Here is a 57,671-nt window from a genome sequence, read left to right on the forward strand (position 1 = left end):
CATTTGTATGCCTAGCACTGTGAAAGGTAATATGCTTAGAAATACCAGCTCGATTACACCAACGAACTATCTCATTATTATAAACTGCGGAATATTTTAAACCAATAAATACCCTATCTATAGGTTCTTTACGATCACCTAAGAGATCACGCGCTTGTTTAGAAATATAGAGATACTCTACACCGTCAGTTTTTTCTTGTCTGAAATTGATGCGACTTGTATCGCCTTCGTCTCTAACTTTAGCCCACTGCATTTTATTAATGTCAGACCATCTTAAGCCTGTTAAGCAAGAGAAGAGAAATGCAGATTTTAGAGTTTCATATTTACAAGGTGTTTTAGCTAATTTCTGCACCTCTTGAAACGTCAGGTATTCTCTTTGGCTTTCTGCTTGTTCAAAAGATTTAACTTTAGTTGCAATGTTTATTGACAAATACCCTTCATTAAACGCAGCCCTTAAAGCTGCTTTAAACTTGTTAAAATAGGAATATTTTGAATTTAGGGATAGGGGAAGGTCACTTTTTGTGTGCGCTTCCTTATCAAAATAACGACGTACATTTTTTACGAATTTTTCATCAATTTCTTCAAAAGTTGTATTTGCAGAAATGTGACGCTTTAAATGTACTAGAGTAGCTGTCCAATTTCCATAGTTTTTTGGACTATCACTTTTCTCTTCAACCTTTTCTATAAAAAAGTCAAAGAAGCGTCTTTTAGATTTTGTTGTATTTTTAATATTGAAGCGACCTTGATAGAATTCAGCTTCTCTAATAGCTAAAATCTTTTTGGCTAAAGCTAGAGTTTCCTTATTGCTTTTTCTTTCATTAGCATTTTTGGGTTCTCCATAGAGGGATAATTTTAAATTTTCATTATCTCGAATATGTCTTCGTTTTCCCTCCGGGGTTATTTCAGAACCTTTATAGTATTCTATAGATAGACTGATTTTACCACTCTTTAATTTTCGCTCTCTTAATGATATCTTCATGATGTAGTACGATTGTACTGCATTGCAATAAAATGCGGTACATATGAAGTAACGAATATACTAACAAAGTAAATAAGAGAAAAGGAAAAATATATTAATAAGCTGTTATTCAGCTAAAAGAAACAAAAGTAAACGAGAAGAAATACATTTTATTTGCCAATACAAAAATTAGCAAAAATATTACCCAGCAGTTCGTCGTTTGTAACCTGGCCGGTGATTTCACCAAAGTGATATAAAGCTTCTCTAATGTCAATTGCCATTAAATCACTGCTCAACCCATCATTGATCCCTTGTTGTACTTTTTCGATTTCTTCAAGGGCTTTTAGGAGGGCGTCGTAGTGGCGGGAGTTGGTAACTAAAGTCTCGTTATTGCGAAGAGCGCCCATATTTACAAATTGCAGTAATTGTTCTTTTAACTCATCTACGCCAGTACCGGTTTTAGCAGAAATTAAAAGCACTGCAGATTTAGAATTTTCGGGTATTAATTGAGATAATTGTTCGTTAATGCTGTGTTGTTCCGCTTCGGTGAGGTGGTCTATTTTATTTGCGACCAATACTAAAGGTTTATCCGGAAAACGGTTGCGTATTTTCTGAATTTCAACAATAAATAGATCGGGTTGATTTCTAAACTTATCAGCATTAATGAGGTAAAGAACCACCTGAGCCTGTGTGATTTTTTCAAAAGTTTTTTTGATTCCCAGGCCTTCTATGACATCTACAGTCTCACGTATTCCTGCAGTATCTATAAAACGAAATCCAATTCCGCCTATTGAGAGTTCGTCTTCAATGGTATCTCTGGTTGTACCTGCGATATCGCTTACAATAGCACGTTCTTCATTAAGAAGTGCATTGAGTAAGGTCGATTTTCCCACATTGGGTTCGCCTACTATGGCTACCGGAATTCCGTTTTTAATAACGTTTCCAGTGGCGAATGAATCGATAAGACGTTTTAAAACACGTGTTATTTTTGTGATCAGATTCTGAAATTCTTCGCGATTGGCGAACTCTACATCTTCTTCAGCAAAATCAAGTTCGAGCTCGATAAGCGATGCAAAATCAAGTAATTCCTGACGTAGTTGAGCTATTTCGTTAGAAAAACCACCACGCATTTGTTGCATTGCGATTTGATGTGCACCGGCATTATCGCTGGCGATCAAATCGGCTACAGCTTCTGCCTGGCTCAAATCCATCTTACCATTTATAAATGCGCGTAAGGTAAATTCACCGGCTTTAGCAGCACGACAGCCTTTCCTAAATAAAAGCTGAAGTATTTCTTGCTGAATGTAGGAACTTCCGTGACACGAGATCTCAATGGTAGGTTCTCCCGTATAGGATCGCTTCCCTTTAAAAATGGAAACCAGCGCTTCATCAATAATACGATTATCGTCTTTTATATTTCCAAGATGCAGAGTATGGGTATCTTGATCTTTAAGAATCTTTCCGCTTTTAGCATCAAAAATGGAAGAAACAATATCAATCGCGTTTTCTCCCGAAACACGGATTACTGCTATCGCTCCCGCACCGGGAGCAGTTGCCAATGCGGCTATGGTATCTTGAATTTGCATAGCGACAAAATTACGAAATATTGGCGGCGATACACCGTACAAATAAAAGTCCCCTGCAAAAGAATTTACAGGGGACTTATCAACTAACCAACCAAAAAAATCAAACTAGATCTCGCTAATCAGGCGAGTCTTCTTTCACGGAAACTATACCTGGTTTTTAAGCATTTGCTTCATTACCTGCGGCTTCGGTCTCCATATACTTCTATAACTTTTATATTTAAATTAATTTTATCTTTTCCGTTAGATAAATTACCGGTTTGCTTATAAATACGACCGCTTCTGTCATAATGCATTTTTGCATTACCTATCTGATCTAAGCGTCCTTTTTTATATTTTACAGGAATAGCGCCTATGCGAGATACTTGACCATTTCGTAAATAATCAATTGTTAAAGTACCTATCTGGGTTACTTGTCCACTACGATTATATTGCACATATCCTTTGCGATAATTTGCACCAGTATTGTAATTCATCTTATGATTACCCGGATGGTAAACCTCTTTCACATATTTACCATTTATGCGAGTTGATGACGGAGTTACATTAAAATCTAATGTTCCATTAGGATAGACTAGAAACTCGACACCGCGCTCTATAAAAATCACCGGACTCATCACCGTTGAGTTTATAATTAGATTATCATCAGGGGCTGTTACTTGTGCAAAATCTGCTGCCTGTGCAGTAGCTCCGATTACGAAACTTGCTGCTAAAAAAAGTAATGTGCGTTTCATGTCTATCTGTATTTTAAGTTAATCCTTAAGAACTAACTGTGTTATACTTTAGACTTTTCAAACCTCGTGCCAAACTTAAAATATGTCCTTTATTTTGCTATCGCGGAATGTTTTTCGTCAATATAATGTGTTGAAAACCAATTAGTATAAGTGTAGCTAATCTGTAAAATTCTTTTTAATTTATCTAAGAACTGAAGCATCAAATAAACAGAAAGTTCTCCTGTTCCAATAAATTTAGCGCAGGTTAGTTGAAATATTTTTCGAGAGAGATCTTAAGAATGATGTGAGTTTTTGAAAACACTTTCTGTTTTACATTGTAAAACAGGTAAAACAATTAAAAACAAAAAATCCTTCTCCGCTATGGAGAAGGATCGGGGATAGGATTTAATATTAAATAATTAAAGTTTTTCCTTTAAATATTCAGCTGTGTAAGACTTCTTATTTTTTGCTACCTCTTCCGGAGTGCCCGAAGCGATTAAATAGCCTCCATCTTCGCCTCCGTCAAGTCCTAAATCTATTACGTGATCTGCACATTTGATCAAATCAAGATTGTGTTCTACCACTATAATCGAATGTCCTTTTTTTATCAAGGCTTCAAACGAAGTCAATAATTTCTGAATATCGTGAAAATGTAGTCCGGTGGTAGGCTCATCAAATATGAAGAGATTTTTTTCTTTAGTAATTCCTTTAACCAGAAAAGATGCCAATTTTATTCGCTGCGCTTCCCCACCCGAAAGGGTAGAAGAGCTTTGTCCTAAAGTTACATAGCCCAGGCCTACGTCCTGAAGCGGCTTTAGTTTTCGGGTAATTTTATCCTGTTTATGTTCTGTGAAAAATGAAATTGCATCATCTATAGTGAGATTCAAGATATCATCTATATTCTTATCTTCAAAAGTAACTTCAAGAACTTCTTTTTTAAAGCGCTTTCCTTTACAGACTTCGCATTCCAGATGCACATCGGCCATAAATTGCATTTCTATGGTTACTTCTCCTTCACCTTTACAGGTTTCGCAGCGCCCGCCATCTACATTAAAAGAGAAATGTTTTGTCTGGAAATTACGGATTTTACTCAGTTTTTGCCCTGCAAATAAAGATCTAATATCATCATACGCTTTGATATAGGTAACGGGATTAGATCGTGATGATCGACCTATAGGATTTTGATCAACAAATTCAATGTGATTTATTATGTCAAACTTACCAGCTATACCAGTCATCTGACCTTCTTTTTCACCAAAACCACCTGTTTCTTTAAGTAATGCGGGATACAGTAATTTTTTTACCAGTGTACTTTTTCCACTACCCGAAACACCGGTTACGGCTACAAATACACCTAGCGGAAAGCGAACATCCATATTCTTTAAGTTGTTTTCACGAGCTCCTAAAACATCAACATAATATTTTGAGGTACGGCGCTTTTCAGGAACTTTAATTTCCATAGTGCCGTTAAGATATTTAGCGGTGAGAGATTCACTTTTTAAGATAATATCATAAGTGCCCACAGCTACGAGATCTCCACCAAAGGTTCCTGCTTCGGGCCCAATATCAATAATCTCATCTGCGGCTTTCATAATATCTTCATCGTGTTCTACCACAATAACTGTATTACCTAGATCACGCAGGTTTTTGAGCACTTCAATAAGACGCTCTGTATCTTTAGGATGCAGGCCTATACTGGGTTCATCAAGTATATACATCGAGCCTACAAGGCTGCTTCCTAGTGAGGTGGCCAGATTAATACGTTGTGATTCACCACCAGATAATGTATTAGACTTTCGATTAAGAGTAAGATAGGTGAGACCTACTTTTGCTAGAAACTCAAGTCGGCTTTCTATTTCCGTAAGCAAGCGTTTTGCAATTGTAGCATCGTGTTCGCCAAGTTCTAATTTTTTAAAAAAATCAGCTACTTTATTTAGCGGAAGTCCTACTAGATCTGTGATTGTAGCGCCACCTATTTTTACATAGTTGGCTTCTTTACGCAGGCGTTTTCCGCCACAGGTTTTACATTTTGTTTTTCCGCGATAGCGAGATAACATTACTCGATTCTGAATCTTGTATGCCTTAGATTCCAGATATTCAAAAAATTGATTTATACCTTCAAAATGGCTGTTTCCATTCCATAATAAATTCTTTTGCTCTTCAGAAAGTTCGAAGTAAGGTTTATGAATAGGAAAATCAAATTTGTAAGCTGCATTCACCAGTTGATCACGATAATAGCTCATACTATCTCCACGCCAGGGAAATACCGCATTTTCATATACAGAAAGTGCCGTGTTAGGAATTACAAGATCTTCATCAATCCCAATGACATCACCATAGCCTTCGCAGGTAGGACAAGCCCCATATGGATTATTAAAACTGAATAAATGTACATTAGGTTCTAAGAACGTTATGCCATCAAGCTCAAAACTATTACTAAAATGACGCTGTTTACCAGTAGCCAGATCTTCAATATAAGCTTCCCCTTTTCCTTCATAAAAGGCAGTCTGTATAGCATCTGCTAATCGGTTTTCAAAATCCTCATCATTCTTTGTGATAATTCGGTCAACTACTAGAAATAATTTGTCTGAAGCTTTAATTGAACCGGCCTCCTCAATACGCACCACGTCGTCATTTACTTTTATACGTGCATATCCTTGTTGTTGAAGAATATTTAGTTTTTCTTCGATCTTTCGGTCTTTCTCAACAATAAAAGGAGCTAGAAGTAACAGTTTACTACGCTCCTCAAACCCCTTTACATAATCAACGATATCGGTAACCGTATCTTTTTTTACTTCATCTCCCGAAATCGGAGAATAGGTTTTGCCAATACGCGCAAAAAGAAGTTTTAGATAATCATATATTTCGGTACTGGTGCCTACTGTAGAACGCGGATTTGTACTATTTACCTTTTGTTCAATTGCTATAGCAGGAGCGATCCCTTTTATATAATCTACTTTAGGTTTGTTAAGTCTGCCTAAAAACTGTCGCGCATACGATGATAAACTCTCTACATACCGGCGTTGTCCCTCGGCGTAGAGTGTATCAAAAGCGAGACTTGATTTACCCGAACCTGATAAACCGGTTATAACAACAAGTTTATTCCGTGGGATAATTACATTTATATTCTTTAGGTTGTGCAGTTTTGCACCTTTAATAATGATATTTTTTTTAGGATCTGCATTAGAAACGTCAATAATCATAGCTAATATTCCGCAGCGCGGTTTTTTAAAACTTTGAGTATTAGTTCAAAGTTATTTATGAAATACAATCTTCGAAGCTGTAAGCTACCGGAAGTCAATTTTTTTAAATACAAAGATAATTTATAGTATTGATACTCAATCACAGATTTGCCCAACGTCCTGTTAATGTTAAAATTGTACGGGAGTAGTTGTTTATTTGGAATGAAAGTTGTTATATTTGGCTCAACATTAACTACAAAGCGATAAGCCTATTCTTGAAAATTACTTTTTAAATTATTGAATTGATCCTAAGGGTCTTTAAACTACAAAAGTGATTTTATGGAAGATTTATTAAATGCTGACTCAGCACTTGTCAGTAAATATATTCAGGGCGAAGAAAGCGCTCTTTCTGTTCTTATTTCAAGACATCAACAACGTATATATAGTTTTATTTATTCTAAGGTGTATGACCGAGATGTAACTGAAGATATTTTTCAGGATACATTTATAAAAGTTATACGTACTCTGAAGCGTGGCGGTTATAATGAAGAAGGCAAATTTTTACCTTGGGTAATGCGTATCGCTCACAACCTGGTAATCGATTATTTTAGAAAAAATAAGCGTATGCCTAAGTTTGACAACACCGGTGATTTTAATATTTTTTCTGTTTTAGGAGATCCTGAATTGAATGCCGAAAAGCGTATTATTAAAGATCAAGTAGAGCAAGATGTACGCAAACTTATAGAAGAGTTACCTGAAGATCAGCGTGATGTATTGGTTATGCGTATCTATAAAGACATGAGTTTTAAGGAGATAGCAGAATCTACAGATGTAAGTATTAATACGGCTTTGGGGCGGATGCGTTATGCGCTTATAAACCTTAGAAAAGTGATTGAGAAAAACAATATAATTTTAACAAATTAATTTAGACTAAAAGACATTTGTGTGCGTTATAGAAGTCAATTAATCTTTAACGACACTAGATGGAAAACATTTACTCTAAAAAATCTCCTTTTCAAAACAACAAAATGAATCCTTCTGAGGATACCGTAAATCGGATTTTAAATTATTCTAAGGCTTTAAGTGTTATGAATACCAAGATTGGGAAAGTCGATAACTTTCTCAACTAAAAGAAAAGACTCGCTGAAAAGCGGGTCTTTTTTATTTTAATTAATTCTCGTAGTATGTGTATTCTGAAACAACACGTTCTACATTATCAAATTCCTGTAAGCCATCGCTTTCAATCTTTAGGGATTCTTCATTGGTAGGCTCAAAATCCTTGGGTAAGTAATATGATTTTTTTAAATAGCTGGTTAGACTTCCGTATTTGTCTGTCTTCCTATTAGTCATAAAATATTTTCTGTAAGGAAAATTATTGTCCTCTTGATAATATTCTATAATAGCCTGCAATCCTTCAGAATCGTAAAGTTCGTAGGAGGTAGGAAGATCAGATTCTGGAATTTCATAGTTTTTAATTAGTGTAGCGCTGGTATCTCTGCATACTAAGGCTACTTCATTGTCGTATAGACAAATTTTTGTTCCGGTAATTTTTTCCTTGTATTCCGGAAAATCACTAATGGTATCTTTTGGTTCGCTAAGATGATCTATATACAGAATTGGATTTTCTTTTCTGTCAAAATGCATTTCTGAGTATTCTATAAGTTCTTCTTGTTCGTCATTGTTAATTGCATAGTGCTTATCTATACGTGTTTTTACAGGTTTTGATTTAGCAGAAAATTGAGCGGTATTTTTTTGCGAATTACAGGCCGTAAGTAAAATTATAAGAGATAGGAATAGGTATTTCATCTAAAATAAGGATTGATTAATTGGATAGAAGTTTTTCATTTAGCAAGTTTAACGCTAAGCGATTTCTAATTATTAGTTAATATTTCTATTTCATTAAAATAAAAATTACTTCCTATTCCTATACCATTCATCAATCACAGATTTGCGTCCTATGGTTGCGGTAATGATATCTTTATTTAAGTCCCAGCCACGTGCCGGACTATACTGCCGGCCATACCAGATAATTTGTAGATGCAGTTCGTTCCAGACATCTTTAGGAAACAAACGTTTTGCATCTTTTTCAGTTTGCACTACATTTTTCCCATTGGTAAGATTCCAGCGATACATAAGGCGGTGAATGTGCGTGTCTACCGGGAAAGCAGGAATATTAAAGGCTTGAGAAACCACGACACTTGCAGTTTTATGACCTACTGCAGGAAGTTCTTCAAGAGCTTCAATGCTTTCAGGAACCCTTCCGTTATACTTGTCAATTAAGATATGCGACAGGCCGTGAATTCCTTTAGCTTTCATAGGCGATAATCCCACGGGTTTGATGATTTCCCGTATTTCTTCCAAAGAAAGTTTTATCATATCATACGGGTTATCTGCGATTTCAAAAAGCAGAGGTGTGATTTGATTTACTTTTACATCTGTGCTTTGTGCACTCATCAATACAGCTATCAATAGAGTGTACGGGTCTTTGTGATCTAACGGAATGGGAATTTGCGGATAAATACGCTTTAACGTATCTATAACAAAAGTTACCTTATCGGCTTTAGTCATTATCTGTAATTTTAGGCTAAAATACAAAGAAGCGCAGGTAATACGCTTTCGAACAATAATTAAAAATTAAACAGATGAAGACTTTAAAAGCCGGAGAAAAGGTACCCGATTTTACAACTACAGATCAGGACGGAAATGTGATTAATTGGAGTGACTACACTGATAAAAAAGTGGTTGTGTTCTTCTATCCAAAAGCATCTACACCGGGTTGTACAACTGAAGCTTGTAACCTTAGAGATAATTACGAGGAGTTGCAGGCGCAGGGTTACGCAATTTTAGGGGTGAGTGCAGATTCTGAAAAGCGACAATCTAATTTTAAAAATAAATATGAATTTCCATTTCCGCTATTAGCAGATGAAGATAAAAAGGTCATCGACGCTTTTGGAGTTTGGGGACCTAAAAAATTTATGGGTAAAGAATATGAAGGGATTCATAGAATGACTTTTCTTATTGAAAACGGAGTTGTTTCCCGGGTTATTGATAAAGTAAAAACCAAAGAGCATGCAGCTCAGATTTTAAGTGATTCTTAATAAGGTATTTTTATACAGCTCAAAAGCCCGCGTTTGCGGGCTTTTTTTTTGCTTTCTCTATTTGTCATAAAGCATTGAGATAACTTCAAGAAGGGTAAGATGTAATTTGCCTTTCATGACGTTTCTTATAAGTAACTATGGAAAAGAATTTTATCTCGTAGGGGTTGCCTTAGTAAGACATTTAACTATGCTTAAGAATTTAAAAACAGTTTAAAATTCTAACTATAATTCTTCAAAATTTAGCAGCAACTTAACAAGTTGCTGTTTAACTTTGCGGGTCTTATGAAACCATTTTTTAAAAATGTAGTCGTACTGTTTTTGCTGTTTTTTACAGCACAGTTTACCTATGGTTTTTCTTCACAAAATGGATCTGTTATTACCGTACCTGCAGATAAGCACCGCGCAGAAATTCGCGATGCGAATGACCAGGCACTTGTAATAGAACATATTACTCTTGCTGCTCCTGAGCTTGTAATACGCTCTCAGCAAGAACCCATTTCAACTACTAGTAATTCGTCCCCTGCCATAAGCTCGCGTTACGCTTTATCTAAAGCTGTAGTAGATCTTAATTATCTTGAATATTCCAGTACAATTTGTCCAGCTCTAAGCGGTCTTGTATTGATATTTCCTTTTCATCTATTTCCTTAATAATTAACTGTTTATAGCACTATAGAGTCTGTTTAATTACAAGACTCTTTCTTTTGATGCTTTGCATCAAAAAACTTTTATACAAAACAGTTAAAATACCTTATTATGAAAATAGATATGATCTTAGTTTTTGCCATTGTAGTTGGCCTAGTTGCAGTTCCTTATGCATTATTTATATTATTTGGATCTGGAAATTCTAAAAAAATTGAAAAACAGATAAAAGAAGAAGCAAACAAAAATAATTTAAATATTAATCACCGTGAAAAATGGGCATCACGTTATTTATCGTTAGATAGCATTGCCAATAAATTACTTTTTTCAAGAACACGTGGTGAGCAATTAGTACATCAACATATTGATTTAAATACAATTACACGTATAGTTGTCCTAGAAGATAGAATCTCTAAACGCATTGATGGTAAAATGCACGATACATTAGAAAAGTTGTCTCTAGAATTAATTTCAAAAGAAAATGTGCAATCTATTGTAATTAATTTTTATGATTCTACACTGGATGCAACCCAAAATTATGAGATGAATCGTGTTAATAAATGGAAAGAATTAATTGAAAAGCAGCTTAAACTGAATGCAAAGCATTCCAAAGCAGCTTAGCGATTCAAACTGAATTTTAAAACAAAAGCCCGAAGAAGTTTTCTTCGGGCTTTTGTTTTTTATTGTAGAAGTAATTTATACTTCCAATCTATTTTTCACATACTCTATTTGAGTCTTTCCGTGGGCTTTTGCATTGCCTTCTTCATCAAGACCTACCATTACAATTTTATCGATAGTAATAATTGTTTCGCGGGTCATTTTGTTACGTACTTCACATTTCAGTGTGATGGATGCCGTACCAAATTTTACAGGTTCTAGACCTATTTCAATTATATCACCCTCGCGTGCACTGGCTTTAAAGTCGATTTCACTAATATACTTTGTTACCGTACGCGGATTTTCAAGTTGTATAATCGCATAAAGCGCAGCTTCTTCATCAATCCATTCTAAAAGCCGTCCTCCAAAAAGCGAGCGATTGGGGTTTAAATCCTGTGGTTTTATCCATTTTCTAGTGTGAAAATTCATACTTATTTCTTTTCAGGTTCACTGGTAAAGTTAAGGAAAGTCAACCCTTTAAGTGGCTTTTACCTTTCGTAATCACTTATAGTATTATAACCAATATAAATGCAAATTTTCAAATTGAACATATACTAAATTACGCGTAACGTGCTATAACCTTGTCCATTTTGAGTGAGCTGTATTTGCGTTGCTATTCGTTCTTTTAAACTATCAACGTGGCTAATAACGCCTATCATTTTTGAAGATTCGGCTTGCAAAACTTCTAATGTATCTAATGTTTGGTCTAAAGTCTCCGGATCGAGCGTCCCAAAACCTTCATCTATAAACAAACTATTTATTTCAATATTTCTTGATGCGAGATCAGATAGCGCTAGTGCCAGAGCGAGGCTAAGTATAAAAGTTTCCCCACCGCTCAGGGTTTTGATCGATCGTCGTTGACCGCCCATATGTTCGTCTATTGCTACCAGACTATCGTCTTCTTCATCTCCTGGCTGATCGATGCGATAACGATCTGTAAGTTGCAGTAGTCGCTTATTTGCTAATTGCAAAAGCTGCGCTAAAGTAAGATCCTGAGCAAAATCATTAAATTTATTTCCGGTGGCATCGCCTATCAGGTCATTCAGAATGTGCCAATGCTCGGCATCTTTTAATTCGGTTTCTATCTGAATATTGAGATCTGATATCCATCCTAGATATTGTTCCTGATTTAAAATTAAACGGGATAAAGAAGCTGCAGTGGTTTCTAATGAATCGAGGTTTTCTTTTTGCATCGACTGCTCTTCCAGTAATACGTTAAGTGGTTTAGATCCGGCTGTTTGTTGTAAAATTTTAATTTCTTCGATTAGCTTTGCACTTAATGTTTTTAATTGAACAAGTTCGGTTTCAAGTTTTTGATTTTCTTGAGTCCAGCTTTGTGCAACTGAAGCATTCAAACGAGACTCAAGTGCTTTTTCTATAGTGGTGTAGCCTTTTTCTTGTAGCTTCTTAAGAAGTGAAGCAGCAAGTGATACATTCTGTTTAGTAAGAGTATTAAGATTTTCTTTTGCCGTTTTTAAAAGTTGAGTTTGCTGGGTTATATGCTGCTCATTACGGTTCCAATTTGTTTCAGAAAGGCTAATTTCCTGTTCAAAATTTTTACCTGTAAATAGTGCAGCAATAGCTTCAGACTTCGTTGTACCTGCTTCAATAAGCTCTTTTAATTTTTGGGTTTCCGACTGCAATGATTGCAATACCACGAGTTCTTCCTGCAATTGTTTTGCAATTTTTAATTCCTGCTCTTTATTTTCAAGTTGGTTTTCTAGTTCTTGAAAAGAAAAATTGTCATTACCTGAAATAATCCTGTTATAGTCGGTGTCAAATAGATTTTGAGCAGTTTTTAGTTCTTTAGAAAGTCGTTTTATACGCTCTTCTAATTGTTGAGATTGCGCAGTTAAATTCTTTAAAGAAGTCTCCTCTATAGTCCGTGTTTTTATCAGCGTATTGAGTTCTTGTTCGAGTTGGGAAACAGCAGTTTTGAGTCCGTTTTCCTGCTGCGGAAGCTGTGTTGCAAAAGGGTGATTAAGCGATCCACAAAGAGGACAAGGGACTTCTGGTTGTAGCTCACTGCGGAAATCTTCTAACTGTTTGTGAAGTTGTTCAATTTCCCATTTATGTCGTTTAACTTCTAATTGTACTTCTTTTAATTCAAGTTGTGCGTTTAATTTATCAATGGTGTCAGGTAAACTGGCTTTTTGTAATTTGAGCTCTTTCAGATCTTTAATTTCATCTTCAAGCTTGTTTTTTAAATGACTTAAATGTGTATGAGCCCGTTCTGCATTCCGTACTTGTCTGAGTAATTCCTGTGTCTCTTTTTGGCGTATTTCAATTGCAGTATTCTTTAAATCAAATTGAGCTTCGAGTTTTTTATATGCAGATGTTTTCGCACGTTGCTTATTGTGCAACTCATTTTCAAAATCAAATAATTGTGTGACAGATGTACTAAATTGTAGTGGTGCCGCAAGACGTTCTATATGCGTTTTACTGTTTTTATAAGTTGTTGCAATTTCATTACGATCTGTAATTAAGCTACGCACTTTAGATTTGTAGGTCTCTAGTTGGTTTGAGAAATTAGCCGGATCAATATGCAATTTATAGCGTTCAGCAAATTCCTGTTTTAAGCTTTCCCGGTTTGTATTTGCAGTAGTTAAAGCATCTGTAATTGCTGATATTTCTTTTGATTTCCCTGTTATTTTTTCCTGTAGGTTTTGCCAGAGATTTAGGTCTTCTTCAAATAATTGAATGTCGTGATGTCGCTTTAATTTCTCTCCTTTTTCAGAATCAAATACGTTCTTCAGTGTACTGATTTTATCGAGTTCCTGCAGGCTCTTCTCAAGTTCCTTTTCTTCTTTTTGCAGTTTATTTTTCAGCTCAATTTCTTTAGCTCTGCTTTCAAGGGTTTGTAGCAATAGCTCTTTTTGACCAGCTACTTTCTTTGCCTCCTGTTGCTTATTAATAAACTCAGACTCCTCTAGTAACTGCTCTTTGTAGGTTTCTATTTTAGCGCGTTTACCATCAAGCATCTTAGCACGTTCTTTATGCCTTAGATACACTTCCATACCAATGCGACGGTAAATTTCGGTGCCGGTAATTTTTTCTAAAAGTGCACCACGTTCTTTCTTAGGGACTTGTAAAAACTTTGCAAATTCACCTTGTGCTAATACTACAGATTTTATAAACTGATCGTAGTTTAAGCCTATTAATCCTTCATTCTTTCCCGGAACATCAGACTTTTTTAAATCTATAATAGTCTCTGATTGTGCATCGGTAATTTCCATATGATAATCCCGAAGCTTACCATTTCGATTTGTTGAAATTGACCATGTGGAAGTAAAAATGCCTTCTTTACAACGATAGGTTATGCGCGCATATGCTTCAGTTTGATTGCGCGTAAGCAGCGCTCCTTTCTTAAGAATTTCGCCTGTACTCATTTTACCTAATCGTGGTACTTGATTAAAAAGAGCTAGCGAGATAACATCAAGAATTGTGGTTTTTCCACTACCGGTGGGGCCTGTAATTGCAAACAAGCTATTTTGCAGAAATGGAGCTTTTGTAAAATCAATAGAATGTTCTCCTCGTAGGGAGTTTATGTTTTGAAAAGCGATCTTTAGAATTTTCATAGCTTATAGGTGATCTGCCGTATGTATTTGTTCTACAATTTCTTGAAAGGCTTGAGTTACCAGTGCTTTAGTTCTGTCATCATAGCTATGCTGCTCCAGCATTTTGTCAAATACTTCTTGTGGTTTTAAATCTTCAAGATGTCGATGATTCTCAAAAAGTTGACCGGTTTCTTTCATTCGGTTTTTAAAGCTGGCGCGATGTTTAACTATTTCTAATTTTGGAGCACTAAATGATGTAACGAGTTCGTCTAACTGAGCAATAAGATATGCGTCATAATTCTCTTCGATAAGCGCAACTTCTATGAGGTTTGTAAGTTCACCTTCCGCAGTTAAATTGGCTAATTTTGCTTTAATTTCATTTAGCGTTCCACTTATTTTATTCAGTTTTCTAAATGTGGGAATTGCAATACTTGTAGGTTCAAACCCATTATTTGTATCTAATAAGAGTACACGTTTTTCATCTTTCCGCTCGCTAAATGATAACGGCAGGGGAGATCCGCTGTAAAATGTGGGAATTGAAGCGTTAACACGTTGGGGTTTGTGAATGTGACCTAATGCCACGTAGTTAAAATATTCTCCAAACTGACTCGCTTGAAATGCAGCCTGATTCCCAATCTGAATATCACGTTCACTATCTGATGTTTCAATCCCAGCTGCATACAAATGGCCCATAGCAATGACCGGAATTTGTGAATACTGTGCTTTGCAACTTGCGGCAGCTGCCGTAAATGTGGCTTCAATCCCTTTGCGTATCGCCTCAATACGGTTATCATGGGTTACACCTTCTTCGGCAGCACGAATATCACTGTCCCTCAAAAAAGGAATTGCAGCAACTACAAGTTCGAGTTCGTTTTTTTTATTTCTAATAGGTATTAAACAATCTGCAGGATTTTGTGGCATACCACCAATGATATGTACATCTAGCGCCTCGAGAATTTCACGAGGAGCATCGAGCATAGTAGGTGAGTCGTGATTACCTCCTGTAATTATAATTTTACATTTGAGAAGACTAAGTTTTTTGAGCGCCAGATAATATTGGCGACGTGCTTCTGCAGACGGATTTGCAAGGTCAAAAACATCACCAGATATAAGAACTAATTCTATTTCTTCTTTACGAATAAGAGTTAATAGCCAGTTTATAAAGAGTTCAAAATCTTGATGTAAATAGTGTTTATGTAGTTTTTTACCGATATGCCAGTCGGCGGTATGCAAAATTTTCATGATTCTGATTTTAACGCGTAGGAGGAAGGTCGAAGTTACGAAAATTAGAAAGTTGCAATGGCTGAAATTATAAAGTAAAGTAGGGAAATCTTAAGCTTCAAATTTATTATTTGAATGGCAGCGCTTTAAGAAAATGTAATTTTCTTTTATGAATAGGAGGCAGCAGTGAATAATCTAACAAGCTAAGAATAAATATTAAATCTCAACTTGTTAGATTTTTAAAGGATAGAATTAGTTGAAATGATGCAGTAGAAACGAATTGTAATTTTCCAATTCTTTAGGAACATCTGCATTTTTTTCCATATCGTGAAAGTGATGTGCGTCTAGCAATTTCATACCTGTAAATGCATTCATTTTATGAAAGCCAAATAGGGCGCCATCATCTACACTACGTTGATCAAAAAATTCATTCTCTAGCGTAAATGCAGCTTTAGGAGCATTCCAGCTAGTGGTTAAAATATAGCGCTTTCCGTGTAGTAAGCCGCCGGTACCATAATTAATATCCGGGTTTGTACGGCTTCTTCCATCGCTGATGTAAATTCCATTTTGATGCCCCTCTGTAAATACAGTGTCAATATATTCTTTAAAGCCAAAGGGAATCTGAAACCACCATATTGGGGTATGATAGATAATAATATCTGCCCATTTATATTTTTCAACTTCTTCTTTAGGATCATAATCAGATCCCACTTGAGTGGTTTTTAGCGCATATCCCTCACGGCTTTGGAAGAATGATTTTGTGTTTTCAAAGAGTGTTTGATTAAACTTTCCGCCAGAATGAGCGAAAGGATGACTTCCGTTGATAATAAATATATTTTTCATAACTAGTATTTTATACAAGCCAAAATTAAGAAGTGATCAAGTATTTATAAAATAATACAAATCATACCTTTGTATAATAATATTAATAATATGGTTAATTTAGAGTGGTATAGAACCTTTAAAGCAATTTATGATCATGGCACCCTTACCAAGGCTTCTGTGGCATTATATTCATCACAGCCTGGTGTAAGTGTACATTTAAATGCTTTAGAATCTTATATAGGGAAAAAGTTGTTTGAGCGTACTTCCCGTAGAATGATTCCCACAGAAGATGGGAAGTTTTTGTATGAGTTTATACAAGAATCATTGAGTAAGCTTGAAACGGCAGAACAACATTTTAAAAAAACAACGCAAGAGAAAAATCCTTCATTGAACATAGGTATGTGTTCAGAAACTTTTCAACTTATAATTGAGCCAGAACTAGCTACACTCGATTTTGATCTGGTAGCGAGATTTGGTGCGCATACAGACCTTATTAAAGATCTAAATAATGGTATCCTCGACCTCGTTATAACTCCTAATGAGCAAACTGATAAAAAATCTCCGGTAACTTACACAGCGTTTTCAAAAGAAAAAATTATTCTTGTCGCAGGAAGTAAAACTGATATTAAACCCATTGAAAATCTTTTAAGAAGTCAAGATTTAAATGGGCTTGAAGAGGTTTTTAAAAATTATAGTTGGTATAGCTCTTCTAATGAGATGGAGCATTTTAGAAGATTCTGGTATGATAATTTCAAACAGAATGCTTCCTTTAAGCCAAACTATATATTGCCAAGTATAACTTCGATCATACGAAGCATCAGCAATAAAGACGGACTCGCTATTGTGCCTGACTTTTTATGTGAAGACGCAATAACTAATGAAGAAATTAAAGTAGTGTGGGAAGGAACCAAAAAAACAGAAAACACATTATACTTCGCTTCAAGAACCGATTTAAAATTTAAAAAAGAATTAGCGGTTATTCAAGACATTTTTAAATCTAAAATGAAAAGCATTTGAGCTCAGAATACAATTGGTCAATCACTAAAAGACTAAGTTTAATTTGGCGAATAGCCTTTACATTTTAAGTAAAAGCTATTTGAATTCCCATCAAAATAAATAGTAAACCACTTACGCGATTAATCCATACACTTACATTGGGGTTTTCTTTTATTTTCTTTGAAAAATTGCCGGCAAATACTGAAAGTAGGAGGTACCATACAACACCTATAAGTGCATAAGTAACTCCAAGAATTATAAATGGCAACGGACTAGAAAGCTGTTCCGGAGTTACAAACTGCGGAAAGAAAGCCATAAAAAATAAAGCTACTTTTGGGTTTAGGGAGTTAGTTAAAAACCCTGACCAGAAATCACTTTTATGTTTAGATTTTGAATTTTCTGTCGGTATATTTTCAGAAAAGGTAGAGGGTTTTCTCAGACTTGTAATTCCTGTAAACACTAAATATATAGCGCCTAGGTATTTAACTGCATTAAATATTAATTCTGATTGTGCAATTAATACAGAAAGCCCTAATGCTGCAAATAAGGTATGCGTTAGCACTCCAGTGTTAACCCCTAGCGAAGCTTTAATGCCGCTGCGTTTACCAGAAATTACCGATTTGTTTAATACAAAAAGTGTGTCTAAGCCCGGAGTCATTACGAAGACTAAAGCTGTAATTAAAAACGTTAGATAGTTAACAATACCCATAATCCTAATTTTAATAGATCAAAATTTACATTTACACCTGCAAAGGAAAGCACCAATAAATCAGCAACAAATACTTAATTTTGATCGACTAATGCAAAAAATGCATTATTATGGATTTACAAAAGATAAGGTACTTTCTGGTCCTTGCAGAAGAGCTGCATTTTTGGAGAACAGCCGAACGGGTTTTTATCTCACAATCTTCCTTAAGTAGGCATATGCAAGCTCTTGAAGAAGAGCTGGGTATAAGGTTGCTCGAGCGGGATAAGCGCAATGTTAAACTTACCGACGCCGGTAAATTTCTTCAACAGCAATGGCGTGTAAAAGTGAGAGAATTAGATCATATTCAAAGTCAGGCAAAAAAAATTAGTGAAGGTGAGGCCGGTGGCGTATCTATAACCTATCCCGGTTCTATTGCCTTTAAATTTTTACCTCTGTTTTTGGATAATCTCAATAGTAAACTACCTAATCTCAAAATAGAACTCACCGAACCTAATGATGAGAATCATGAGAAACTACTTCTTGATTACAAAGCAGACCTGGCATTCGGTCGAGATCGTATTACAAACAGTTCAATCGAAACCTATAAATTATATGCAGAACCAGTTTGTCTGATTGTGCCCAAAGCGCATTGGTTGACACAGGAGAATTTTGTGAGTCTCAAAGATTTGCAGAGTGAGCGATTTATACTTTCAGGTTTGCATCAAAAAACTTTTTTTGCTTCTTTTCTTCGCAATTTATTTTACAATTACGATTTTGAACCTCAGGTGCTTATTGAGTCAGACTTTGGGGGTATGATTTTAAGTCTGGTGTCTAAAGGATTAGGGATTACTATCCTACCGTCGTCTTTTAGTTACGCAAAAGCTGAAAATGTTCGTTTTATCGAACTAGATGAAGAAATAGGTTTGTATATGAACTGGAGAAAAAACGAACTTAATAAAGCAATTGAGCGAGTGGTAGAATGCGGCAAAGAGACTGCAATGCTGTATTCTGAAATGTAAATGTTTTATAGTCCTTTTTTAGACCATAATTGGTAGTCATTACCCTACGATGCAATCGTGCGGTAAAAAGGTAAGATCTGCAGATAATTATATTATACAGTTTTTTATTAGTGCGCGATTGTATCGCGCATATAGGTGCCAGTTTTTAATTTGTCTTAAAACTGAGCTTTTAAGATGTTACTTTATTATTTGTTAATCGCCACACGATGCAATCGTGCGGTAACAAGGAGCTATTAAGATGTTACTTTTTAACTTATTAATTACCACACGATGCAATCGTGCGGTAACAAGGCAAGATCTGTAAATAATTATATTATATAGTTTTTAGTTAGTGCGCGATTGTATCGCGCATATAGGTGCCAGTTTTTAATTTGTCTTAAAACTGAGCTTTTAAGATGTTACTTTATTATTTGTTAATCGCCACACGATGCAATCGTGCGGCAACAAGGAGCTATTAAGATGTTACTTTTTAACTTATTAATTACCACACGATGCAATCGTGCGGTAACAAGGCAAGATCTGTAAATAATTATATTATATAGTTTTTAGTTAGTGCGCGATTGCGCATATAGGTGCCAGTTTTTAATTTGTCTTAAAACTGAGCTTTTAAGATGTTACTTTATTATTTGTTAATCGCCACACGATACAATCGTGCGGTAACTAGGCAAGATCTGCAGATAATTATATTATACAGTTTTTTGTTAGTGCGCGATTGTATCGCGCGGATAATGTAGTGTTACTAGTTATCCATAATATTTAAATACTAAAATGTTTTTTAATAATCCTTTTTCTCCAGCATAATCTAAAGCGCTACTATATCTATAATCCTCCGGTCTAGAAACCATATCTGCTTTTACGGGGTTATTGTGAATGTATTTTATTTTTTGCCAAATCACTTTATTACTCCAAAGTTCTATTGGTTTATTATCATGCCTCCAGAATTGGTAATACTTTACATTAGAGGATTTTTCAGCAGCATTCTTAAATTGCTCTAGTAAAAATTCTTTTTTACTTTCTGTAGGGTTTATCTGAATGGTTTTTACCACCGCTTTACTTGTGAATCTTTTGAAATCGCCCAACAGCTTTTCTGGTTTTTCATCTTTAATACTTCTGAATATTAAATGAACGTGATTAGTCATAATGCACCATGCTATAATTTCCATTCCTTTATGGGTTTGGCAGTAGCTTAAACTATCTAATAAGATATTTTTATAAATTGTTTCGGTAAAAACATCTAGCCACTCAATCACTGCAAAACTTACAAAGTATAAACCCTCTGGGTTATGAAATTTATAATTTCTACTCATCTTTAGCTTAAGTCAAATAGTTCTATCGTGATTTGTGCTGTTCTCCGCTCGATGCAATTTTATGGTAACAAGAGCATCCGGAAATGATTATATAAAGTTTCTAGCGCGCGATTGTATCAAAGGTATACGATATAGAGCTATATGCCTGAAAATGTGCGATTAATAGGTTAATTTTTATTTACTAATTGTCACGCGATACAATCGCGCATTAACATGGTGCAACAAGAACCGCTTGAAATGTATAATATATAGATTTCCGCTCGCGCAATCCTAATTTTTGGTTTATTAATTAATACACAATGCAATCGTGAGGTAAAAGTGTTTTTACTTTACGATTATAGAAGTGGTTCTAATTTGTCCAGAAGTGACTAAGAATGTAGGATGCGTTATACTTTCTAAACTAAAGCCATTAGAAGTTTGTAGAAATGCCTCAAAATAATAAGGGCCATTACCATTTTTTGCAATATAATCTTCTAAATCAAAACTAACTTTGCCATCAGAATTACTTGTTTTTTGAAATAGAATTTCTGGTAAGGGTTGGTTTTCTTTTACTTCCCGATTAAACATCATTACGATATAACCACTTTGAGTAGCACTAGAGCTGTTAATTACAGTGAGATTTACGGTGGCTGCTGTACTACCAGAGGTAGATTCGTTAGTTGTAATTTCTGTTTCAGAGTCTTCTGTAGTACACGAGATTAAAGTTACTGTCAAAAGGAAAAGCACAAGCAATTTTTTCATTGTCTTAATTTTAAGTTTCAATTTTTAGTTAATGATTTTTCAATAATTTTTTTAATCCGTGAGCAAAATACCGTTACGATCTCACACTATTTTACAGAATTCTGCATCCTCAGAAAATTAAACACATAAAAAAAGCGACCTTTTTAGGATCGCTCTAGTAGTAATGAAAATCATTTATTGAGTCAGTAACTATTTAATATCGAAAAACTAGTGGTTCAATTTGTTGATACTTTTTAACTTAAGATTATTGCTACAGGTACTAGAGTGTGCACTCTATCTTAAATTCTTTTTTAAAGTCAAGTACTATTTAACTACAGTTGCTTCTAATTCTACTTTTAATGTCTCAAAAAGGCTAGATACTTCTAATACAGTACTTACCTGTTTTATACCATGTTTCGACACCCAATTCTGAAAAATATTAAAACAAGTAAATAGCTCTTCAGTTGAAGTTGTATAAATGTTTAACCTTACAATGTGCTTGCACTCATAACCAGCTTCTTTTATAACACGTTCCAAATTCTTTATAGATTGAATTAATTGGGATTTCATATCAGAAGTGCTTGATTTGCCATCATAATCTATTGCTGTTTGTCCAGATATATAGAGCGTACCTTCTGGTTTTATAACTTCTACAGCTTGTACGTAGCTTCTTTCATCTTGCCATTTCCACGGATTTATAATTCGTTTTTCCATATTTTCTTCTTTTTATTTAGTATTAATGTTGAAATAGGAGTTGATACTATAACGGCAAATATTTGATTAATAGCATCAATCGAATGTGACATAAATCACAATTACAAAGAAGTTTAATTATTGAGAGGAAAGACGACTAAGTGTCTCACGTGATACCCCTAAATAAGAAGCTAAAAGAGTTCTAGGAACGCGTTGAAATAATAAAGGATATTGTTTGAGAAGTTGGTCATATCGTTCTTTAGCACTTGATGTCAAAAAGGATAAAATTCTATTTTGTGAAGCAATATGTCCTGAATTAGATTTTTCAAGAAAGAACTGTTTCATTTTGGGGAATTCAGCTGATAACTTTTTATAATTTTCAAAGCTTAAGGAAAAGACTACAGTATTTTCAATGCACTGTAAAGACATTTTAGCTCTTTTTTGTGAGAAGTAAGCTGAAAAATCACTTTCCCACCAGTCTTCCATTGCAAATGAAATAATATGTTGTTTCCCATTTTTATCGTCATAAACTAATTTTAGAAGTCCAGAAACAACTAAATAACAATTGGTTACATGTTCTCCTTCTTGAATTAGAAAATCATTTTTATTATATTTTTCAAATGAAAAATGGGGTAGAATATGTAAGAACTCAGCATCTGTAAGCGGTATAAGATTTTCAATATGTGCTCTTAATTTTTCTTTCATCAAACAAGAATTCTAATTTAGATGCTATAGGTTTTTGCCTTTTATTTCGGTGTTTTAAATATTCTATATTTTTAAAATTTTCGATCAAATCTCTATTTTCTAATTTTACGAAAACGCGACAAACTATGGTTTCATCGCATATTTATAAACCTAATTTATTTAATACAAACCAACTATAAATTTACAAGGTATTTCCCAAGTGGGTTAGAACCAGCAATTAATTTTATACGGTTTTGACAAATCCTCAATTAATTTAGGTTCTGTCTTTGACAACCAGTAATCCTTTGTTCTTGAGTTTGCGTCCAAACATTAATTGCTTTTCTATCAAGTTTGTTACTAGAATCAGGTTCAACTAATTCAATTTCAAATACTTTCAGACGCAATTTTGTAATCAGAATGTTCTATTAAATAACCATTTACAAAAACTACATTTTTTTTTGATTCCGAAAAATTCATTCAATTCAGATTGTGTTTTAAAAGCAATTTTTTTCTTTAAACTCACAAAATAAATCCCGTTTGCAGTCAGGTTGAAGAACTTATACTCTTTTCGATTTGCTTTGTCTTTCAGAAAGCTTATTTCTGCAATCAATTCTTTTGCTATTTTTATAACACTTTCGTTCGCAATAATTTCTTTTCAATAATTACTGTAGGACAATTACTTCCACTCACTGGTAATTTTACATAGCTATCTTGAGCATAGATGTTCAATAAAAAGAAACTGAAAATTATAGTTGTAATTATTCTTTTGATATGCGTCTCGTTTTTGTTTGCAAACGGTCTTGGTTAAGGCAAGTAGCGTGGAGTAGGGAAACGTTCTTGTAAGCTTAGTAGTTTTTTACTTGTGTCTAAAATTACACTTTTCACTGGAAGACCCGCTATTTGTGCTTAACCGATGTTAGGCACAGTCTTGATTAGAATTATCTATCAATAACTATTTTTTCTGCAATTCTTCTTAATAAGTATATGTAAGGAATCAATAAATTGTCATTTTTGTCTGTCGGTAAAATAACTTTATTTTCACGATATTCCCGCAAGTGAACAAGCGAATTTCTAATATTTACTATATTCTCTTTTATTGATTTAATTGTATTCTCAGTAAGTTGTTCAATACTAGTAATAGAATCTTTCATTATTGGCTCAATTGTAAAGCCTCCATCAAATTCAATTGTCCGACTAAAATAATCAGTGTTATTTTCTAATTCAAGTTTTAAGTCAACCAGCTTGATATGTTCATTTATTAACATATCTAACTTTGTTTTGTCATCATTTGTTTTAAAATGATTTTTAAATTCTTCAATTATGCTTTTAGTGTAATCTTCTGATTTGAAAGAAACATCAGGTCTCTTAAAATATAATTTAATTTATCTTTTATATCAGATTTTAAGAAATAGTAGGATGCATATTCTAATATTTGATAATAAAAAATAAATCTTAACCTGGGATCTGAATTATTATTTGCAACTGAAATAATATCAAGTAAGATACTATCAATATCAGTCGCATTTATACTCGAAGGAAAAGTATCAAATAAAGAATAACAAGGTAAATTAAAGGTTTCTCTATCATAAGGACTTGATAATATTTGAATTGCCGGAGTTTCTCTGTCAAAATATGACATATAAAAATTTAAAGTCCTGCTAAACTCAATTATATCTACTTGTATTTTTGATAGATTACCTTCTACTACAAAATTGAAAGGTTTCTTATCTTCAAAATATTTGGATAAAAATTTTGGTAATTCATCAATTCTATAATAATCTCTAAATTGTCGTAAATTTCGGTATGCGGTTCTACTTTCTTCCTTTTGTTCCCTAAAGGCACTTGCAATCTTGATAAATTCATCTGATGGTTCAGCCCACTTACAAACAAAAGTTTCACCTCTAAAGTTAAAATCAAATTTTCTTTTTATTAAATCTGATTCAGGTGAGACTGGAAAGGCAAAAACTTCCATTTTATTATTTTCCAAACTGTACATAGCCATAAGCTCAGGCGGAAAAAAATATTCATTAAGAAAGTTTAAATCAGTTTCTTCATCGAACCTTAAAAAGAAACTATCATCACCCCATAAATTTTGTATGTGAATTTTATCTTCCTCTTGTGTTATTTCGACTTTGGGATAATGCTCTTGTAATTTTTCCATTTTTTATTTGACTGTGCCTAACTAATTATATCAATCCTAAATATACTGTTATTACACAATATTTCTTAAAATAATATTTTTATTCCGTGTTCAAGATACCTATACGATCTTAGTATGCTTTACAGATTTCTGTATTTGGCGAAAAATAAACATAAAAAAAGCGACCCTTTTTAAGGATCGCTTTTGGGTTTAGACAACCAGTGCTCTTCAGTTGTTTTCAACCAGATCATCTTGATTGCGAAACACGAGTTCGTCATCAAAGGCATCCAGTAAAATAATACTGTCTGTGGTAATTTTACCGCTTAAGATCTCTTTAGATAGTTTGTTAAGCACTTCTTTTTGTATCGTACGCTTAACCGGTCGCGCACCAAACTCGGGCTGAAAACCTTTAGTTGCAAGATGTGCTATTGCTTCAGTCGTAGCATCTAATGTAATGCCCTGTTTGTTGAGCATTTTAGTGACTCCTTTAAGCTGTAAACTCACAACTTTCTCGATATCTTTTCGCGTAAGCGGAGCAAACATCACAATGTCGTCTATACGGTTTATAAACTCGGGGCGTATGGTTTGTTTGAGTAAGCCCAGCACTTCAACTTTTGCACCTTCCATCGCGGTCTCAGGATCTTTTATGGCTTCAAATTTTTCCTGTATAATATGACTTCCCATATTTGAGGTCATAATAATGATGGTGTTTTTAAAGTCTGCAAGACGGCCTTTATTATCGGTTAAGCGCCCCTCATCAAGCACCTGTAATAAAATATTAAAGGTATCTGGGTGTGCTTTTTCAATCTCGTCTAGTAAAATCACACTGTAGGGTTTGCGACGTACGGCTTCGGTTAACTGCCCGCCTTCATCATAACCCACATATCCCGGAGGTGCACCCACAAGCCGACTCACACTGTGACGCTCCTGGTATTCACTCATATCTATGCGGGTGAGGTTGTTCTCATCGTCAAACAGATACTCAGCGAGTGCTTTTGCAAGTTCGGTTTTACCTACACCGGTAGTCCCCAGAAATAAAAACGAACCTATAGGGCGTTTTTGATCTTGCAGCCCGGCGCGGCTTCTACGTACCGCATCACTTACCGCAATAATCGCTTCCTGCTGTCCCACCACACGTTTGTGCAGTTCGCCTTCAAGATGCAGCAATTTCTCACGCTCGCTTTGCAGCATTTTAGTAACCGGTATTCCAGTCCATTTTGCAACCACCTCGGCGATATCTTCACTGGTAACCTCTTCTTTAATCAGCGTGTTTTCTCCCTGGTTTGCCAGTGCTACCTGTAATTTCTCAAGTTCTTCTTGTGCTTCTTTAATCTTTCCGTAGCGCAATTCTGCAACTAAACCATAATTGCCTTCCCGTTCGGCGCGTTCTGCTTCAAGCTTAAAGTTTTCAATATCTTGTTTTGCATTCTGTATATTGTCAACAACATCTTTCTCACTTTTCCACTTGGCGTTAATCTCATTACGTTCTTCTTTAATGTTAGCCAGGTCAGCATGTAGTGATTTAAGTTTGCTCTCGTCTTTTTCTCGCTTTATAGCTTCAATTTCGATCTCGAGTTGCATAATCTTACGATCCAGAACATCAAGCTCTTCGGGTTTGGAGTTAATCTCCATACGCATTTTTGAAGCCGCTTCATCCATTAGGTCAATAGCCTTATCTGGTAAAAAACGGTTTGTAATATAGCGTTGCGAAAGCTCTACCGCTGCGATGATGGCGTTATCCTTAATACGCACTTTATGGTGGGTCTCGTACTTTTCTTTAATCCCACGTAAAATGGATATTGCAGATTCGGTATCGGGTTCCATTACGTTTACCTTCTGAAAACGTCGCTCTAAAGCTTTGTCTTTCTCAAAATATTTCTGATACTCATCTAAAGTTGTTGCACCTATTGCACGCAGTTCGCCACGTGCAAGAGCAGGCTTTAATATGTTTGCAGCATCCATCGCTCCCTGGCCACCACCGGCACCTACAAGTGTATGAATCTCATCTATAAAGAGGACGATATCGCCAGCACTTTCTGTAACCTCTTTGATAACCGCTTTAAGGCGTTCTTCAAACTCACCTTTGTATTTTGCACCGGCAATTAAAGCACCCATATCTAGCGCCCAGATTTGCTTTTCCTGAAGATTTTCGGGTACGTCACCGTCTATAATACGATGTGCAAGCCCTTCTGCAATTGCGGTTTTACCAGTACCGGGTTCTCCTACGAGGATTGGGTTGTTCTTCGTTCTACGCGATAGAATTTGTAAAATTCTGCGTATTTCTTCATCACGACCTATCACGGGATCCAGCTTGCCATCACGCGCAAGTTGGTTTAAGTTTTTCGCGTATTTACTCAGCGAATTATACGTTTCTTCTGCGCTCTGGGAGGTCACACGCTCTCCTTTACGCAATTCCTCTATTGCCGCTTTGAGGTGTTTTTCGGTAACGCCCTGGTCTTTTAAAATCTGACCTATCTTACTACTCGATTTAAAAATGGCGAGTATAAGATGTTCAAGAGAGACATACTCATCAGTCATTTTTTTAGCGATATTTCCAGCTTCGGTTACTGTTTTAGCAGCCTCACGCGAAAGCATAATATCGCCGCCGCTTACCTTAGGAAAACTGGTAAGTGTGCTTTCTAAAATTTGTTTAAGTAGATTAATATTTACATCTAACTTTTGAAGTAAAAAGGGGGTGACATTCTCATCAACTTCAAGAATCGCTTTAAAAATATGCTCGTTCTCAATTTGCTGATGCCCGTAGCCTTGAGCTAGCGCCTGGGCTTGCTGTATGGCTTCCTGTGATTTTGTTGTAAAATTATTAAAGTTCATAGTTTTATTTTTTAGGCCCAACTAATGGGATTCAATTTTTTATCTAAATGCACATTAACACGTTTAAGATTTGATCAGATTCTTAAAATTAAGTGCATTTGTAAGTGCTATGGCAATTTATATACCAGTTGCCAAAGCAGTCATAATGGCGGTTATAACCGAAATTTAACCTGTCTTTTTGGCGGTTGGGTTGTTTGGTTTTCCTTAATACATTATACGGTTATCTTTCCTTAAATTTACGCTACGCTATGGAAAGCAGGCGTTAATAACAACTAAAAGATAAACGACGATGGGTTTTTTTGATAAGTTTAAAAGTGCGAGCGATATCGCCAAAGAGGAAATAAATGAGGTGAAGTGGATACAGCTTGAACGTTTAGAGCAACTAGATGAAATTGCTGAAATTTCTAATGCTGTACCAGTTTTAATTTTCAAACACAGTACAACTTGTGGCATTAGCCGTATGGCCTTAAGAGGATTTGAGAAGAATTATAATTACGATAAAAAAGAAATTGAGCCGTATTTTCTAGATTTAAAACAGCACCGTGATATAAGTCAGGCAATTGCCGAAAAATTTAACGTGCGTCACGAGAGTCCGCAAGTGTTATTGATTAAAAATGGAGCAGCGGTTTATAATACCTCACATAGTGATATAGATGCTTCAGTATTAAAGCAGAAGATCTAGTTGTACCTCGATTAAAAGCAAAAACCCGGAGCAGCGCTCCGGGTTTTTTATTCCTATTAATTTACTGCTGCTTGAGTAAGTAGAAGGCTAATTCATATAAACGAAAACAGAAAAACCAGATCTATTAATAGGAGATGTTGCTTAGCAACATTTATTAGTTCTTCTAAATTGACGTTTAAAACATTCCGCCACCTTCAACTTCATTGTCTTCTCTGTTTTTTCTGCGTTTAGCACGGTATTTACTATCTCCAAAACGGTAGTTAAAGCCTGCGTAAACGGTATTGCTTTCCCAGTTAAATTGCCCTTGTATAAGGTAGGGGTTAGTTCCGTTGAATCGCGCTTTCATCGTATTAAAAATATCATTGTAGTTTATACTTATCGTGCCTTTGCCCTCAAAAATGGAATAACGTGCACCTATGTTAGTCATAAACATCGATTTATTTTCAAACTGAATCCCTTTATTTGGCCCCCTGAACATCGCAAAAGCGGTAAGTGTTAATTTTTTTGTCGCTGTAAAGTTGTTTATTACCCGAGCATTATAAACCGTATTATCAACTTCAATACGGGTTTGTGTGATATCAGATGCCGTAGGATTTTCAATAGCCGGGTCTAGCGACTCGGTAATACCGGTTTGTGTTTGATTAAATAAATCGAAACTAGCATTAATGCTCCACCAGTCTAGCGGTTTATAATTGCTGCTCAATTCAAAACCATAGGCAGTAGTCGAGTCAAAATTATCGTTTGTTAATACGATACGATCCAGGTTAAAGCGATCAACAAATACGGCTTGATTGATCTCATCTTCAATAATGCGATAAAACACTCCGGCTGTAATACTTCCTTTCTCGAGAGTTCGTGTGTAGTTGGTTTCTAACGAATTTGTAAACTGCGGTCTTAGATCGACATTCCCAAATTGCGTGATTAAAGGTGAACTCCATTCACGTATGGGATTAACCTGGCCTACACCGGGGCGATCTATACGACGGCTGTAACTTACCTGGTACTGGTTTTTTTCTGAAGGATTAAAGGTTACGTAAGCCGAAGGGTATAACTCAAAATAATCGTTTGTAAATGCACGTACCGCATTAGTATCTGCGGCTACATGCACCTGCTCAGCACGTAAACCGGCCTGATACGACCATTTCTCGTAGTTTTTTCCGTAAGTCACATAAGCAGAATAAATATCCCGACTGTAATCAAATTGGGTATCTGGTGTGGGAACCAAATTTCCGGATGCATTAAACGATTGCCCGGTACTGCTGTACCCAATATCAGTATTGAATAAAATGGCTTGAACACCCAACTCCAGCTTTTCACTTTCAGAAAGCGGATTTACATAATCTAAATTTAAAGTAGTACGGTCTCTTTTTGTAGCTACAAAATCTTCATAGTCGGCAAGGGGAGTGGTGCCTGTAAAGTCAAAAAACGTATCCTCATCTGCATCAAAAGTGTTAAAATCTGCCTCAAACTCAATATTATGACCTTCTTTTTCAAAATCAAGTTTATAATCGAGGTTGTATTGCTGCGAGTAGTTGCTCATATCTGCGCCAAAATCCTGCATCAGATTGCGGGTCGTATCATCTGCATAAACAATATCTATGTTGCCGCCGGGCATTCCGTTAAAGCTGTTTTGAGAGGTAAAAACAGAGAGGGTATTTTTGTCATTTAAATACACATCTAAGCCCAATTTTAGCAGGTGTGATTTTTGGTCATTTAGCATATCAAAATACTGGGTAGAGTTATCGCCTTCGCGAAAAATCGTCCCATAATTAGCATTCTTAGAAATGTTATTACTATAGTTAGAATACAAATTGTATTTGCCGTTGCGGTAATTGAGATTTAAACCGCTATTGAATTGGGCGTTTTTCTCATAGGAAACACCGGCACTCACATCCCCGTTAAATCCTATGTTTACATTTTTGTGCAGTACGATATTGATGATTCCGCTCATTCCATCAGGATTGTATTTTGCTGAAGGATTTGTAATTAGTTCAATCTTTTTAATAGAGCTAGATGGTAGCTGTTTAAGCAACTGATCTGCCGGAATGTTAGAAAGCTTGCCATCTACCATTACCTGTACATTGCTGTTTCCGCGTAGCGTAAGAGCTCCAGATTGCTGATCGAGATTTACAGAAGGAATATTATTCATGATATCTGCAGCGCTCGCTCCTGCGGTAGTCAAATCTTTACCCACGTTGATGACTTTTCGGTCTATTTGCTGCTCTATAGTGGTACGCTCAGCAACGATGTTTACCGCATCTAGTTCTGCCATAACCGCGCTCAGCATAATTGTTCCCATGTTATTATTTCGGTGGTCGCGATCGATTATAAGATCTCTCTGGGAATTCTCGTAACCTATAAATTGAATTTTCAATGTATAAATTCCTTCAGGTATTTTTGAGATTTCGAATACACCCAAATCGTTTGTGATACCGCCTGTGACAACTTCACCAGCATCTTTACTAATTATAATGGTGGCGTAGGGGATAGGTTGATTAAGTTCTGCGTCCATTACCGTACCGCTCACGCTACCGGTGATAAGAGGTTCTGGTTTGGGTTGTGCAAATGAAAGAGTACTTAAAAATAGTACGATAAGGCTTAAAAGCCATTGCTGAGATTTCATAACTGTTCGATTTTGATTGATGATTACATAATACTTTGCATAACATAATAGCTGAAACAAAGCATCCCGTGATTAGCGGTTTCTTAATAGACGATCGTGTTTGAAATCTGTTACAGTAAATCGTAAAATATTTTAAAAAAAGAAAACCCGGAATCGCTAAATCCCGGGTTTTCAAGTTTGAATGTTAAAAACTAACACTAACCATCAAAACTAATTAATAAGCATTCAAACTTTTTGAAGTCGACTTCTATTTTATAGACCTATTAAAAAAGATATTGTTACAGAAGGAGTAATCATTTAACTTTGATTTATGACAACAAAGCAAACGCTGGTATTAGGTGCATCTCTTAAACCTATACGCTATTCCTATATGGCTATAAATAGATTAGTGCAAAAGAAACAACCTGTAGTTGCTATAGGACTTCGGGAAGGACGAGTTGCGGGTGTGCAAATAGATACCGGTTTTCCTAAATATGAAAATATAGATACGGTAACACTTTATCTCAATGCTCAAAATCAAAAACCGTATTACGAGTATCTTATAGAATTACGTCCTCGGCGTATTATCTTTAATCCGGGTACAGAGAATCCCGAGTTGTATAAGCTTTTAAAGCAAGCTAATATTGAGATTGATAACGCTTGTACTTTAGTTCTTTTGAGTACGAATACTTACTAATCCTAAAAAAGTAAGTAGTCCATTTAAGATTAAAATAAAGAAACCAAATTCAAAGTTAAGATAGGTAAGCGTAAGTTCGCTAATAATGTATGCAAGTATAGGGGCTACCACACATATAGCTGGTACAATTTTATCACGCACATTCCATTTTGTAAATAAACCGAACGCATATAAGCCTAATAACGGACCATAGGTATACCCTGCAAAAACAAAGAGTTTAGCAATCACGCTCTCATCTGCAATAATATATTTAAAACCTATAATCACCAGAATTATTAATAGGGAAGCAGCAATATGTATTCTTTTACGAATGGCGATTTGCTTTGCGGCTGTGTATTTTTTTTCAATCTCTAGAATATCTATACTAAAAGAAGTGGTAAGTGCGGTAAGGGCACTGTCTGCACTAGAATAAGCAGCAGCGATAAGTCCTAAAATAAAGCAAATCGCGATACCAAAACCTAATCCGCTTTGTGTTGCAATAAATGGAAATAGATCATCCTTAGAAGCTTCTATACCATTGTTACGAGCATAAACTGTAAGTAAAACTCCTAATGCTAAAAACACAAGATTTACAATTGTTAGCACCATTGTAAACCAAAACATATTTTTTTGAGCATCTTTTAAGGTTCTGCAGGTGAGGTTTTTTTGCATCATATCTTGATCCAGACCTGTCATTACAATTGCGATAAAAGCACCACTTATAAACTGCTTAAAGAAAAAGTCTTTACTCTTCCAATCCTCAAAAAAGAATATTTGAGACATATCGCTTTCAGCAATAAAATTAAAAAGACCGGTAGGTGATAATCCTAAATCTGAAGACAAAAAGTAAATAGCAACACCAAGTGCTGTAAGCATAAATAGAGTTTGCAGCGTATCTGTCCATACAATTGTTTTAATACCACTTTTAAATGTGTACAACCAGATGAGTAAAATGGTAATGGTAACAGTCACCCAGAATGGGACATTCATACTATCAAAAACCAATAGTTGTAACACGTTTGCTACCAGATACAATCTAAAACTGGCGCCCACCACGCGACTTAATAAAAAGAAAGAGGCACCTGTTTTATAGGAATTGATACCAAAGCGACCGCCGAGATATGCGTAAATTGATGTTAGGTTGAGTCTATAATATAGTGGTAACAGGACTAGGCCAATAACTGCATACCCCAATGTGTAACCCAGAACTACTTGAAAATAACTGAACTGCGAAGCTTCTACCCAGCCCGGAACAGAGATAAAAGTTACCCCAGATAGTGAAGCTCCTATCATCCCAAAAGCAACTAAATACCAGGGAGACTGTTTGCTTGCTTTGAAAAAATCATCATTCGAACCTCCTTTTCCTGTAAAATAGGAAACTAACATTAAGGTTATAAAATAGCCAGCAATAAGTAGGAGTATGGTAGTGGGTTGCATAACTTAGAAGTACTTTTTTCGGTATGTAATTTTGGAGAACGAATATAAGGTATAAAACTTCATTTGTCATAATCTTAAAAATTTACAAAGTAAACTTACCTTTGCGCAAAATTAAAAGAAGCTATTACTGGTTTTTTTTCATTTTAGTACTAATTCTGGTTTCTTTATTAGTTTTTTTTTAAGCTAGTAGTTGAAATTAACACATTGAAATTATGGAACTTCCCAAGTTTATATTAGGAGATAACACAGATTATCCTGAATCAATATTTGTAATACATACAGATTTTCCGCGCTTTGTCATTGATTTAAAAACTGATGATGTAGAGTGGTTTGAAGATTTTGATGAAAATGATGAAGAAGAACTTTCTACAGAAGCAGAAGGTTTAATTACAAAAGCTACTGAGTTTTACGACCGTGAAGTCGCACGATACGAGGAAGAATAAATGAACGAATTACAGCAATTGGATCACGATGTTTATCTCTTTCTCAATAATTTGGGATCAGAGACTTGGGATCCTTTCTGGTTATTTATTACTAATAAGTGGTACAGTATTCCTTTATACTTTTTCTTACTTATTCTTATTTATAGGAAGTTTGGAATAAAAGGAACGTTATACACGCTCGTAACTGTGGCATTATTGATTACTGCTACAGACCAACTTGCAAATGTCTTTAAACACGGTTTTGAACGGCCGCGTCCTTGTCGTCAAGAAGGAATAATGGAGCAGGCACGTTTTATAGCTGTTCGATGCGGAAGTTTTGGATATTTTTCAGCTCACGCTGCAAGTTCGATGGGCTTAGCATTTTTTGTAGGCTTTTTGTTAAAATCTAGGCACAAATGGCTACTGCCAGTACTTCTTATATGGGCGATTATGGTAGGTTATAGCCGAATTTATATAGGTGTTCACTATCCCGGAGATGTCTTAACCGGGATGCTAATAGGAGGTGTTATAGGATTGATAATGTTGTATCTGCACCGTTTTGGCTACGCCAAAATTTTTAAAGAAAATTAATATGAAAGCATTAGTTACCGGAGCTGCCGGTTTTATAGGATCTCATTGTGCCGAGCGCTTAAAAGCGATGAATTTTGAAGTTATAGGTATCGATAACTTCTCACCATATTATAGTCCGGATCTTAAAAACCGAAATGCAAAAAGTTTGGAGAAAGTGGGTATTCCTATCGAGATTATCGATTTGAGAAAACCCGAAGACTTTAAAAAAATTCCTACAGATTTTAATTATATTTTTCATTTTGCTGCGCAGCCAGGAATAGCTGCTACTTCTACGTTTGAAGATTATTTAATGAATAACCTTGTGGCGACAAAAAATCTAATGGATTTTGCACTTTCTTGCAAGGATTTAAAATTATTTACAAATATATCAACCTCTTCTATTTACGGGCTTAGAGCTACATTAACAGAAGATGCTGCACCTGAGCCAGCTTCTTTATACGGAGTTACAAAATTAGCGGCAGAGCAGCTTGTTTTAGCAAAAGCTCGGGAACATAAACTTAAATCATGTTCACTACGGTTGTTTTCGGTATATGGACCACGAGAACGTCCAGAGAAATTATATACAAAACTTATAGGTTGCGGATTTTTTCATCAGGAGTTTCCTTTATTTGATGGTAGTGAGGCTCACGTGCGTAGCTTCACATTTGTAGATGATATTATTGATGGTGTGGTGAGCGTTATAGGTAAAGAAGATCTTGTTGACGGAGAAGTAATAAACTTAGGTACCGAACAAGAACATACTACTGGAGAGGGAATGGCAATTGTAGAAGAGATTCTTGATACTAAAATACGTAAAGAGGTTGTGGCGAAGCGAGGTGGCGATCAGATGTTTACAAAAGCAAATATTAATAAAGCCCGAAAACTACTTAACTACAATCCGACTACTACATTAAAAGAAGGTCTGGGCAAACAAATCGAATGGTATCGTAAAGAATTTGTAGACTAAAATTATGATGTTAAGCGATAAAGAAAAAGAATTTGTAAAGTCCTGGTCTGTAAAGAGAGCAGCCAAGCTTCAGTTTTACCTGGGCATCATTCTTCAAATTGTTCTTATAACGGTAACTTATAAACTGGTAGTAAATTATTTTTCTAGTGAAATTTTTGATCTCGAAGTCTTTTTACAATATGGTCTTTTCGGTTTAATATTAGGTATTGTAGTAGCCTATTTTAAATTTCGTGCAAATGAAAAGAAGTATCACTTTCTCAAATCAAAGTAGTCTAAATATTAGTTTTTAGAATTGTGTTTCTTTAGTAATTCTTGCGCTGCTTGAAACGGTGTTGTTGTTCCTTCATTTAGCTCAGCAAGTAGCTGAGGTAATGCCTCCTTGATTTGAGGATTTGAGTAGAACGTATCTTTCAGGGTATTTTCTATAGTAGTTTTTAACCAATACGCATTTTGTTTCTTTCGGTTGTTTTCAAAGTAGCCATTGCTATTTACAAGAGCGCAATAGGCCGAAATGCTCTTCCAGATTTCAGAAATACCTTCATTATTTATAGCACTGCAACGTTTTACAACTGGTGACCATTCGCTTTCTTTTACGGGATAAAGATGCAAAGCTTTAGTAAAAGCGCTTGCTGCAAATTGAGCAGCGGTTTTATTTTCGCCATCGGCTTTATTAATTACAAGGAGGTCTGCCATTTCCATAATTCCGCGTTTAATACCCTGTAGCTCATCACCGGCTCCTGCTAGTTTCAGAAGAAGAAAAAAATCGGTCATAGCGTGCACTGCTGTTTCGCTTTGTCCTACACCCACAGTTTCGATAAGGATAATTTCATAACCTGCCGCTTCACATAAAATTATAGCTTCTTTTGTTTTTCGGGCAACTCCACCTAATGAATCTCCAGCTGCAGAAGGCCGTATAAATGCTTGTGAATTTGTAGAAAGATCGTTCATACGAGTTTTGTCCCCCAGTATACTACCGTGACTTATACTACTACTAGGGTCAATTGCAAGCACTGCAATTTTTTTATTTAATGAGATAAGATACTTTCCTAGCGCCTCAATAAAAGTACTTTTACCAACCCCGGGAACTCCGGTAATTCCTATGCGGAGCGATTTATTTGCGTAGGGTAAACAACCCGTAAGTATTTCTTGAGCTACTAGTTGATGACGCGCTGCTGTACTCTCGGCAAGGGTAATACTCTGACTCAGTGCTGTGGTATTGCCTTCACAAATCTTTGAAATAAGAGTTTGTGCATCAGGAATATTTTTGCGCTTTGCAATAATATGTCTGGCCGCTTGTTCATCAATACTATTTGAATTTTTAGGCATAGCTCAAAAGGTGTAATCAACAAATTTAAAGTATATACACAAACTCCGTCGCTTAAGTTGTGTAGTATAGTATTAAAAATAGTAAATGCATTTTGTGAAATCTTTAGTAAGTTGGGGTTGATTTCTGCAATATGTATTGGTATCTTGAACACTTAATCATTGAAAATTTCTAGATATGAAAGCTTTATATAAAGCAAAAGCCACTGCCACTGGTGGTCGCGACAGTCACGTTTCATCAGACGACGGAACATTAGATTTTAACCTCTCTGTACCTAAAGGTCTTGGCGGCGGTGGAGGCGAGGGCACAAACCCAGAGCAACTTTTTGCAGCAGGTTATTCTGCATGTTTTGGTAGTGCTTTAGCACACGTTGCTCGTGGTAAAAAAGTAGATCTTGGTGCTTATACAGTTACAGCCACGGTGAAAATAGGTAAAAATGAAGAAGATATGTTTCAGCTTGCAGTAGTGCTCGATTGTTACTTACCTACAGTTGACGTAGAGCAAGGAGAAGAGCTTGTAAACGAAGCTCACGAAGTGTGTCCTTATTCACGTGCAACAATGGATAATATTGATGTTACACTAAATTTACTTTTAGACGAGTAATGTGTTAAGAATAAGAATTAAGAAAAAAAACCCGCTTTAAGCGGGTTTTTTTATGCGATACACTTGATTTAAAAGTCGAAATGCTTGGCGCTAACAGATTTTATGCCAAATAAAAAGCGTTTACAGGAAGTACTAAATTATTTAATCAGAATTTTGCAACAGAGGCGAAAACGGTTCGTCTTTAGAAAAGGAATTAGCAACTAACCAAACCATCATTTTGCAAATTACCGAAATACTTGAACGATGTAAACAAAACGACAGGCGTGCACAAATGCAGTTGTATAATAAATACAGCCAGGGAATGTACTACGTGGCGTTTCGGTTTTTAAAAAACTCTTTTGAAGCTGAAGAAGCGATGCAAGAAGGTTTTGTTAAAGCGTTTACAAAAATGCATCAATACAATGGTGAGGTGACTTTTGGAGCTTGGCTAAAACGTATTGTGATCAACAAAAGCATAGATATGCTGAAGGCTAAAAAGCTGGAGCTTGTTGAAATGAATGAACAAGTATTAGGTAAAGTTGACGAGGATACAGACTGGACTGTTGAAGACGGTATCACGGTAGATCAAATTAAAGAAGCTATTGAAGATTTACCGGAGCGTTATCGCTATGCGGTTATGCTTTTTTTAATAGAAGGCTATGACCACCAGGAAATATCAGAAATATTAGAAATTACCGAGGTAGCATCACGTACACTGGTACACCGCGGAAAAAAGAAATTACAAGAAAAATTAAAAACAAAATATCATGGCACAGGATATTAGAGAGCTTCTTAAAAATGATTTAAGTGTTCCTACTGAAGGGTTAAAACCCAATCACGAGGCTCGTTTTAACGCAAGACTCGATGAGAACTTTGGTACTCAGGCAAAAGCTAAAGCCGAAGGTTATTTATGGATGAAGATTGCTGCAGTGCTGGTCGTGCTTATAGCTGTTACCGGATTATTACTTAATAATCCTTTTGTTGCAACAACTCCACAACAACCTACTGAGGTAAATACTATTGCTAGCACAACTGCAACAAAGGTACAGTTAAGTGATTTTTCTCCAGAGTATAAGCAGATTGAAGATCGTTATCTGGCTAGCATACATATGGAGCTTGCACAATTAAATGTTACAGATGATAACAAAGCTGTAGTAGATGCCTTTATGGGCCAGCTTGAAGAATTAAATCAGGAATATGATCGGCTTAATGAAGATCTGGTAGAAGCGGGTGTTAATAATCAAAACATACAAGCTCTCGTAGATAATTTACAGTTTAGACTTGATCTTCTTTTAAAGTTGAAAGAAAAATTGAATGAATTACAAGAATCTCAATTTAATGAGATTAAAACCAACACTATATAACACCATGAGATTAACTGTTCGTTTATGGGTTTTTGCATTTACAGTGGGATATGTCTCACTTATGCAGGCACAAACCAAAGAGAATAAACTTAATGAACGTTTTACAACCGGGTCACAAGTAGCAATTCTTGCAGATACGCAATATGCAGATATCGTTTTTGAGAACTGGAATAAGAATGAAGTTGCGGTAGAAGCTGTTATTGAAGGTGAAAATATTTCTAAAGAAGAGATTAAGCAATTACTCAAAGGATGGCAAGTAAGTGTTAAGGGTAATAGCAACATAGTACAGATTGTGAGTAGAGGGGCACCGGCAGCAATTAATCTGGCTCCCGGGGATGGTCAAATGCGTAGCGTAAATGATCTTATTGCCTCATCGATGCAAATGATGCAGCGCTCAGGTATGGATAATATGTTAAGTCCTATGCTGGAGCAGTTTTCTGGTATGCAATTACCTGTTGAATATTCTAAAGGGATGAAGAATATCTCTTTTGATTACAATGCTTACAAACGGGATGGCGAGAAATATCTGGAACAATACAAAAAGAAAATCGAAGCTAATTTTGGCGAAGATTTTGATGCTGTAATGAAAAAGTGGGAGCGCAATAATCAGAAAAAGGTTGCTGCGGGACAGGGTGTGGCAGGAAGTAGTTTACTAGGAATGCCTAAGTCACCATTTGGTAGGCAATTGTCTTTTGATGCTGATGCATACAAACGGGACAAAAAAGGATACCTCGCAGCTATAAATAAAAAATACGGTACTAATGTGAGTGTTGCTCAAACCGATAAATGGCGCTCAGATATGGAAGCGTGGGGAGCAGATTTTAACAAAGATATGCAAGCCTGGGGAGAGCGTTTTGGTAAGCAATTTGGTGGATCTTCAGAAGCTTTAGGGGCTAACTTCAGTAAAGCTTTAGAAAGTGATATGGCTGCTCTGGGTCAAAATATAGGTAAAGCTATGGAAGGTTGGAGTGATAATTTTGCGAAAAAATTAGAACAAATGGCCGAAGAGCAAGGCGGAAATCTTAAAAAAACCGTGACCCGTGATGCAAATGGTAATGTGAGTACTCAAATGACTTATAGCTATTCTGGAAATACTGTTGCAAGTAACGCAAAACCAAGGGCGTCATACAAGCGCAAAATAATTGTACATATGCCTAATGCTGCAAAATTAGATTTGACCGTAAGACATGGAAACATAAATATAGCGGAAGCAACAAATGCGAAGGTTAACCTATCTCATGGTGATTTTATAGCCAATAAGATTTCGGGAGATAAAACTTTTATTAACGTTGCATATAGTCCAGTGGATATAGCAACTTGGGATTATGGTACATTACAAGCCAGTTATACAAAGAAGTGTGTAATAGATAAGGCTCACAGTATAAATATAAATTCTAGAGCAAGTAGTATTGTAATAAATGAATTACAAGATGCTGCAGTAATTACAGGAAGCTTTGGAGAACTTTCTATACCAAAATTGGGTAAAAACTTCAAGACCTTGAATATAAGTGTAGAGAATAGTGATGTAGTTCTTAATCTACCGGAGACCCCATTTCATTTTAATTTTAATGGTGTACGTAGTAGGTTAAATTATCCAAAAAGTATAGATGCAAAAGTGATGGAAGGTTATAATAGTAGTATGGTAAACGGGTTTTATAAATCTAGAAACACTGACAGTATAATCGCTATCTCGTCAAAATTTAGTGATATAGTTTTAAATTAGTTTTAAGTTAATTGTTGTAAAGTCCGTTCCTGCCAGAACGGACTTTTTTATGCTTTTAGTTTTATTAGAATTGTATTTTTGAATCTATGCAAACATCAGATTTTTTAGCCGAGCTATCTCAACTTACAATGGGCTTTACGCCTGTGGTTGATCCTATTTATGGAGCTGAGGTTTATCGGTTTCTCGATCTTTCTACATCAAATACAATTATAGATTCGGTAGACACAAGCTCTGCTGAAGCTATAGCAGTTTATATAGATACTTATTTATCTAAAACTGGAGGTAAGGTAGCTTACGGAGGATATTTAGAAAAGCGAAGTATTTATGACCGAAGTCTTTATTTTGGCACGCAGGAGATTCAACTTAAACGGAATATACATTTAGGAATAGATATCTGGTGCCCATCAGGAACCGCCGTACTCGCACCTGTGAAAGGAAGGGTGCATAGCTTTAAAGACAACAAAAACCATGGTGACTATGGGCCGTGTATAGTGCTAGAGCATACAATTAAGGGAGATTCTTTTTATACATTATATGGTCATCTTAGCAGAGCATCAATTTCCGAATTAGAAATAGGTCAAGAGTTCAACGCCGGAGAAACCATAGCTTATTTAGGTGAACCCGAAGAAAATGGTGATTATGCACCTCATTTGCATTTTCAGATTATAAAAGATTTACAACAAAACGAAGGTGATTACCCGGGTGTATCTTCACTAGGAAATCTATCTTTCTATAAAGAAAATTGTCCTGATCCAGATATACTATTAAAAATAGAATCGAAGGTAAAAGGCTAGATCTTTTCTGTAGCTGTGATTTAATTACGAGTTTAAAAAAAATCCTGATCGTTAGATCAGGATTTTTTTCTTTGACTTAAAATTCTTATTTCGTTTTATCAGGGTAGGCCGGTGTTTTAAGAGTTTTCGGTGGGTTTTCTTTTAATTGCTGTAAAATTAATTCAATCGCTTTTTCAAGCTGCGGATCTTTACCGGCTATCACATCTTTAGGAGTTTGCTCAACTTCAATATCTGGCGGAGTTCCTACATTTTCAATTCCAAAGCCTTCTTCATTATAAAAGGCAACATTAGGAGCAGTTACAATTCCACCGTCAATAAATTCGGGATAGCCCAAAACGCCTACAAGGCCTCCCCACGTACGCTTTCCTACGAGTGTACCCAGATTATTACGTCTAAATAAATAAGGTAGATAATCCCCTCCAGAGCCAGCGGTTTCATCTATAAGCATCACCTTGGGACCTTGTATAGATGCGCTGGGAGCTTTCATGTCGTTACCATATCTAAAATCCCAATAACTTTGCATTGGTTTGTTTAAAAGGTCTATCACATAATCTGCTAATTGACCACCACCATTAAAACGTTCATCAATAATTATTGCTTTTTTATTTGCTTGAGGATAGAAATAACGTTTAAAATATTCGTGACCTCCAGTAGCGGTATTAGGAACATATACATAAGCAACTTGACCATCTGTTGCTTCATTTACCTTTTTTATATTTCCTTCAACCCAATCACGATTACGCAGACTGCGTTCAGAATCTAATGCGGTAACTTGCTCTGTATGCGCATTACTGCCATTAGCATTAGATGATAACGTAAGAGCTACTATTTGTCCGGCTTTATTTTCAAAGAACTTATATAGATTATCTGTTGCTTTTACTTCTTGACCATCAACCTTAATTATGTATTCGCCGATTTTTGCCTGAACCCCGGGCTCAGTAAGGGGTGAGCGTAAGTCTGGATTCCAGTTGAGCCCTCCATAAATTTTAGAAATTTGATATCTGTTATTGTTCACCGCATAATCGGCACCTAATAATCCGCCGGTTATAATTTCTTTTTCAACTCTAGAATCACCAGTATAATCAAAACGGTGATGCCCCACAGATAACTCGGCAAACATCCAGCTCATCACACGATATAAATCACTTTTTGTAGTAACATCTGGTAAAAATGCTTCATATCTGGTTTTCATAGCATTCCAATCTACGCCGTGCATCGACGGATCGTAAAAATAATCCCGGTTTACTCGCCAGGCCTCATTAAAGATATTCTTCCATTCTTTTACAGGATCTATTTTGACCTGAATACTTTCCAATGCAAGTTCTGCTTGCTCCGATTTTTTCCCAATATCAGAAACATACCAGCTACCTGAACTATAGTAGAGCATTTTTTCGCCGTTGGCAGAAATTTCATAACTGTCTGTAGCAAACAATTCCTCGTCTTCTTGATCGGTGAGGTTATAAGCATGTAAAGTGGTTTCTCCACCGTGTGCGGGGTAGGATAAATAATAGAGCATATCCTCTTTAGGAGAAGAAAGAGCAGCAAAATTACCAGCTCCCACGGGCAATGCTATCATTCGATTTTGAATACCGTCCCAATCGATTTTTAATTCTTTAATAGGTTTATCTTCCTCTTTATCTTCTTTTTCAGTTTTAAGCTCTTCTTCCTTTTCAATGACTTCAACATCATTTTCTTTAGCAAAAGGAGATTTTACTTGATTCTGCAACGTGATTAAATACAAGGAATTTGAAGATTCCATATCTTGATTAGATTGATCAAACCAGTTAACTACCGGCCCGGCATCTGTAGAGGCTGTTAGGTACAGATATTTTCCGCTGGGATCAAATGTAGGATTTGTAACATTTGAAAAGCCATCTGAAATGGGGTAGGATTTGTTTTCATTTACTGAAAATAAAAAGGCCTTTTCAAAATTTGTATCTGTGATAATCGTATACGACAACCAGTTTGAATCTGCGGACCAGCTACCAAATAAATCGCGATATTCTCCAGGCTGGTATAAAATATCCTGATCAACTTTTTGAGTCTTTCCTGTAGCTACTGTGGTGATATATAAATTGCGGCCGTTATCTACGTAAGCGATTTTTTTACTATCTGGCGACCAGTGTAAATAAGCATAGAATCCGGCACCATTTAATTTAATCGTCTTTGCTTTATTGGTGCTGTTTTGATCTTTAATGTGCAATGCATATTCACCACTTTCATCAGAGAAATAAGCAATCGATTTGCTGTCTGGTGACCACTTCGGAAATGTCTCATGAACACCGGGAGTTTGTGTGAGATTAGCTACATCTCCTTTTTCTGAAGGTACTGTAACTATCTCTCCTCTAAAGTCGAGAACTACCCGAGCTCCGGAAGGTGAAATACTTGCGCTACGTGCATAATCGCTTCCACTTACAAAGCGTGGACGCATTTCTAAAAGATCTGTAGCAATTGCTATTGTAAGCTTATTTAAAGTTTTTGAAGATGGATTGTAAGTATGTAAGTATCCGCCCTGTTCCAGCAGTAATAATCCATTTGCATTTACATCAAGATCAAGAAGCCCAAAGTTTTTAAAATCTGTGTGCTTAGCTATTTGCTTAGATGTTAGATCATAAGAGTACAAATTAAACTCACCATCTCTATCACTTTTAAAATATACTGTAGACCTATAAAAATAGGCTGTGCATCATTGCTGCCGCTTTGAGGTTTTGGAATTTCGGTTACATCTTGAGTTGCGGTGTCAAAAATATAAATACGTGATTGGGTGCCGCCTCTATAATGTTTCCACTGATTAAAACGATCGGGAATGGGAGTATAGGCAATATGAGTTCCTGTAGGGGAATAACTTGCCCAAAACGCATTTGGAATAGATACATTAGATGTGTGACCTCCGCTTAATGGTACGGTGAATAACTGGGTGTATCTATTTGTAAATATTGAACGCTGGGATGCAAATAAAACCTCTTTACCATCTGGTGTAAAATCTCTTACAAGATCAGGATATGGATGATAAGTGAGTCTTTTAGGCACTCCGCCAGTTGCAGGTACGGTATATACATCTGTGTTTCCTTCATACTCTGCACTAAAGGCAATAATACTACCATCTGGAGAAAACACCGGATTTGATTCTATTCCTTCATCGATGGTTAATCGACGCGGATTGGATCCGTTTAAGTCTGCAACCCAAAGATCTTCGGCATAAACAAATGCAATGTGATTTTCACTTATTGCAGGTTCTGAAAGCAACCTGGTGTCTGTCGTATTTACAGATTGTGCAAAACCCACACAAGTAATGGAAAAGGAGAGAAGAGCAAACAGATTTTTTTTGATTTTCATAATTTGATTGATTTGTTGATTTTCTTTTTGCAGCTCGCAAACCGAAAACAAAAAGTTAAGCCTTAAAAAAGCATCTATAAAATTATAGTTTAAATCCCTAATTTTAGAAAATCGCCTTTTAAATGCGTTTTAATTTGCTGTTTGTTATAGGTTTATATTTCAGACCTGTGATTATAAAACCTCAAAAATTTCACAATTTACTTATCTGCAAAATTCAGGGGTTAGCTAAAATTCTTTCGAGCAACAACAGTAACCCACTTTATTGCTTAACTACTCTAAAGCCAATATGTTCGCTCGGTTTTGTTGTTACATCATATGGATCTGCGTAATCGTATGCACTATAATCATAGTTGCCATTTTCGCTATATTCTGAAACGTTTCCTCCCAGATCATAGAATAATGATTCGTTGATCTTAATTCCCTTGTGAGAGCCTACAGGTTTCAGTAAAGATGTAGTCAATTCATTTAATTTTTGTTTTAGAAGTTTTGAATCTTCCGGAGTCAAGGTGTAACCTGCCCAATAATTTAGGTTGTTTTGTTCTTCATCATTTTTAGCGGCAAGTTTCTGAAGCTCTTCGGCTTCATTAGAGTTAGGTAATCTGTAGGTGCTTCCGGTTTGTTTTGAAAGCCAAGTAGTGTATTCAATGGCAGAAGACTTTGTAACAAGAACAGGGTAATTATCTTTACCTGCTTCATAATCAAAGTCGGTTTTAAAAGCTTTAAACTGGGCATTTGTTACTTCAAAACGACCCAGGCTAATAGAATCTTTTTTCAGTAATACAGTTTCAGGAATAAGAACATTGTTTTCTAAATTTCCGTATAAGCCAGACTGTTGTTTAGCTTCAGCAAGTTTTAAAATAGTTCCTAACGGGCTTTCCTCCTTGAACGCTTCATTTTCCGTAGATTTTTTACCAAATAAATAGGTGTCTATCCACGCTATTTCTTCTTTCATTTTTCGTAATTGGTGTGTGATTTTACCAAGACCATGAGGTTGTCCCGGAAACCACAAAAACTTAACCGGAGTTTTGCCTACTTGCTGTAAGCCCCGGTAATATTCCCAGCCTTGATCGCGTGGAACTGCCCGGTCTTCACTTCCGTGAAAAATAATGGTAGGAGTCTTAATTTTCTCAATTTCAAATAGAGGAGATTTAATTAAATAGTTTTCATTGTAGGTTTTTCCTGCTGTGTCATCCCAAGGAGCACCTCCAAAATAACTTTGATCAAAACTAACACCAAATTGGCAAGTCCCATAATCTGAAGTCCAATTAACATCACCTGCACCCGGTGCGGCAACTTTAAAAAGATCTGGATATTTTACAGTGAGCATAGTTGTTATAATGGCCCCATTAGACCAACCCATAGAACCCATTTGATCCCTATCGACTTTGCCTTCGTTGACCAGTTTATCTATTCCTTTAGTAATATCTTCTAATTCGGGTTCATAATAATTGCCTTTAATGGCTTCAGCATATTCTAGTCCGTGGTTTGTTGAGCCGTGGTAGTTAGGCATTAGGACAAACATATTTTTTTGGGTAAGTATAGCGGGATAATATGCCCAACTACCAGACCATTCATCAAGATTCTGACTCATTGGACCGCCATGAATATTCAACATTAACGGATATTTTTTACCCGAGATATACTCTTTTGGATAATATAAAATTCCCGTAACGCTATCTCCATTATAACCTGCCCAAGTCATAATTTCACTTTTAGGCATGTATTTATTTACAAGTTTTTTGTTGAGTGCTATGAAGGTAGATTCATTTTGAAATTTAGAACCCTTAAGGTCTGCAACAAAGTATTGAGGAAGTTTTGATGCAGTGGAGTGAGAGTAAATCACTTTTAAAGAATTATCTGCTATAGCTTCTATAGTAACGTGATCGTTTTTTGCGCCTAAATCTATAACGGACTTAGACCAGTTAGATCCTTGTTTTTTAAAATATGCCAATTTCATAGTCGCTTTATTAGCAAGAGAAGCAACTACGTCATTTCCGTTTACATTAAAACCATTACCTAAGCCTATTGACCAATCTATATTCACTTTTTGAGCCCTTCGTGAGGCAATATCGTAGAAATATAATTCGCTAATTCCGGCTCCATTCCATTTTGGGTCTGATGCAAAATCGCTGCTAAAATAGAATCCAGATTCATCTTGAGTAAATGACACACTACTTATGGGAAATTCAAATTCTTTAAGAATTTGAAGCGTATTTCCCGTTTTTAAATTCTTTAAGTAATTGTACGGATCTTTTTGAGCATCTACCGCATAACTTAAGCTGCGTGCTGTAGAGTAATACAAATAGTCACCATTTTTAGAAACAACAAAATCTTCTATGGGCTTATCATTAGTTGTAATACGTGTAGTCTCTTTATCCTTTAGATCAAAAGCATAAATATGATTAGGTTGCCAATGTAAGCTATCTTCAATAATTTCAACATCATCTTTTAACTCTTCACTTTTTTGATCATATAGGGTTTTACCATCTTTAGATGTAAATAACAGCGTACGTTCATCTTTTAATTGTATTGAAGAAATACCATTTTTAAATTCTGCTATTTCCTCAGCTTCTCCACCATACAAACTTAATTTCCATAATTTTTTGCCTTTATCACGAGAACTTAAGAAATAGATTGTCTTACCATCTTTAGAGAAAACAGGATTAAAATCATTTTCCTCTCCTTGCGTAAGTTGGGTAGTTAAATAGCTTTGCTTTTCTTTTATCGCTAAGCGGGTAACAAATAAATTGGAAACGAATTTATCTTTTTTCTTAACAGGAATTCGTTTAGACCAGACTACCATTGTTGCATCTGGAGAAAAAATGGGAGACCGCATTGATTCGGTATTAATGATGTCTTCTGGAGTCCAAAGTTTAGGATCCTCCTGCTCAGATTGTGCAAAGGTTTGAGTTATCGAAAAGGAAAGAAAAAGAAGTACGGTAGTAATTTTGTTAATCATAAAATGAGTTCTGTGCAGATAAATTCTGAAATGTTGAAGCTACTAAAATAATCAATTGTTCATTTGAAAGGTAAATATGCTTATAAAAAAAAGTCCGTTGAAGAAACAACGGACTCTTAAATTTATATGAGTAAAAATTTGTTTTTACTCTTAATGGGTTTCAGGTTTCTTCAAAGATTCTTGTTCCTTTTCGATCATTTTCAACTCTGCTTTAATTTTTGTAAGACGCGCAGCTATATCACTATTATTAGCTTCCATCTCTAATAACTGAGCTTCCATATCTTCAACAGAAATACTATCAGACATAAAATATGTTTTTACATCTGCGTGACTCTCAATTAGTTTTTTCAATTTACTCAATGAAGTTGCTTGTTGTTTTAGCAAAACCTGATGTTTGGCTAAATCAGCAATCGCAATAGAGTCTGTTTCTTCTACATCTTTTAGCTTTTGAGATAGGGTACGGGTGTCTGTTTTAAGCGCATCGTGACGTACACTCATTGCATCATGCACGACATCCAGACTATCTGTATGCATTACAAATTCTAAGTATTGATCATGTAAAACCTTACGTGTGTCATCACAACTTATTAGTGTTGAAGCAGCTAACACGCCTAATAGCATTAATTTTCTCATAATTATTTTAGTCATTAATAATAGATTAAATATAAAAAAGAATCTAATTCAAACGCCTCTGTATCTCTACAATTACTGAAAATTTAACTGGATTATAAATACACTACATAATTTATAAAAATAAAAAAGCCCTGATAAATATATCAGGGCTTATGAATTTACGTTAACAGATCTAATTAATTAGATGCTCCGCTAGATTTAGGTTTGCTGGCAAAACGTTTATTAGGTTTACCCGCTGTTTTTGTCATAGGCTGGCGTTTTGAACGGTCTTCATTATTTTGTGAGCGTCCAGAACCCGAGCTATTACGTGAAGTACTCTTTCTTGAATTGTTACGCGAGTTATTGCGTGCAGGTCTTGCAGCCGGTTCATCTGAAGGGTCATCAGGACCATCAATTAAAAATGGATGTTCTGCAATTACATCTATTTTTTGTTTAATTAACTTCTCAATATCTCTCAGATAAGCACGTTCCTCCTTATCACAAAATGATAAGGCAACTCCGCTTGCTTTTGCTCTACCAGTACGACCTATACGATGTACATAAGTTTCAGCAATATTAGGCAAGTCATATTGAATGACCATTTCTAATTCTGAAACATCAATACCACGTGCGGCGATATCTGTAGCAACTAAAACTTGAGTTTTACCATCTTTAAAAGCACTTAGTGCTTTTTGACGGGCTGCTTGTGATTTATTTCCGTGAATTGCAGCAGAATTGATACCTGCTTTATCCAAAATTTTTACAATTTTATTAGCGCCGTGTTTGGTGCGAGAAAATACAAGAACCGTAGCCGGATTTTCCGTTTCAATAAGGTGCTTTAATAATTTAGGCTTGCTTTTTTTACTTACAAAATAAACGGCTTGATCTACACGTTCTGCCGTAGGCTTTTCTGGAGCAATACTTACTTTTTCAAAATCTCCTAAAATTAACTTAGAAAGATCAACGATTGCTTTAGGCATTGTTGCCGAAAAGAATAACGATTGTCTGTCGTGAGGAACTAGTTTAAGTACTTTTTTAATATCATGTATAAAACCCATATCAAGCATCTGGTCTGCTTCATCGAGCACCAGATATTCAATATCTTTTAAACTTATAAATCCTTGTTTAACTAAATCGAGAAGGCGACCTGGAGTTGCTGTCAATACATCGACACCTTTGCGCATTGCAGATACTTGAGAAGCCTGCTTAACACCTCCAAAAATAACTGTACTTTTTATACCTGTATATTTACTATACTCGGTTACATTATCATCAATTTGTATTGCAAGTTCTCTGGTAGGCGTTATTATAAGTGCCTTGAGCTTACGCCCGCCTTTTCCAGAGCCAATATTGTTATATATCTGTTGTAATATAGGTATTGTAAATGCTGCGGTCTTACCAGTTCCTGTTTGTGCAGAACCTAATAAATCTTGTCCTCTTAAAAGTACTGGTATCGCTTGTTGTTGAATAGGGGTAGGATGGGTGTATCCTTTTTCGGCTAATGCCTTAAGGATAGGGTCTATAAGACCTAATTCTTTAAATGTCATAAAATATAATAAGTAGCAAAGATACGCTTAATCTTGATGCTTATTACAGCTTTAACAGAAAACGTTGGTTTGTAAGGGGTTGAAGAAGATAGAAAGTTCTAATCGATGAGAAATAGAAACGTACAGATATGATTGATAAAAGTTCAGTACTGCTACGAAATACTTATAAACGGGGATTTTTCTTGCGGTAGGTCAAGTTCTGATAAAACTTTAACGAGAGATGTAAGCGAATGGTCTTCTATAATTGAAGTTTTGATTTTCAACTCAGTATCATTTGATTTAAGCGTATAATCTCCGGCGAATTTTTTAATTGTATCAATATCTTTTAAATTCAATTTTTTACGAAAACCATACAGACTATTTTTCTGAATTACACCATCTTCAATTTGTAAGTAGTGATGAGTAACGTCGTAAACATAGTGCGCAAGGTATAACAGACCTATTATAAAATATATGTAATCTGCCCAGTGTAAGTCCTCATTTTTCAATAGCGTTATTGGTGCTATTATCAGCGATATGAGACCTAAAATTAATTTAGAGTAAAGTATTTTTTTCTTGAATTTAATTTTCATACAATAAATCTTACGTCTTTTTATGTCCTAACGAATTTCAAAGGTTCAAACGAATTAATATCTAGGCAATAGTTAATTCACTGCTGAGTCATGATACACACCTGGTGCTTTATAAATCTTGTACATCGCTTTCTAAAAATACTAAATATATTTAAGTAACTAATTTATAAAACCATAGAAAGTGCATATGTTTCTAAGACTCTCGACTACTTGAAATACTTACCACTTCATTTTTCTTGATTCTAGATATACAAAATCAACAAGCTTGTCTTTTCAAATTCTATTACCATAAATTCTTTTTTCATATCTGCTTTCTAAAGTTTTGCATTTAAAATTGCTTCACATATTAAAATTCCCTGACGTAAGTTTCCTATACGAATGTTTTCATTAGGACTATGCTGATTATTGTCCATATTAACCATTGGAATTATAAGAGTTGGAATATTTAATTCATTTATTAAAGGAACAATTGGAACCGTGCCTCCCATCATTCTAATTTTAATAGGCTCTTCATTAAAAGCTTTGGTAAGAGTCAAAGCAATAGTTTTACCGAATTCACTATCAAGATCTGTTCTAAAACTATTTATCCCTGAGCTTCCTGTAAATTTTGCGATTTTAGCATACGTTTTACGTTCAGTATCTGTAGGATCTCTGTCAATTACATGAAAACCTTGGGTTCTGATGTGTTTCTTAATTTTTTCTAATTGATCCTGCGCATCTGTTTCAGGAACAAGTCGAACATCGATATCGGCTTTTGCAAATTCCGGAACAACTGTCTTTAAATTCTCTCCTGTCCATGAAGTGCCTATCTGACGAATATTCAAGGAAGGGTATTGTAACGCTTCTTGATAATTAGTACCTATTTTTTCTGAAGTATAAATCCCTAGTTGATTATTAAATTCTGTAGAATCATAAGGCACACTCCTTAATACTTCACTAATTTCAGGTGTTATGGTGATCCCTTTGTAATAATCTTTTATCAGCACTTCTCCCTGATTATTTTTCATACTCGATAACAAGTCGGCCAAAGCAAAGACTGGGTTTGAAACGTAATTTCCGAAATGACCGCTATGCTGCGGCAGTTTAGCTCCGTAAGTAGTAATAGAACAGGTAACAATACCTCTGCAGCCATAGGTTATGGTAGGTTTATTAGAATCGTGAGCAGGACCGTCCATCACGATAAAGTAATCTGCCTTATACTGATCTTTGTATTTTGAAAGTGTAGATAATAATGCCGAGGAGGAATATTCTTCCTCTGGATCAAATATGACCTTAATATTAAATTTTGGTACCACTTTCGCGGCTATCATTTTTTGTAAAGCAGCAAGTAGCATTATTATGGGAGCCTTGTCATCTGCTGCGGCTCTGGCAAAAACACGCCATTCATCATCTATAGAACCATTAAGTGCATCCCAATCTAGCTTATTCCATTTGCCGTTAGCGTCTTTGGCTTTGAGAACCGGTACAAATGGATCTGGTTGATCCCAATTTGCTTTATCTAATGGCTGACCATCTATATGAAAATAAAACAAAACGGTTTTAAGTTTAGGATCATAAACTTTCTCAGTCAATAGGAGTGGGAGCGTACTTGAAGGCAATACGGTTGTTTCAAAACCTAAGGCATCATAACTCTGAGCAATCCAGTCTATATTTTGAAGCATACGACCTTCATCTTCAGGTAGATTGGGAATACTTACAAGATCTTTATGAAGAAGTATAGATTTTCTTAGACCCTCATCATCAATTAGCGTTTGAGAAAAGCCCAACATACTGTATAGAGAAAGTAGAACCGTGAAATATAATTTCATAAAAAAGAGTTGTTGTCGTAGATTAATCTTGGATATTTGAATAGATTGTTCAGGTTAAGGTACAAAAAAATAACCCTGAGAAACATGCTGTTGCTCAGGGTTATTATATAATTTGATATCACTAATTAACTAGCAATCCATTTAAACTTGTGATCTAGTTTTGGTACCACGATACGTTGCGAAATACGCTCTAGACGATCTGGTAAATTTAATAAGTAATCACGTGCGCGCTCACCTTTATCATTTAGACCTTTAATATCTTCAATTTTCCAATCTGCAACCAGTGATTTTAAAATCGTAATATAATCCTGTGTGGTGTAAACCATCGAGCGTTGTGCAGCATCAGAAAAATGTTCCCATAACTGACCAATTTGCTGACCAGATTCTCTTAAAAACATAGCTGGCATAACGATTTTATTACGCATCATCGCTTCAAAAGCGATCATCATTTCACTAGGATCAAGATCAAAAATACGGCGTACAAATTCCATATAAGCAGAAGCGTGACGTGCCTCATCTTTAGCAATCATATTACATATTTTTGCTAGTTGCTTATTACCAGATTTTCTAGAGAACGAAGCTACACGTCTGTGTGATACATTTGTAGCAAGTTCTTGAAAACTGGTATATACAAAGTTTTTATAAGGATCCATACCGGTACCTATATCAAAACCATCGCTAATTAGATATTGCGTACTCACTTCCATCTCACGCATATTTACGCGACCAGATAGGTATAAGTATTTATTAAGCAGATCTCCGTGACGATTTTCTTCAGCAGTCCAGGAGCGTACCCATTTAGACCATCCGTTACCATTTACTTGATCTACACCTTGTACTCCCATTAACCAGGATTCATAAGTAGGCAAGGCCTCTTCAGTAATCGTATCACCTACAAGTACCGTAAATAAATCATAATCCATCTCGCGGCATAACTCCTGAATTTCTTTGACTTCATCAATAAATTCGGGATTCGCAGCATCTGGAAGCATATCTGTAGGCTGCCAGTTTTCATCAATTGATTTGAGGTAGGTCCCTATAAGTTCATCCATAGATTTACCTATGGTTTGCATCACTTCGAGACGTATATTAGATAATTTCATTTTCTAGGAAAAATTTTAGTAAATGTAGCAGTTTTAGACGGTTTAGGAACTATTTTACATCAATTCTTATTATGCGCGCATAGCAATTTACAGAGCTAAAAACTTCTACTTCTTTACTATAAGATACGAATAATTTATCTAAATAGTTTTAAGTATAAAAAAAACTGCTGGTAATCATTTAAATGGTTACCAGCAGCAGTTTGAAATCGGTTATTTTTTTATTTCCTCTTTCTGTTTAATTTCATTAAACTCTCGATTCTTAACATACTTTTCAAGCCATTGGTCTTGTTCCCAAAGCATATGTAAAATTGATTCTTTTGCAGCATAGCCGTGACTCTCTTTAGGAAGCATTACCAATCTGGCAGTAGCACCTAATCCTTTTAGTGCATTAAAGTAGCGTTCACTTTGTAAAGGGTAAGTTCCGCTGTTGTTATCTGCCACTCCGTGAATAAGGAGTAAAGGTGTTTTCATTTTATCTGCGTGCATAAAAGGGCTCATTGTATTATACACTTCTGGAGCTTCCCAATAATTACGTTCTTCAGATTGAAAACCAAAAGGGGTAAGGGTACGGTTGTATGCACCACTTCTAGCAATACCCGCAGCAAACAAATCTGAATGCGACAATAAGTTTGCAGTCATAAATGCTCCATAAGAATGACCACCTACCGCTACTTTATTTCGGTCGATGTAACCCAAAGCATCAACGGCATCAATTGCAGCTTTTCCATTTGCTACTAATTGTTCTCTAAATGAATCATTAGGTTCTGTTTCACCTTCACCTACAATCGGAAATGAAGCGTCGTCCAGAACTACATAACCACGAGTAACCCAGTACACCATGGAGCCATAGTAAGGATAGGTGAACTCATTGGGATTTGATGTAGTCTGTCCTGCACTGTTCTTATCTTTAAACTCGGTAGGATATGCCCAGAGAAGCATTGGTTTCTTCTCTTTTTTATCCATATCATAGCCTACAGGTAGGTATAACGTACCCGACAACTCTAAACCATCTTCACGTTTGTATTTTATAACCTCTTTATGAACATCTTGAATACTTTTAAACGGATTTTCAAACTGTGTAATCTGAGTAAGACTGTTGTCATCCAGATCTCTTATATAATAATTAGGATATTCGGTAGGCGCCTCAATACGCACTAATACCTTTCCTTCTTTGATGTCTAAAACATCCTGAAGATTTTCTAATTTATCTGTGTATTCAGATTCATAGATGCGTTCAGATTTTTGGGTTTTAAGATTCAGCTTATCTATAAAAGGAAACTGTCCTTTTTCACTAAAACCATCACCTATTAAAAATGCATTTCCATCTACTAATGTAAGCACCGGCTTCCCATATACGTTATCTTCAGTAACAAAATTACCTGGATCGCTATACGTGTCTTGATAGTTTCGGTCTGTTAGTACTTTTCCTTCATTGCTTTTGCCTGATGGATCAAATACGTAGGTTTTGGTATTACGTGTGTTCCACCAGTAATCGTACGCAATTGCAGTTTTATCATCACCCCAGCTAATACCTCTAAAACGGTTGATTGTCTTTACGAGTTTTTTTGGAGCTTCAGTAAATGGCGCCTTTTGCATATAAACTTGATCTCTAAAAGGTACATCTACTTCTGGATCTCCTTTGTCAAGTGCTTCAGCCCAGTAAAGAGTTGCCGGCTCATCTGCTCTCCACGATAGATTACGTTTTCCGGTTTGAGTAGCCATAAATCCTTGAGGAAGCTCTTCAATTAGCGGAACTTCATTAACCACTTTCACCAGTGTTCCATCTTCTTTGTATATGCTTACAGTTTCAGGAAAGCGATTGTAAGGAACGATATATGAAAAGGGTTTATGAATAGTAGTAGTCATTATATATTTTCCATCTGGAGAAAATGATACGTTAGTATACATATCTGCTGAAGCCCATTGCTTTGATGCACCACTTAATTCTTGTTTTACAAGAGTAGAAGTAGCTAATTGTTCAAAGTTGAAAATATCATTAGGATTTTGAAGTAAATCTTGATATGTGCGGTTCTGAGCTTTTGAACCATCACTTGTAGATATTGTAGGCCCTGTAGGAACAGCTTCTGCAGTATTAATTAATTGCTTACGTTCCTTAGGAAGCATATTAAGTAATAAACTTTTACCATCTTTAAACCAGCCAATAGGATTACCCATGTTTGCATTGAGAGTAGCATCGGTAAGTTTTGAAACAGCTGCGGTTTGAAGATCAAGAATCCATACTTCAACGCCACTGTCTGTGGTATTTGTAAGTGCCATTTTGGTTTCATCTGGAGACCACGTAAAATTACTTAGCAACGGATTTTGAGGCAGACCCGATATAGATCGCGCTTCGGTTTCTTCAATTCCTTTAATTTTTACATCATTATAGAAAATAGTTCTACTTCCTATATTGGTTTTAGGATTGATACGTAAACCACCTAAGCGTAGTTCTTCTTCAGAAAGTTCGGCAATGGTTTTATAACTATCACGGTAAAGTAATAGCATCGTATCACCTTCAGAATTCATAACAACAGCAGGTGCTCTGGGCACATCTACAAGATCTAGAATTTCTTTAGGAGGTTTTTGATAATCGAGGTTTTCTTGCGAAAATAGGGGGGTTGTGAGAAATAGCATTAAAGCAAAATAGGATATTTTTTTCATGAGATGGATTTTGAACCAATTTATGAAAAATAATTAATTCTAAATACTATGCGCGCATAGCTAAAGGCAAACCCAAAGATGCATTTAAAATTGCAGAATCTGTATCTTTCCACGGTTTATGACACCAGAAATTCTGGTACTATTAATTATATCTCATATTAACTACTCTATGTATAATTCTCGAATTGCAGGAATGGGTGCTTATGTACCTGAAAATATTGTGACAAACGATGATTTGTCAAAAATAATGGATACAAATGATGCTTGGATACAAGAGCGTACCGGTATAGAAGAACGTCGTCATATTAAAGAAGGCGATGGAAACAGTACCGCTATAATGGGTGTAAAAGCGGCAAAAATTGCACTTGAGCGTGCAAATATGACGGCTCAAGATATAGATATGATTGTATTTGCTACATTGAGTCCAGATTTTTATTTCCCGGGTTGTGGTGTACAAGTTCAGGAGATGCTTGATATGCGTACAGTTCCTGCGTTAGACGTACGTAACCAGTGTAGTGGTTTTATTTATGCACTTTCTACTGCAGACCAGTTTATTAAAACAGGTATGTATAAAAATGTGCTGGTTATAGGATCAGAAAATCACAGTGGTGGGCTCGATATGACTACTCGGGGTCGTAATGTGTCAGTTATATTTGGTGATGGGGCGGGAGCTGCAGTACTTACACGTGAAGAAGATAATGCTAAAGGTATTTTATCTACACATTTACATAGTGAGGGTAAGCACGCCCTAGAGCTTGCTTTAAAAGGACCTAGTACTATGGAATGGGTTCCGGAGCTAATAGAAAAAAATCCACAAGAAGATATTCCGTACTATCCGTATATGAACGGCCAATTTGTATTTAAAAATGCTGTTGTTCGTTTTTCAGAAGTTATTATTGAAGGTCTTGAGAAAAATAAGCTTAAGCCTGAAGATATCGATATGCTTATACCGCATCAGGCCAATTTGAGAATCTCTCAGTTTGTTCAAAAACAGTTTGGTTTAAACGATGATCAGGTATATAATAATATTCAGAAATACGGTAATACCACAGCAGCTTCAATTCCTATTGCTTTGACTGAAGCTTGGGAAAACGGAAAAATAAAAGATGGAGATACAGTTGTTTTGGCTGCTTTTGGAAGCGGTTTTACCTGGGCAAGTGCGATTATAAAATGGTAACTGGTAGTTATTCAGAACTAAAAGCTGAATAAAAGTTAGTGTAAAAAAAAAGAGCAACGAAGTTGCTCTTTTTTTTATTTATAGGTTGTTTATTATTTTTTCTTTGGTTTAAACACAGGAAGAATTTTTGTCTTTACCTCGCCAAAACCTATACGCACAGATCCTTCTTTCTCACAATAACCGCGCATAATTACCGTGTCTTTATCTTCAATAAATTTTCGGTCTCCACCGTCGTTAAGCTTAACCGGTTTAGAACCCTTCCAACTTAACTCAAGCATAGAACCATATGATTTAGGAGCAGAACCAGAAATTGTGCCGCTTCCCATCATATCTCCACTATTTACAGGACATCCGTTTACGGTGTGATGTGCGAGTTGCTGACTCATATTCCAGTATAAGTGTTTAAAATTTGAGTTTGTAACAACTGTCTCTTCTTTACCTTCAGGTTTTATACTTACTTCTAAGTTAATGTCAAAAGTTTTCTTACCACTATACTGTAAATAGGGTAATAGCTCTTTTTCAGGCTTGGGGCTTGCAGTACGGAAAGGCTCCAGAGCATCTAGAGTTACGATCCAGCACGACACAGAAGAAGCGAAATTCTTTCCTAAAAACGGACCTAAAGGTGCGTATTCCCAACGTTGTATATCGCGAGCGCTCCAATCATTAAATAATACCAATCCAAAAATATATTCTTCGGCTTGATCTACTGGAATAGGTTGCCCCAGTTCATTAGCATCTGTAGTTATAAAAGCCATTTCTAACTCAAAATCGAGTTGGCGTGAGGGTCCAAATATAGGTTCTGTAGCACCGTTAGGTAATTTTTGACCTTGTGGTCTATGCACCGAAATACCCGAAGGTATAATTGAGCTGCTACGACCATGGTAGGCAACAGGTAAATGCATCCAGTTAGGTAAAAGCGCATTTTGAGGATCACGGTATAGCGATCCTACATTAATAGCATGCTCTTTACTACTATAAAAATCTGTGTAATCGCCTATTTGTACAGGCAGTTGCATTTCTACCTCATCCATCGCAAATATTACGCGCTCCCGATGTTCAATTCTATCACGTAACTCAGCATTATTTGCTTCAAATATTACCGATATACGATTGCGTACCGCCCGCCATGTTTTACGACCATCTGCGATAAAATCATTTAAACTATCTTGTAAAAAAATATCGTCTGTAAGAGGGATTTCACTAAAGTACCCTAACTGATGTAAAGCTCCCAGATCTATAGC

Annotated in this window: 49 protein-coding genes (2 of these 49 running past the window's edge); 18 read left to right on the top strand and 31 right to left on the bottom strand. The window is 35.8% G+C overall.

Annotation, left to right across the window (positions count from 1 at the left end; genetic code table 11):
- From DSM00_RS13005 to uvrA, 4 genes are all read right to left on the bottom strand, one after another.
- On the bottom strand, positions 1 to 979 hold the 5' portion of the coding sequence (locus DSM00_RS13005; RefSeq protein ID WP_128758403.1) for a tyrosine-type recombinase/integrase. Its footprint begins 149 nt before the window's first position; 979 of the gene's 1,128 nt are visible here — the first part of the coding sequence; its start codon is at positions 977 to 979; its stop codon lies off the left edge, out of view.
- A gap of 149 nt (positions 980 to 1,128) precedes the next feature.
- The gene (gene mnmE, locus DSM00_RS13010) at positions 1,129 to 2,544 is read right to left on the bottom strand and encodes a tRNA uridine-5-carboxymethylaminomethyl(34) synthesis GTPase MnmE (RefSeq protein ID WP_128758404.1); all 1,416 of its coding nucleotides are present in this window, start codon (positions 2,542 to 2,544) and stop codon (positions 1,129 to 1,131) included.
- Positions 2,545 to 2,717: 173 nt separating this feature from the next.
- Positions 2,718 to 3,275, bottom strand: a complete 558-nt coding sequence (locus tag DSM00_RS13015; protein ID WP_128758405.1) for a hypothetical protein — start codon at positions 3,273 to 3,275, stop codon at positions 2,718 to 2,720.
- Between the two features lie 398 nt (positions 3,276 to 3,673).
- Positions 3,674 to 6,457, bottom strand: coding sequence for an excinuclease ABC subunit UvrA (uvrA, locus tag DSM00_RS13020; RefSeq protein WP_128758406.1), 2,784 nt, complete (start codon positions 6,455 to 6,457; stop codon positions 3,674 to 3,676).
- A gap of 318 nt (positions 6,458 to 6,775) precedes the next feature.
- Here uvrA and DSM00_RS13025 point away from each other — a divergent pair, with 318 nt between their 5' ends.
- Positions 6,776 to 7,360 (top strand): RNA polymerase sigma factor, encoded by a 585-nt coding sequence (locus tag DSM00_RS13025; RefSeq protein ID WP_128758407.1) that lies wholly within the window; start codon positions 6,776 to 6,778, stop codon positions 7,358 to 7,360.
- A gap of 246 nt (positions 7,361 to 7,606) precedes the next feature.
- Here DSM00_RS13025 and DSM00_RS13030 read toward each other — a convergent pair whose 3' ends face one another.
- The gene (locus DSM00_RS13030) at positions 7,607 to 8,242 is read right to left on the bottom strand and encodes a hypothetical protein (RefSeq protein ID WP_128758408.1); all 636 of its coding nucleotides are present in this window, start codon (positions 8,240 to 8,242) and stop codon (positions 7,607 to 7,609) included.
- Between the two features lie 105 nt (positions 8,243 to 8,347).
- Positions 8,348 to 9,004, bottom strand: coding sequence for an endonuclease III domain-containing protein (locus DSM00_RS13035; RefSeq protein ID WP_128758409.1), 657 nt, complete (start codon positions 9,002 to 9,004; stop codon positions 8,348 to 8,350).
- Positions 9,005 to 9,078: 74 nt separating this feature from the next.
- Between DSM00_RS13035 and bcp the strand changes: the two genes are divergently transcribed.
- The 3 genes from bcp (at position 9,079) to DSM00_RS13050 (ending at position 10,794) form a co-directional block, all read left to right on the top strand.
- Complete coding sequence (gene bcp / locus DSM00_RS13040) at positions 9,079 to 9,534, top strand: thioredoxin-dependent thiol peroxidase (RefSeq protein ID WP_128758410.1); 456 nt, start codon at positions 9,079 to 9,081, stop codon at positions 9,532 to 9,534.
- Positions 9,535 to 9,816: 282 nt separating this feature from the next.
- Positions 9,817 to 10,182 carry a hypothetical protein gene (locus DSM00_RS13045; RefSeq protein WP_128758411.1) on the top strand — a complete coding sequence of 122 codons (366 nt, stop codon included), beginning with the start codon at positions 9,817 to 9,819 and terminating at the stop codon, positions 10,180 to 10,182.
- A gap of 105 nt (positions 10,183 to 10,287) precedes the next feature.
- Positions 10,288 to 10,794 (top strand): hypothetical protein, encoded by a 507-nt coding sequence (locus DSM00_RS13050; RefSeq protein ID WP_128758412.1) that lies wholly within the window; start codon positions 10,288 to 10,290, stop codon positions 10,792 to 10,794.
- Between the two features lie 75 nt (positions 10,795 to 10,869).
- Here the strand turns inward: DSM00_RS13050 and DSM00_RS13055 are convergent, their stop codons facing one another.
- The 4 genes from DSM00_RS13055 to DSM00_RS13070 form a co-directional block, all read right to left on the bottom strand.
- Complete coding sequence (locus tag DSM00_RS13055) at positions 10,870 to 11,259, bottom strand: acyl-CoA thioesterase (protein ID WP_128758413.1); 390 nt, start codon at positions 11,257 to 11,259, stop codon at positions 10,870 to 10,872.
- A 125-nt stretch (positions 11,260 to 11,384) separates the two neighbouring features.
- Positions 11,385 to 14,408, bottom strand: a complete 3,024-nt coding sequence (locus DSM00_RS13060) for an AAA family ATPase (protein ID WP_128758414.1) — start codon at positions 14,406 to 14,408, stop codon at positions 11,385 to 11,387.
- A 3-nt stretch (positions 14,409 to 14,411) separates the two neighbouring features.
- Positions 14,412 to 15,629 (bottom strand): exonuclease SbcCD subunit D C-terminal domain-containing protein, encoded by a 1,218-nt coding sequence (locus tag DSM00_RS13065; protein ID WP_128758415.1) that lies wholly within the window; start codon positions 15,627 to 15,629, stop codon positions 14,412 to 14,414.
- Positions 15,630 to 15,860: 231 nt separating this feature from the next.
- Complete coding sequence (locus tag DSM00_RS13070) at positions 15,861 to 16,451, bottom strand: NAD(P)H-dependent oxidoreductase (protein ID WP_128758416.1); 591 nt, start codon at positions 16,449 to 16,451, stop codon at positions 15,861 to 15,863.
- Positions 16,452 to 16,541: 90 nt separating this feature from the next.
- Here DSM00_RS13070 and DSM00_RS13075 point away from each other — a divergent pair, with 90 nt between their 5' ends.
- The gene (locus DSM00_RS13075) at positions 16,542 to 17,450 is read left to right on the top strand and encodes a LysR family transcriptional regulator (RefSeq protein ID WP_128758417.1); all 909 of its coding nucleotides are present in this window, start codon (positions 16,542 to 16,544) and stop codon (positions 17,448 to 17,450) included.
- A 64-nt stretch (positions 17,451 to 17,514) separates the two neighbouring features.
- Here the strand turns inward: DSM00_RS13075 and DSM00_RS13080 are convergent, their stop codons facing one another.
- Positions 17,515 to 18,138 (bottom strand): LysE family translocator, encoded by a 624-nt coding sequence (locus tag DSM00_RS13080; protein ID WP_128758418.1) that lies wholly within the window; start codon positions 18,136 to 18,138, stop codon positions 17,515 to 17,517.
- 110 nt (positions 18,139 to 18,248) lie between these two features.
- Between DSM00_RS13080 and DSM00_RS13085 the strand changes: the two genes are divergently transcribed.
- Positions 18,249 to 19,136: a LysR family transcriptional regulator gene (locus DSM00_RS13085; protein ID WP_128758419.1), complete on the top strand. Its 888-nt coding sequence runs from the start codon at positions 18,249 to 18,251 to the stop codon at positions 19,134 to 19,136.
- 743 nt (positions 19,137 to 19,879) lie between these two features.
- Here DSM00_RS13085 and DSM00_RS13090 read toward each other — a convergent pair.
- The 7 genes from DSM00_RS13090 to clpB all read right to left on the bottom strand — a co-directional run bounded on the left by DSM00_RS13090 (position 19,880) and on the right by clpB (position 27,512).
- Positions 19,880 to 20,443 carry an REP-associated tyrosine transposase gene (locus DSM00_RS13090; protein ID WP_128758420.1) on the bottom strand — a complete coding sequence of 188 codons (564 nt, stop codon included), beginning with the start codon at positions 20,441 to 20,443 and terminating at the stop codon, positions 19,880 to 19,882.
- A 324-nt stretch (positions 20,444 to 20,767) separates the two neighbouring features.
- A complete protein-coding gene (locus tag DSM00_RS13095; RefSeq protein ID WP_128758421.1) occupies positions 20,768 to 21,184 on the bottom strand; it encodes a hypothetical protein in 417 nt (138 codons plus the stop codon).
- Positions 21,185 to 21,487: 303 nt separating this feature from the next.
- The gene (locus tag DSM00_RS13100) at positions 21,488 to 21,877 is read right to left on the bottom strand and encodes a RidA family protein (protein ID WP_128758422.1); all 390 of its coding nucleotides are present in this window, start codon (positions 21,875 to 21,877) and stop codon (positions 21,488 to 21,490) included.
- 117 nt (positions 21,878 to 21,994) lie between these two features.
- On the bottom strand, positions 21,995 to 22,561 hold the full coding sequence (locus DSM00_RS13105) for a Crp/Fnr family transcriptional regulator (RefSeq protein ID WP_128758423.1): 567 nt from the start codon (positions 22,559 to 22,561) through the stop codon (positions 21,995 to 21,997).
- Positions 22,562 to 23,478: 917 nt separating this feature from the next.
- Positions 23,479 to 23,805 (bottom strand): hypothetical protein, encoded by a 327-nt coding sequence (locus DSM00_RS13110; RefSeq protein WP_128758424.1) that lies wholly within the window; start codon positions 23,803 to 23,805, stop codon positions 23,479 to 23,481.
- A gap of 53 nt (positions 23,806 to 23,858) precedes the next feature.
- The gene (locus DSM00_RS13115) at positions 23,859 to 24,701 is read right to left on the bottom strand and encodes a hypothetical protein (protein WP_128758425.1); all 843 of its coding nucleotides are present in this window, start codon (positions 24,699 to 24,701) and stop codon (positions 23,859 to 23,861) included.
- 207 nt (positions 24,702 to 24,908) lie between these two features.
- Positions 24,909 to 27,512 (bottom strand): ATP-dependent chaperone ClpB, encoded by a 2,604-nt coding sequence (gene clpB, locus DSM00_RS13120; RefSeq protein WP_128758426.1) that lies wholly within the window; start codon positions 27,510 to 27,512, stop codon positions 24,909 to 24,911.
- A gap of 289 nt (positions 27,513 to 27,801) precedes the next feature.
- On the opposite strand from clpB, the gene ytxJ reads away from it, so the two are divergent.
- Positions 27,802 to 28,194 (top strand): bacillithiol system redox-active protein YtxJ, encoded by a 393-nt coding sequence (gene ytxJ / locus DSM00_RS13125; RefSeq protein ID WP_128758427.1) that lies wholly within the window; start codon positions 27,802 to 27,804, stop codon positions 28,192 to 28,194.
- Between the two features lie 175 nt (positions 28,195 to 28,369).
- On the opposite strand, the gene DSM00_RS13130 is transcribed toward ytxJ, so the two are convergent.
- Complete coding sequence (locus DSM00_RS13130) at positions 28,370 to 30,817, bottom strand: TonB-dependent receptor domain-containing protein (protein WP_164916339.1); 2,448 nt, start codon at positions 30,815 to 30,817, stop codon at positions 28,370 to 28,372.
- Between the two features lie 310 nt (positions 30,818 to 31,127).
- Here DSM00_RS13130 and DSM00_RS13135 point away from each other — a divergent pair, with 310 nt between their 5' ends.
- Positions 31,128 to 31,493: a CoA-binding protein gene (locus DSM00_RS13135; RefSeq protein WP_128758428.1), complete on the top strand. Its 366-nt coding sequence runs from the start codon at positions 31,128 to 31,130 to the stop codon at positions 31,491 to 31,493.
- Here DSM00_RS13135 and DSM00_RS13140 read toward each other — a convergent pair.
- Positions 31,464 to 32,909, bottom strand: a complete 1,446-nt coding sequence (locus DSM00_RS13140; protein WP_128758429.1) for a sodium:solute symporter — start codon at positions 32,907 to 32,909, stop codon at positions 31,464 to 31,466. The two genes, DSM00_RS13135 and DSM00_RS13140, sit on opposite strands and share 30 nt — an antisense overlap.
- Positions 32,910 to 33,121: 212 nt before the next feature.
- Between DSM00_RS13140 and DSM00_RS13145 the strand changes: the two genes are divergently transcribed.
- Genes DSM00_RS13145 through DSM00_RS13160 form a run of 4 tightly spaced genes read left to right on the top strand, consistent with a single transcriptional unit; the run spans position 33,122 to position 35,139 of the window.
- Positions 33,122 to 33,352 carry a hypothetical protein gene (locus DSM00_RS13145; RefSeq protein ID WP_128758430.1) on the top strand — a complete coding sequence of 77 codons (231 nt, stop codon included), beginning with the start codon at positions 33,122 to 33,124 and terminating at the stop codon, positions 33,350 to 33,352.
- A complete protein-coding gene (locus DSM00_RS13150) occupies positions 33,353 to 33,922 on the top strand; it encodes a phosphatase PAP2 family protein (RefSeq protein WP_128758431.1) in 570 nt (189 codons plus the stop codon).
- Position 33,923: 1 nt separating this feature from the next.
- A complete protein-coding gene (locus DSM00_RS13155; RefSeq protein WP_128758432.1) occupies positions 33,924 to 34,868 on the top strand; it encodes an NAD-dependent epimerase/dehydratase family protein in 945 nt (314 codons plus the stop codon).
- Between the two features lie 4 nt (positions 34,869 to 34,872).
- Complete coding sequence (locus DSM00_RS13160; RefSeq protein WP_128758433.1) at positions 34,873 to 35,139, top strand: hypothetical protein; 267 nt, start codon at positions 34,873 to 34,875, stop codon at positions 35,137 to 35,139.
- 8 nt (positions 35,140 to 35,147) lie between these two features.
- Here the strand turns inward: DSM00_RS13160 and meaB are convergent, their stop codons facing one another.
- Positions 35,148 to 36,194 (bottom strand): methylmalonyl Co-A mutase-associated GTPase MeaB, encoded by a 1,047-nt coding sequence (gene meaB / locus DSM00_RS13165; protein WP_128758434.1) that lies wholly within the window; start codon positions 36,192 to 36,194, stop codon positions 35,148 to 35,150.
- Positions 36,195 to 36,369: 175 nt separating this feature from the next.
- Between meaB and DSM00_RS13170 the strand changes: the two genes are divergently transcribed.
- From DSM00_RS13170 to DSM00_RS13190, 5 genes are all read left to right on the top strand, one after another.
- On the top strand, positions 36,370 to 36,795 hold the full coding sequence (locus DSM00_RS13170; RefSeq protein ID WP_128758435.1) for an organic hydroperoxide resistance protein: 426 nt from the start codon (positions 36,370 to 36,372) through the stop codon (positions 36,793 to 36,795).
- Between the two features lie 271 nt (positions 36,796 to 37,066).
- Complete coding sequence (locus DSM00_RS13175) at positions 37,067 to 37,558, top strand: RNA polymerase sigma factor (protein ID WP_128758510.1); 492 nt, start codon at positions 37,067 to 37,069, stop codon at positions 37,556 to 37,558.
- On the top strand, positions 37,542 to 38,138 hold the full coding sequence (locus DSM00_RS13180) for a hypothetical protein (RefSeq protein ID WP_128758436.1): 597 nt from the start codon (positions 37,542 to 37,544) through the stop codon (positions 38,136 to 38,138). The genes DSM00_RS13175 and DSM00_RS13180 overlap by 17 nt, the downstream gene beginning before the upstream one ends.
- A gap of 4 nt (positions 38,139 to 38,142) precedes the next feature.
- Positions 38,143 to 39,861 (top strand): hypothetical protein, encoded by a 1,719-nt coding sequence (locus DSM00_RS13185; protein WP_128758437.1) that lies wholly within the window; start codon positions 38,143 to 38,145, stop codon positions 39,859 to 39,861.
- 86 nt (positions 39,862 to 39,947) lie between these two features.
- Positions 39,948 to 40,655 (top strand): peptidoglycan DD-metalloendopeptidase family protein, encoded by a 708-nt coding sequence (locus tag DSM00_RS13190; RefSeq protein WP_128758438.1) that lies wholly within the window; start codon positions 39,948 to 39,950, stop codon positions 40,653 to 40,655.
- An 85-nt stretch (positions 40,656 to 40,740) separates the two neighbouring features.
- On the opposite strand, the gene DSM00_RS13195 is transcribed toward DSM00_RS13190, so the two are convergent.
- The 9 genes from DSM00_RS13195 to DSM00_RS13230 all read right to left on the bottom strand — a co-directional run bounded on the left by DSM00_RS13195 (position 40,741) and on the right by DSM00_RS13230 (position 55,253).
- Entirely contained in the window at positions 40,741 to 43,278 is a 2,538-nt protein-coding gene (locus tag DSM00_RS13195; protein WP_241652419.1) for a S41 family peptidase, read from the bottom strand.
- Positions 43,260 to 43,991 carry a hypothetical protein gene (locus tag DSM00_RS15685; RefSeq protein WP_241652420.1) on the bottom strand — a complete coding sequence of 244 codons (732 nt, stop codon included), beginning with the start codon at positions 43,989 to 43,991 and terminating at the stop codon, positions 43,260 to 43,262. Before DSM00_RS15685 ends, DSM00_RS13195 begins: the two co-directional genes overlap by 19 nt.
- 259 nt (positions 43,992 to 44,250) lie before the next feature.
- Positions 44,251 to 46,950, bottom strand: coding sequence for a prolyl oligopeptidase family serine peptidase (locus DSM00_RS13200; protein WP_128758439.1), 2,700 nt, complete (start codon positions 46,948 to 46,950; stop codon positions 44,251 to 44,253).
- A 150-nt stretch (positions 46,951 to 47,100) separates the two neighbouring features.
- Positions 47,101 to 47,583, bottom strand: a complete 483-nt coding sequence (locus tag DSM00_RS13205; RefSeq protein WP_164916340.1) for a hypothetical protein — start codon at positions 47,581 to 47,583, stop codon at positions 47,101 to 47,103.
- A 176-nt stretch (positions 47,584 to 47,759) separates the two neighbouring features.
- Positions 47,760 to 49,109 carry a DEAD/DEAH box helicase gene (locus tag DSM00_RS13210; RefSeq protein ID WP_128758441.1) on the bottom strand — a complete coding sequence of 450 codons (1,350 nt, stop codon included), beginning with the start codon at positions 49,107 to 49,109 and terminating at the stop codon, positions 47,760 to 47,762.
- Between the two features lie 152 nt (positions 49,110 to 49,261).
- On the bottom strand, positions 49,262 to 49,681 hold the full coding sequence (locus DSM00_RS13215) for a hypothetical protein (protein WP_128758442.1): 420 nt from the start codon (positions 49,679 to 49,681) through the stop codon (positions 49,262 to 49,264).
- Positions 49,682 to 49,995: 314 nt separating this feature from the next.
- Complete coding sequence (locus DSM00_RS13220; protein WP_128758443.1) at positions 49,996 to 51,489, bottom strand: M20/M25/M40 family metallo-hydrolase; 1,494 nt, start codon at positions 51,487 to 51,489, stop codon at positions 49,996 to 49,998.
- Between the two features lie 125 nt (positions 51,490 to 51,614).
- A complete protein-coding gene (locus tag DSM00_RS13225) occupies positions 51,615 to 52,592 on the bottom strand; it encodes an acyl-ACP desaturase (protein ID WP_128758444.1) in 978 nt (325 codons plus the stop codon).
- Positions 52,593 to 52,802: 210 nt separating this feature from the next.
- A complete protein-coding gene (locus DSM00_RS13230; RefSeq protein WP_128758445.1) occupies positions 52,803 to 55,253 on the bottom strand; it encodes a S9 family peptidase in 2,451 nt (816 codons plus the stop codon).
- 169 nt (positions 55,254 to 55,422) lie between these two features.
- Between DSM00_RS13230 and DSM00_RS13235 the strand changes: the two genes are divergently transcribed.
- Entirely contained in the window at positions 55,423 to 56,430 is a 1,008-nt protein-coding gene (locus DSM00_RS13235) for a 3-oxoacyl-ACP synthase III family protein (protein WP_128758446.1), read from the top strand.
- Between the two features lie 92 nt (positions 56,431 to 56,522).
- Here the strand turns inward: DSM00_RS13235 and fahA are convergent, their stop codons facing one another.
- A protein-coding gene (fahA, locus tag DSM00_RS13240; protein WP_128758447.1) for a fumarylacetoacetase crosses the window boundary here: on the bottom strand, positions 56,523 to 57,671 show its 3' portion. It continues 144 nt past the right edge of the window; 1,149 of the gene's 1,293 nt are visible here — the last part of the coding sequence; the start codon falls outside the window, past its right edge; it ends in the stop codon at positions 56,523 to 56,525.

It is taken from the genome of Leeuwenhoekiella aequorea, assembly GCF_004104375.1.
Taxonomy (GTDB): domain Bacteria; phylum Bacteroidota; class Bacteroidia; order Flavobacteriales; family Flavobacteriaceae; genus Leeuwenhoekiella; species Leeuwenhoekiella aequorea.

What these genes read in the sequence shown, in the direction of transcription:
- mnmE (WP_128758404.1), bottom strand. Translation starts at nt 2,544, where the DNA reads ATGCAAATTCAAGATACCATAGCCGCATTGGCAACTGCTCCCGGTGCG.
- DSM00_RS13015 (WP_128758405.1), bottom strand. Translation starts at nt 3,275, where the DNA reads ATGAAACGCACATTACTTTTTTTAGCAGCAAGTTTCGTAATCGGAGCT.
- uvrA (WP_128758406.1), bottom strand. Translation starts at nt 6,457, where the DNA reads ATGATTATTGACGTTTCTAATGCAGATCCTAAAAAAAATATCATTATT.
- DSM00_RS13025 (WP_128758407.1), top strand. Translation starts at nt 6,776, where the DNA reads ATGGAAGATTTATTAAATGCTGACTCAGCACTTGTCAGTAAATATATT.
- DSM00_RS13030 (WP_128758408.1), bottom strand. Translation starts at nt 8,242, where the DNA reads ATGAAATACCTATTCCTATCTCTTATAATTTTACTTACGGCCTGTAAT.
- DSM00_RS13035 (WP_128758409.1), bottom strand. Translation starts at nt 9,004, where the DNA reads ATGACTAAAGCCGATAAGGTAACTTTTGTTATAGATACGTTAAAGCGT.
- bcp (WP_128758410.1), top strand. Translation starts at nt 9,079, where the DNA reads ATGAAGACTTTAAAAGCCGGAGAAAAGGTACCCGATTTTACAACTACA.
- DSM00_RS13045 (WP_128758411.1), top strand. Translation starts at nt 9,817, where the DNA reads ATGAAACCATTTTTTAAAAATGTAGTCGTACTGTTTTTGCTGTTTTTT.
- DSM00_RS13050 (WP_128758412.1), top strand. Translation starts at nt 10,288, where the DNA reads ATGAAAATAGATATGATCTTAGTTTTTGCCATTGTAGTTGGCCTAGTT.
- DSM00_RS13055 (WP_128758413.1), bottom strand. Translation starts at nt 11,259, where the DNA reads ATGAATTTTCACACTAGAAAATGGATAAAACCACAGGATTTAAACCCC.
- DSM00_RS13060 (WP_128758414.1), bottom strand. Translation starts at nt 14,408, where the DNA reads ATGAAAATTCTAAAGATCGCTTTTCAAAACATAAACTCCCTACGAGGA.
- DSM00_RS13065 (WP_128758415.1), bottom strand. Translation starts at nt 15,629, where the DNA reads ATGAAAATTTTGCATACCGCCGACTGGCATATCGGTAAAAAACTACAT.
- DSM00_RS13070 (WP_128758416.1), bottom strand. Translation starts at nt 16,451, where the DNA reads ATGAAAAATATATTTATTATCAACGGAAGTCATCCTTTCGCTCATTCT.
- DSM00_RS13075 (WP_128758417.1), top strand. Translation starts at nt 16,542, where the DNA reads ATGGTTAATTTAGAGTGGTATAGAACCTTTAAAGCAATTTATGATCAT.
- DSM00_RS13080 (WP_128758418.1), bottom strand. Translation starts at nt 18,138, where the DNA reads ATGGGTATTGTTAACTATCTAACGTTTTTAATTACAGCTTTAGTCTTC.
- DSM00_RS13085 (WP_128758419.1), top strand. Translation starts at nt 18,249, where the DNA reads ATGGATTTACAAAAGATAAGGTACTTTCTGGTCCTTGCAGAAGAGCTG.
- DSM00_RS13090 (WP_128758420.1), bottom strand. Translation starts at nt 20,443, where the DNA reads ATGAGTAGAAATTATAAATTTCATAACCCAGAGGGTTTATACTTTGTA.
- DSM00_RS13095 (WP_128758421.1), bottom strand. Translation starts at nt 21,184, where the DNA reads ATGAAAAAATTGCTTGTGCTTTTCCTTTTGACAGTAACTTTAATCTCG.
- DSM00_RS13100 (WP_128758422.1), bottom strand. Translation starts at nt 21,877, where the DNA reads ATGGAAAAACGAATTATAAATCCGTGGAAATGGCAAGATGAAAGAAGC.
- DSM00_RS13105 (WP_128758423.1), bottom strand. Translation starts at nt 22,561, where the DNA reads ATGAAAGAAAAATTAAGAGCACATATTGAAAATCTTATACCGCTTACA.
- DSM00_RS13110 (WP_128758424.1), bottom strand. Translation starts at nt 23,805, where the DNA reads ATGTTAATAAATGAACATATCAAGCTGGTTGACTTAAAACTTGAATTA.
- DSM00_RS13115 (WP_128758425.1), bottom strand. Translation starts at nt 24,701, where the DNA reads ATGGAAAAATTACAAGAGCATTATCCCAAAGTCGAAATAACACAAGAG.
- clpB (WP_128758426.1), bottom strand. Translation starts at nt 27,512, where the DNA reads ATGAACTTTAATAATTTTACAACAAAATCACAGGAAGCCATACAGCAA.
- ytxJ (WP_128758427.1), top strand. Translation starts at nt 27,802, where the DNA reads ATGGGTTTTTTTGATAAGTTTAAAAGTGCGAGCGATATCGCCAAAGAG.
- DSM00_RS13130 (WP_164916339.1), bottom strand. Translation starts at nt 30,817, where the DNA reads ATGAAATCTCAGCAATGGCTTTTAAGCCTTATCGTACTATTTTTAAGT.
- DSM00_RS13135 (WP_128758428.1), top strand. Translation starts at nt 31,128, where the DNA reads ATGACAACAAAGCAAACGCTGGTATTAGGTGCATCTCTTAAACCTATA.
- DSM00_RS13140 (WP_128758429.1), bottom strand. Translation starts at nt 32,909, where the DNA reads ATGCAACCCACTACCATACTCCTACTTATTGCTGGCTATTTTATAACC.
- DSM00_RS13145 (WP_128758430.1), top strand. Translation starts at nt 33,122, where the DNA reads ATGGAACTTCCCAAGTTTATATTAGGAGATAACACAGATTATCCTGAA.
- DSM00_RS13150 (WP_128758431.1), top strand. Translation starts at nt 33,353, where the DNA reads ATGAACGAATTACAGCAATTGGATCACGATGTTTATCTCTTTCTCAAT.
- DSM00_RS13155 (WP_128758432.1), top strand. Translation starts at nt 33,924, where the DNA reads ATGAAAGCATTAGTTACCGGAGCTGCCGGTTTTATAGGATCTCATTGT.
- DSM00_RS13160 (WP_128758433.1), top strand. Translation starts at nt 34,873, where the DNA reads ATGATGTTAAGCGATAAAGAAAAAGAATTTGTAAAGTCCTGGTCTGTA.
- meaB (WP_128758434.1), bottom strand. Translation starts at nt 36,194, where the DNA reads ATGCCTAAAAATTCAAATAGTATTGATGAACAAGCGGCCAGACATATT.
- DSM00_RS13170 (WP_128758435.1), top strand. Translation starts at nt 36,370, where the DNA reads ATGAAAGCTTTATATAAAGCAAAAGCCACTGCCACTGGTGGTCGCGAC.
- DSM00_RS13175 (WP_128758510.1), top strand. Translation starts at nt 37,067, where the DNA reads ATGCAGTTGTATAATAAATACAGCCAGGGAATGTACTACGTGGCGTTT.
- DSM00_RS13180 (WP_128758436.1), top strand. Translation starts at nt 37,542, where the DNA reads ATGGCACAGGATATTAGAGAGCTTCTTAAAAATGATTTAAGTGTTCCT.
- DSM00_RS13185 (WP_128758437.1), top strand. Translation starts at nt 38,143, where the DNA reads ATGAGATTAACTGTTCGTTTATGGGTTTTTGCATTTACAGTGGGATAT.
- DSM00_RS13190 (WP_128758438.1), top strand. Translation starts at nt 39,948, where the DNA reads ATGCAAACATCAGATTTTTTAGCCGAGCTATCTCAACTTACAATGGGC.
- DSM00_RS15685 (WP_241652420.1), bottom strand. Translation starts at nt 43,991, where the DNA reads ATGAAAATCAAAAAAAATCTGTTTGCTCTTCTCTCCTTTTCCATTACT.
- DSM00_RS13200 (WP_128758439.1), bottom strand. Translation starts at nt 46,950, where the DNA reads ATGATTAACAAAATTACTACCGTACTTCTTTTTCTTTCCTTTTCGATA.
- DSM00_RS13205 (WP_164916340.1), bottom strand. Translation starts at nt 47,583, where the DNA reads ATGAGAAAATTAATGCTATTAGGCGTGTTAGCTGCTTCAACACTAATA.
- DSM00_RS13210 (WP_128758441.1), bottom strand. Translation starts at nt 49,109, where the DNA reads ATGACATTTAAAGAATTAGGTCTTATAGACCCTATCCTTAAGGCATTA.
- DSM00_RS13215 (WP_128758442.1), bottom strand. Translation starts at nt 49,681, where the DNA reads ATGAAAATTAAATTCAAGAAAAAAATACTTTACTCTAAATTAATTTTA.
- DSM00_RS13220 (WP_128758443.1), bottom strand. Translation starts at nt 51,489, where the DNA reads ATGAAATTATATTTCACGGTTCTACTTTCTCTATACAGTATGTTGGGC.
- DSM00_RS13225 (WP_128758444.1), bottom strand. Translation starts at nt 52,592, where the DNA reads ATGAAATTATCTAATATACGTCTCGAAGTGATGCAAACCATAGGTAAA.
- DSM00_RS13230 (WP_128758445.1), bottom strand. Translation starts at nt 55,253, where the DNA reads ATGAAAAAAATATCCTATTTTGCTTTAATGCTATTTCTCACAACCCCC.
- DSM00_RS13235 (WP_128758446.1), top strand. Translation starts at nt 55,423, where the DNA reads ATGTATAATTCTCGAATTGCAGGAATGGGTGCTTATGTACCTGAAAAT.